At 49.9% G+C, this 57,671-nt stretch carries 54 protein-coding genes and 4 riboswitches (2 of these 58 running past the window's edge); of the genes, 51 read left to right on the top strand and 3 right to left on the bottom strand.

Going from position 1 to position 57,671, the window contains the following annotated elements; translation table 11 throughout:
• The 9 genes from ACFO8Q_RS05720 to ACFO8Q_RS05760 all read left to right on the top strand — a co-directional run.
• Positions 1 to 83: the end of a spore coat protein gene (locus ACFO8Q_RS05720; RefSeq protein WP_380024766.1), read on the top strand. Its footprint begins 523 nt before the window's first position; 83 of the gene's 606 nt are visible here — the last part of the coding sequence; its start codon lies off the left edge, out of view; the stop codon is at positions 81 to 83.
• Positions 84 to 268: 185 nt separating this feature from the next.
• Positions 269 to 1,147 (top strand): cation diffusion facilitator family transporter, encoded by an 879-nt coding sequence (locus ACFO8Q_RS05725; RefSeq protein ID WP_380024767.1) that lies wholly within the window; start codon positions 269 to 271, stop codon positions 1,145 to 1,147.
• A gap of 144 nt (positions 1,148 to 1,291) precedes the next feature.
• The gene (thiL, locus tag ACFO8Q_RS05730; RefSeq protein WP_380024768.1) at positions 1,292 to 2,302 is read left to right on the top strand and encodes a thiamine-phosphate kinase; all 1,011 of its coding nucleotides are present in this window, start codon (positions 1,292 to 1,294) and stop codon (positions 2,300 to 2,302) included.
• 12 nt (positions 2,303 to 2,314) lie between these two features.
• Complete coding sequence (gene tsaE, locus ACFO8Q_RS05735) at positions 2,315 to 2,782, top strand: tRNA (adenosine(37)-N6)-threonylcarbamoyltransferase complex ATPase subunit type 1 TsaE (RefSeq protein ID WP_380024769.1); 468 nt, start codon at positions 2,315 to 2,317, stop codon at positions 2,780 to 2,782.
• A complete protein-coding gene (gene tsaB / locus ACFO8Q_RS05740) occupies positions 2,770 to 3,516 on the top strand; it encodes a tRNA (adenosine(37)-N6)-threonylcarbamoyltransferase complex dimerization subunit type 1 TsaB (protein WP_380024770.1) in 747 nt (248 codons plus the stop codon). Before tsaE ends, tsaB begins: the two co-directional genes overlap by 13 nt.
• On the top strand, positions 3,516 to 4,034 hold the full coding sequence (gene rimI, locus ACFO8Q_RS05745) for a ribosomal protein S18-alanine N-acetyltransferase (protein ID WP_380024771.1): 519 nt from the start codon (positions 3,516 to 3,518) through the stop codon (positions 4,032 to 4,034). Before tsaB ends, rimI begins: the two co-directional genes overlap by 1 nt.
• Positions 4,006 to 5,103 (top strand): tRNA (adenosine(37)-N6)-threonylcarbamoyltransferase complex transferase subunit TsaD, encoded by a 1,098-nt coding sequence (gene tsaD / locus ACFO8Q_RS05750; RefSeq protein ID WP_380024826.1) that lies wholly within the window; start codon positions 4,006 to 4,008, stop codon positions 5,101 to 5,103. Before rimI ends, tsaD begins: the two co-directional genes overlap by 29 nt.
• Positions 5,104 to 5,477: 374 nt before the next feature.
• On the top strand, positions 5,478 to 6,890 hold the full coding sequence (locus ACFO8Q_RS05755; RefSeq protein ID WP_380024772.1) for a PAS domain-containing protein: 1,413 nt from the start codon (positions 5,478 to 5,480) through the stop codon (positions 6,888 to 6,890).
• A gap of 173 nt (positions 6,891 to 7,063) precedes the next feature.
• On the top strand, positions 7,064 to 8,947 hold the full coding sequence (locus ACFO8Q_RS05760; protein WP_380024773.1) for a hypothetical protein: 1,884 nt from the start codon (positions 7,064 to 7,066) through the stop codon (positions 8,945 to 8,947).
• Here the strand turns inward: ACFO8Q_RS05760 and ACFO8Q_RS05765 are convergent.
• Entirely contained in the window at positions 8,844 to 10,817 is a 1,974-nt protein-coding gene (locus ACFO8Q_RS05765) for an ABC transporter ATP-binding protein (protein WP_380024827.1), read from the bottom strand. The two genes, ACFO8Q_RS05760 and ACFO8Q_RS05765, sit on opposite strands and share 104 nt — an antisense overlap.
• 227 nt (positions 10,818 to 11,044) lie before the next feature.
• On the opposite strand from ACFO8Q_RS05765, the gene ACFO8Q_RS05770 reads away from it, so the two are divergent.
• From ACFO8Q_RS05770 to ACFO8Q_RS05860, 19 genes are all read left to right on the top strand, one after another.
• Positions 11,045 to 11,647: a 5-formyltetrahydrofolate cyclo-ligase gene (locus ACFO8Q_RS05770; RefSeq protein WP_380024774.1), complete on the top strand. Its 603-nt coding sequence runs from the start codon at positions 11,045 to 11,047 to the stop codon at positions 11,645 to 11,647.
• A gap of 13 nt (positions 11,648 to 11,660) precedes the next feature.
• Entirely contained in the window at positions 11,661 to 12,374 is a 714-nt protein-coding gene (locus ACFO8Q_RS05775; RefSeq protein ID WP_380024775.1) for an SDR family oxidoreductase, read from the top strand.
• A gap of 163 nt (positions 12,375 to 12,537) precedes the next feature.
• A complete protein-coding gene (locus tag ACFO8Q_RS05780; RefSeq protein WP_380024776.1) occupies positions 12,538 to 13,032 on the top strand; it encodes a hypothetical protein in 495 nt (164 codons plus the stop codon).
• Between the two features lie 12 nt (positions 13,033 to 13,044).
• Positions 13,045 to 14,022 (top strand): molybdopterin-binding protein, encoded by a 978-nt coding sequence (locus ACFO8Q_RS05785; protein WP_380024777.1) that lies wholly within the window; start codon positions 13,045 to 13,047, stop codon positions 14,020 to 14,022.
• Entirely contained in the window at positions 14,019 to 15,302 is a 1,284-nt protein-coding gene (locus ACFO8Q_RS05790; protein ID WP_380024778.1) for a molybdopterin molybdotransferase MoeA, read from the top strand. The genes ACFO8Q_RS05785 and ACFO8Q_RS05790 overlap by 4 nt, the downstream gene beginning before the upstream one ends.
• The gene (gene mobB, locus ACFO8Q_RS05795; protein ID WP_380024779.1) at positions 15,299 to 15,802 is read left to right on the top strand and encodes a molybdopterin-guanine dinucleotide biosynthesis protein B; all 504 of its coding nucleotides are present in this window, start codon (positions 15,299 to 15,301) and stop codon (positions 15,800 to 15,802) included. Before ACFO8Q_RS05790 ends, mobB begins: the two co-directional genes overlap by 4 nt.
• A 14-nt stretch (positions 15,803 to 15,816) precedes the next feature.
• Positions 15,817 to 16,551 carry a twin-arginine translocase subunit TatC gene (gene tatC, locus ACFO8Q_RS05800; protein ID WP_380024780.1) on the top strand — a complete coding sequence of 245 codons (735 nt, stop codon included), beginning with the start codon at positions 15,817 to 15,819 and terminating at the stop codon, positions 16,549 to 16,551.
• Positions 16,552 to 16,617: 66 nt separating this feature from the next.
• The gene (locus ACFO8Q_RS05805) at positions 16,618 to 17,280 is read left to right on the top strand and encodes an HAD family hydrolase (protein WP_380024781.1); all 663 of its coding nucleotides are present in this window, start codon (positions 16,618 to 16,620) and stop codon (positions 17,278 to 17,280) included.
• A 149-nt stretch (positions 17,281 to 17,429) separates the two neighbouring features.
• Positions 17,430 to 17,930: a hypothetical protein gene (locus ACFO8Q_RS05810; RefSeq protein WP_380024782.1), complete on the top strand. Its 501-nt coding sequence runs from the start codon at positions 17,430 to 17,432 to the stop codon at positions 17,928 to 17,930.
• 47 nt (positions 17,931 to 17,977) lie between these two features.
• The gene (locus ACFO8Q_RS05815) at positions 17,978 to 18,226 is read left to right on the top strand and encodes a hypothetical protein (protein ID WP_380024783.1); all 249 of its coding nucleotides are present in this window, start codon (positions 17,978 to 17,980) and stop codon (positions 18,224 to 18,226) included.
• Complete coding sequence (locus tag ACFO8Q_RS05820) at positions 18,216 to 18,803, top strand: DUF2087 domain-containing protein (RefSeq protein ID WP_380024784.1); 588 nt, start codon at positions 18,216 to 18,218, stop codon at positions 18,801 to 18,803. Before ACFO8Q_RS05815 ends, ACFO8Q_RS05820 begins: the two co-directional genes overlap by 11 nt.
• Before the next feature lie 287 nt (positions 18,804 to 19,090).
• Positions 19,091 to 19,375, top strand: a complete 285-nt coding sequence (gene groES, locus ACFO8Q_RS05825; protein WP_380024785.1) for a co-chaperone GroES — start codon at positions 19,091 to 19,093, stop codon at positions 19,373 to 19,375.
• Positions 19,376 to 19,428: 53 nt separating this feature from the next.
• Positions 19,429 to 21,051: a chaperonin GroEL gene (gene groL, locus ACFO8Q_RS05830; RefSeq protein WP_380024786.1), complete on the top strand. Its 1,623-nt coding sequence runs from the start codon at positions 19,429 to 19,431 to the stop codon at positions 21,049 to 21,051.
• 553 nt (positions 21,052 to 21,604) lie between these two features.
• A complete protein-coding gene (locus tag ACFO8Q_RS05835; protein ID WP_380024787.1) occupies positions 21,605 to 22,756 on the top strand; it encodes a murein hydrolase activator EnvC family protein in 1,152 nt (383 codons plus the stop codon).
• A gap of 231 nt (positions 22,757 to 22,987) precedes the next feature.
• Entirely contained in the window at positions 22,988 to 23,983 is a 996-nt protein-coding gene (locus tag ACFO8Q_RS05840) for an AAA family ATPase (RefSeq protein WP_380024788.1), read from the top strand.
• A complete protein-coding gene (locus ACFO8Q_RS05845) occupies positions 23,984 to 25,210 on the top strand; it encodes a DUF58 domain-containing protein (protein ID WP_380024789.1) in 1,227 nt (408 codons plus the stop codon).
• Complete coding sequence (locus ACFO8Q_RS05850) at positions 25,194 to 27,416, top strand: DUF4129 domain-containing transglutaminase family protein (protein WP_380024790.1); 2,223 nt, start codon at positions 25,194 to 25,196, stop codon at positions 27,414 to 27,416. The genes ACFO8Q_RS05845 and ACFO8Q_RS05850 overlap by 17 nt, the downstream gene beginning before the upstream one ends.
• 22 nt (positions 27,417 to 27,438) lie before the next feature.
• Positions 27,439 to 27,540, top strand: a riboswitch (purine riboswitch).
• Positions 27,541 to 27,658: 118 nt separating this feature from the next.
• Positions 27,659 to 29,194: a glutamine-hydrolyzing GMP synthase gene (gene guaA / locus ACFO8Q_RS05855; protein WP_380024791.1), complete on the top strand. Its 1,536-nt coding sequence runs from the start codon at positions 27,659 to 27,661 to the stop codon at positions 29,192 to 29,194.
• A 54-nt stretch (positions 29,195 to 29,248) separates the two neighbouring features.
• Positions 29,249 to 30,655 carry an NCS2 family permease gene (locus ACFO8Q_RS05860; RefSeq protein WP_380024828.1) on the top strand — a complete coding sequence of 469 codons (1,407 nt, stop codon included), beginning with the start codon at positions 29,249 to 29,251 and terminating at the stop codon, positions 30,653 to 30,655.
• A gap of 119 nt (positions 30,656 to 30,774) precedes the next feature.
• On the opposite strand, the gene ACFO8Q_RS05865 is transcribed toward ACFO8Q_RS05860, so the two are convergent.
• The gene (locus tag ACFO8Q_RS05865) at positions 30,775 to 31,062 is read right to left on the bottom strand and encodes a hypothetical protein (RefSeq protein ID WP_380024792.1); all 288 of its coding nucleotides are present in this window, start codon (positions 31,060 to 31,062) and stop codon (positions 30,775 to 30,777) included.
• A gap of 156 nt (positions 31,063 to 31,218) precedes the next feature.
• Here ACFO8Q_RS05865 and ispG point away from each other — a divergent pair, with 156 nt between their 5' ends.
• From ispG to purD, 15 genes are all read left to right on the top strand, one after another.
• On the top strand, positions 31,219 to 32,301 hold the full coding sequence (ispG, locus tag ACFO8Q_RS05870) for a flavodoxin-dependent (E)-4-hydroxy-3-methylbut-2-enyl-diphosphate synthase (RefSeq protein WP_380024793.1): 1,083 nt from the start codon (positions 31,219 to 31,221) through the stop codon (positions 32,299 to 32,301).
• Positions 32,302 to 32,360: 59 nt separating this feature from the next.
• On the top strand, positions 32,361 to 32,657 hold the full coding sequence (locus ACFO8Q_RS05875) for a nucleotidyltransferase domain-containing protein (RefSeq protein WP_380024794.1): 297 nt from the start codon (positions 32,361 to 32,363) through the stop codon (positions 32,655 to 32,657).
• Positions 32,644 to 33,048 (top strand): HI0074 family nucleotidyltransferase substrate-binding subunit, encoded by a 405-nt coding sequence (locus tag ACFO8Q_RS05880; RefSeq protein ID WP_380024795.1) that lies wholly within the window; start codon positions 32,644 to 32,646, stop codon positions 33,046 to 33,048. Before ACFO8Q_RS05875 ends, ACFO8Q_RS05880 begins: the two co-directional genes overlap by 14 nt.
• Before the next feature lie 196 nt (positions 33,049 to 33,244).
• Positions 33,245 to 33,346: riboswitch (purine riboswitch) on the top strand.
• 257 nt (positions 33,347 to 33,603) lie between these two features.
• On the top strand, positions 33,604 to 34,092 hold the full coding sequence (gene purE, locus ACFO8Q_RS05885) for a 5-(carboxyamino)imidazole ribonucleotide mutase (protein WP_380024796.1): 489 nt from the start codon (positions 33,604 to 33,606) through the stop codon (positions 34,090 to 34,092).
• A complete protein-coding gene (purK, locus tag ACFO8Q_RS05890) occupies positions 34,089 to 35,228 on the top strand; it encodes a 5-(carboxyamino)imidazole ribonucleotide synthase (protein ID WP_380024797.1) in 1,140 nt (379 codons plus the stop codon). The genes purE and purK overlap by 4 nt, the downstream gene beginning before the upstream one ends.
• A gap of 61 nt (positions 35,229 to 35,289) precedes the next feature.
• Positions 35,290 to 36,651: an adenylosuccinate lyase gene (gene purB / locus ACFO8Q_RS05895; protein ID WP_380024798.1), complete on the top strand. Its 1,362-nt coding sequence runs from the start codon at positions 35,290 to 35,292 to the stop codon at positions 36,649 to 36,651.
• A gap of 60 nt (positions 36,652 to 36,711) precedes the next feature.
• A complete protein-coding gene (gene purC / locus ACFO8Q_RS05900; protein WP_380024799.1) occupies positions 36,712 to 37,431 on the top strand; it encodes a phosphoribosylaminoimidazolesuccinocarboxamide synthase in 720 nt (239 codons plus the stop codon).
• Complete coding sequence (gene purS, locus ACFO8Q_RS05905; protein WP_380024800.1) at positions 37,428 to 37,676, top strand: phosphoribosylformylglycinamidine synthase subunit PurS; 249 nt, start codon at positions 37,428 to 37,430, stop codon at positions 37,674 to 37,676. Before purC ends, purS begins: the two co-directional genes overlap by 4 nt.
• Positions 37,677 to 37,680: 4 nt before the next feature.
• Complete coding sequence (gene purQ, locus ACFO8Q_RS05910; protein ID WP_380024801.1) at positions 37,681 to 38,361, top strand: phosphoribosylformylglycinamidine synthase subunit PurQ; 681 nt, start codon at positions 37,681 to 37,683, stop codon at positions 38,359 to 38,361.
• Entirely contained in the window at positions 38,351 to 40,609 is a 2,259-nt protein-coding gene (gene purL / locus ACFO8Q_RS05915) for a phosphoribosylformylglycinamidine synthase subunit PurL (protein ID WP_380024802.1), read from the top strand. Before purQ ends, purL begins: the two co-directional genes overlap by 11 nt.
• On the top strand, positions 40,594 to 42,009 hold the full coding sequence (gene purF, locus ACFO8Q_RS05920) for an amidophosphoribosyltransferase (protein ID WP_380024803.1): 1,416 nt from the start codon (positions 40,594 to 40,596) through the stop codon (positions 42,007 to 42,009). Before purL ends, purF begins: the two co-directional genes overlap by 16 nt.
• Before the next feature lie 9 nt (positions 42,010 to 42,018).
• Entirely contained in the window at positions 42,019 to 43,065 is a 1,047-nt protein-coding gene (gene purM, locus ACFO8Q_RS05925; RefSeq protein ID WP_380024804.1) for a phosphoribosylformylglycinamidine cyclo-ligase, read from the top strand.
• The gene (gene purN, locus ACFO8Q_RS05930) at positions 43,062 to 43,688 is read left to right on the top strand and encodes a phosphoribosylglycinamide formyltransferase (RefSeq protein WP_380024805.1); all 627 of its coding nucleotides are present in this window, start codon (positions 43,062 to 43,064) and stop codon (positions 43,686 to 43,688) included. Before purM ends, purN begins: the two co-directional genes overlap by 4 nt.
• Before the next feature lie 80 nt (positions 43,689 to 43,768).
• Complete coding sequence (purH, locus tag ACFO8Q_RS05935) at positions 43,769 to 45,331, top strand: bifunctional phosphoribosylaminoimidazolecarboxamide formyltransferase/IMP cyclohydrolase (RefSeq protein WP_380024806.1); 1,563 nt, start codon at positions 43,769 to 43,771, stop codon at positions 45,329 to 45,331.
• Between the two features lie 217 nt (positions 45,332 to 45,548).
• A complete protein-coding gene (gene purD / locus ACFO8Q_RS05940; protein WP_380024807.1) occupies positions 45,549 to 46,814 on the top strand; it encodes a phosphoribosylamine--glycine ligase in 1,266 nt (421 codons plus the stop codon).
• Between the two features lie 58 nt (positions 46,815 to 46,872).
• Here the strand turns inward: purD and purT are convergent, their stop codons facing one another.
• Entirely contained in the window at positions 46,873 to 48,054 is a 1,182-nt protein-coding gene (purT, locus tag ACFO8Q_RS05945; RefSeq protein WP_380024808.1) for a formate-dependent phosphoribosylglycinamide formyltransferase, read from the bottom strand.
• Positions 48,055 to 48,126: 72 nt separating this feature from the next.
• Positions 48,127 to 48,209: riboswitch (ZMP/ZTP riboswitch) on the bottom strand.
• 126 nt (positions 48,210 to 48,335) lie between these two features.
• A riboswitch (TPP riboswitch) is annotated at positions 48,336 to 48,450 on the top strand.
• A gap of 155 nt (positions 48,451 to 48,605) precedes the next feature.
• Here purT and thiC point away from each other — a divergent pair.
• The 8 genes from thiC to ACFO8Q_RS05985 all read left to right on the top strand — a co-directional run.
• The gene (gene thiC, locus ACFO8Q_RS05950) at positions 48,606 to 50,387 is read left to right on the top strand and encodes a phosphomethylpyrimidine synthase ThiC (RefSeq protein WP_380024809.1); all 1,782 of its coding nucleotides are present in this window, start codon (positions 48,606 to 48,608) and stop codon (positions 50,385 to 50,387) included.
• 29 nt (positions 50,388 to 50,416) lie between these two features.
• On the top strand, positions 50,417 to 50,587 hold the full coding sequence (locus ACFO8Q_RS05955; RefSeq protein WP_380024810.1) for a hypothetical protein: 171 nt from the start codon (positions 50,417 to 50,419) through the stop codon (positions 50,585 to 50,587).
• A gap of 405 nt (positions 50,588 to 50,992) precedes the next feature.
• Complete coding sequence (locus tag ACFO8Q_RS05960; protein ID WP_380024811.1) at positions 50,993 to 52,153, top strand: hypothetical protein; 1,161 nt, start codon at positions 50,993 to 50,995, stop codon at positions 52,151 to 52,153.
• 89 nt (positions 52,154 to 52,242) lie between these two features.
• Entirely contained in the window at positions 52,243 to 53,025 is a 783-nt protein-coding gene (locus ACFO8Q_RS05965; RefSeq protein WP_380024829.1) for a hypothetical protein, read from the top strand.
• A complete protein-coding gene (locus ACFO8Q_RS05970) occupies positions 53,022 to 54,644 on the top strand; it encodes a hypothetical protein (protein ID WP_380024812.1) in 1,623 nt (540 codons plus the stop codon). Before ACFO8Q_RS05965 ends, ACFO8Q_RS05970 begins: the two co-directional genes overlap by 4 nt.
• A complete protein-coding gene (locus ACFO8Q_RS05975) occupies positions 54,623 to 55,567 on the top strand; it encodes an FTR1 family iron permease (protein WP_380024813.1) in 945 nt (314 codons plus the stop codon). The genes ACFO8Q_RS05970 and ACFO8Q_RS05975 overlap by 22 nt, the downstream gene beginning before the upstream one ends.
• A gap of 2 nt (positions 55,568 to 55,569) precedes the next feature.
• The gene (locus ACFO8Q_RS05980) at positions 55,570 to 57,063 is read left to right on the top strand and encodes an alkaline phosphatase family protein (protein ID WP_380024814.1); all 1,494 of its coding nucleotides are present in this window, start codon (positions 55,570 to 55,572) and stop codon (positions 57,061 to 57,063) included.
• Positions 57,060 to 57,671 carry the 5' portion of a glycosyltransferase family 2 protein gene (locus tag ACFO8Q_RS05985; RefSeq protein WP_380024815.1) on the top strand. Its footprint extends 147 nt past the window's final position, so 612 of the gene's 759 nt are visible here — the first part of the coding sequence; its start codon is at positions 57,060 to 57,062; the stop codon falls past the right edge of the window. Before ACFO8Q_RS05980 ends, ACFO8Q_RS05985 begins: the two co-directional genes overlap by 4 nt.

Genomic DNA, 57,671 nt, shown 5'->3' on the forward strand with positions numbered 1-57,671 from the left:
CCTATGGACAGGCGAACATCACGAATATGGCCATGGGTCCGATGGGTACTATGGGTCCGACAGGCATTGTGACTTCGCAGTAGGGTAAGCAATCTAACCAATAAGCAGCAAAAAGGGGCCTGGCGTATGAAGCAAGGCCTCTTTTTTCTCCTGTCCAACTTATTTTCCTCCGGGTTACAATTCTAGACCGCGGAAACAATGTTTCTGTAGACCCACTCGAGTTTTATCTTGTAACATAAACCTACCATGTTTCATGGAGGTTAGGATCGTGGAGCGTTACGAACAGATGAAGATGGGGGAAAGAGGAGTTTGGGTCAGCATATTTGCCTACCTGTCTTTATCGATAGTAAAAATCATAATTGGATCTATGACTTTTTCCCAAGCTTTGATTGCGGACGGGGTGAACAATGCGACCGATATTATCGGTTCCGTGGCGGTGTTGATCGGGCTCAAAGTTGCCCGGAAACCGCCTGATGAGAATCATCCTTATGGGCATTACCGGGCTGAGACGATTGCTTCACTAATCGCTTCTCTGATCATGGTTGCAGTTGGGGTGCAGGTGTTGGTTCAAGCTGTAGGTTCTCTATCTGATGAAAAAATGGTGTCTCCCGATTTGTCTGCCGCGTGGATAGCTATGTTCGGTGCACTTCTGATGTATCTCGTGTATCGGTATAACAGCAAGTTGGCCCGCACTATTAACAGTCAGGCCGTTATGGCCTCCGCTAAAGACAATCTTTCCGATGTATGGGTAAGTATTGGAACCGCGGTTGGAATTATCGGCTCACAGTTCGGTCTTGCATGGCTGGATCCGCTGGCAGCGTCCCTGGTAGGGATTCTGATCTGTAAAACAGGCTGGGATATTTTCTGGGAAGCGGCCCATAACCTGACAGATGGATTTGATAAAGAACGGCTCAACGACTTCCGGGATACAATTGAACCGGTCGCCGGCGTCGAAGAAGTCAAGGAAATCAAAGCACGCGTCCATGGAAGCAATGTGTTGGTGGATGTCGTCATTCTGGTGGATCCACGGTTAAACGTGGTTGAAAGCCATGAGATCAGCGAAGAGATTGAAAAAAGGATGAGACGAAAATATAACGTCAACAATGTTCATGTTCATATAGAGCCAACCGAAGTGCAAAGTAAATAAGTGTCACAAATACCCTGTAACCGGGTTCGGCTTTGGTACGAGGTGCGCTTCGGCCGAAGCCTTTTTTCTGCCAAGTTGCCCATGCTTTCCCTGCAGGAGTATAATGAGAAAATGAACGCAACGGGACGAAAAGGGTGACCAAGCATGAATCTGCGGGAAGTTGGAGAGTTTGGATTGATTGAACGGCTGCGCGACAAGTTGAACCCTGCGGATGACACAGTTATCGTAGGGATCGGGGATGACGCGGCTGTCTTATCTTACGATGCGAAGTCTTATGTAGTCATGACAACTGATATGCTCGTTGAAGGGGTCCACTTTCGGGAGGATACAATTGATTTCCGGTCACTTGGATGGAAGTCATTGGCTGCCTCCTTTTCCGATATTGCGGCAATGGGTGGAATTCCCCGTCACGCCGCAGTGTCTTTGGCCATCCCGCCGTCTTATGAGATCGAATCATTGGAACAGTTGTATGAAGGAATTGCGGAGATCTGTTCGGAATTTCAGGCCCATGTGGTCGGCGGCGACATTGTAAAAACGGACGGCCCCTTTGTAATCTCTGTAACAGTGAACGGTGAGGCGGCACAAGGAAAAGCACTGCTTCGCTCGGGAGCTCAACCAGGGGATCTTGTTTTTGTCACAGGGACTGTCGGAGGATCGGCTGCAGGTCTTGTGTTGCTGGAAAGCAGTCAGAAAAGCCTGCTTCCTCCGGATGAACAGCTGACATTGATCACTTTTCATCAACGGCCGGTTCCACAGGTTCAGGTGGGACAGATTTTGCGAACGAGCGGGGGATGCACCTCCTGTAATGATATATCTGACGGTCTTGCCAGCGAATTGAACGAGATTGCAGCTGCAAGCGGTGTGGGAATCCGAATTGACGAAAATCGGCTCCCGCTCGCTCCGGCAGTGACCAATTTTGCGAGAATCACCGGTCAAAATGCGATCGACTGGGCTTTGTACGGCGGTGAGGACTACCAATTGGTCGGAACCTTACACCCCTTGGCCTATTCGGCAGTTGTTACAGCATGCCAGATGAACGGCATTCGCTTTACTTTGATCGGACGAGTTATAGAAGGATCAGGGGTTGTAATGGAACGATCGGCAGGCGGCGAGACTGTTCTTACGGCCAGGGGCTACAATCACTTTACTGAGTAGGAGGGAACTGAAGTGTTCCAGCGGACCACTCATACCCCGGAAGAAACACGAAGAATTGCAGAACGGCTGGCACGTTTGCTGGATCCGGGAGATGTTCTCACGCTCTCGGGCGATTTGGGAGCGGGAAAGACCACTTTTACACAGGGGCTTGCCAGAGGGCTTGCGGTGGAAGAGTCGGTGAGTTCCCCCACTTTTACGCTGATTCGGGAATATGAGGGGCGCATTCCGCTCTACCATATGGATTTGTATCGGCTGGGAGAACAGGCGGATTCGGAAAATCTCGGCATAGATGAGTATCTATACGGAGACGGTGTCTGTGTGATTGAATGGGCAGAATATATAAAATCATTGCTGCCGGAAGAATACTTGCAGGTCACAATTCGTAAAATGGGAGAATCGGAAAGGCAGATCACGATCTCAGGAGCGGGGAAACGGTTTGCCGGTTTGATTGAGGAGTTGAACCAAACATGCCATATCTAGCCGTGGATACGGCCACCCAAACATTAACGATCGCCATCGGGGAGCGGAATCGGCTGCTCGCGGAAGCGTCGGTGGTCGTCAAGAAAAATCATTCGAATCGATTAATGCCCTTGATCGAATCACTTTTTGAGAGTCTCGATTTAACCCCGGATGAACTTCAGGGCATTGTCATTGGTCACGGTCCAGGCTCTTATACGGGCGTCCGGATTGGGGTAACAACCGGAAAGCTGATGGCTTGGTCGCTCAAAATCCCGCTTGTCGGCGTCTCAAGTCTGGACGGTCTGGCCGGTCATTATCAGGATTCCGATTTTCTGGTATGTCCGATGTTCGATGCCAGAAGGAAACAGGCGTATTGCGCGTTGTATGATGGGGCTGCGAAGATTGAACCGGATGCTTTGAGGAAACTCGACGACCTTTTTCCATTGATTGAAAAGAGACTGAAGGAGCGGGGGACGGACAGCAGTCTCCAACAAGTAATGTTTCTGGGGGACGGGGCAGAGAATTATCGCGATCTGATTGTGGAACGGCTCGGGGGACAGGCTGTTTTTTCCGCAGACAGGTCCAAACAATTGGTTCGCGCGGCTTATCTTCTTGAGAAAGGAATTGTCCGAATTGAGGCCGGGGAGACTGCCGAGGTGGAACGTTTTGCACCTGAATACCTCCAACTCGTGGAAGCGGAAGCCAAGTTGTTGGGGATGCGGAACCCTGCTTCCGGCTGTACGGACGGTGCCTGATGAGCGAACTTATTTACCGGCGAATGCAGTTGTCAGATATTGATCGAATTCTGGAGATCGAACACCGGTCTTTCTCCGCCCCTTGGTCACGAGCGGCATTTGAAGGCGAACTGACCCGAAACCATTTTGCCAAATATATTGTGGTGGAAATTGACGGGGTTGTAGCCGGGTATGCGGGCATGTGGATCATTATTGACGAAGCCCACATTACCAATATTGCAATCGATCCGGCATACAGGGGCCGCAAGCTGGGAGAAAATTTGCTGCGGCAGATGATGATGGTTGCAGTGTGGAACGGGGCCGATCGAATGACATTGGAAGTTCGGGTATCGAACAAAACGGCTCAAAGTTTGTATCAAAAACTAGGATTTATCAAATACGGAATCCGGAAAGGGTATTATTCGGACAATGGAGAGGATGCCATCATTATGTGGGCGAATCTCGATCCGAAACGGTACGAAAGGGATACGACGGAAGGATCAGATGCAGATGGGTTGGCTGGAAAGAGTCAGAACTAAATATCAAACCGACAGGGAAGCAGGGAAACCGTCCCTGATTCTTGGCATAGAAACAAGTTGTGATGAAACGTCGGCCGCGGTAATTCGGGACGGACATGAGGTCTTGTCCAACATCATATCCTCCCAGGTGGAAATTCATCAGAAGTTTGGGGGCGTCGTACCGGAAGTGGCCTCACGGCGTCATGTGAAGAATATTACGTTTGTTATGGAGGAAGCCCTTGAAAAAGCAGGGGTTGAATTGGACGATCTGTCTGCTGTAGCCGTAACATACGGGCCGGGACTGGTGGGGGCACTGCTTGTGGGCGTGGCAGCGGGGAAAGCAGTTGCTTACGCCAAATCGATTCCTCTGATCGGAGTACACCATATTGCGGGCCATATTTACGCCAATTTTCTTGCCGGCGGGATGGAGCCTCCTTTGGTGGCACTGGTCGTATCCGGCGGACATACGGAACTTATCTATATGGCTGAGCACGGGAAGTTTCAGTTTCTTGGCCGCACGCGCGATGATGCGGCCGGAGAAGCATATGACAAAGTGGCAAGATCGATGGGTTTGCCCTACCCGGGAGGACCTGTGATTGACAAGCTGGCACACGAAGGGAATCCGAATGCAATTCTGTTTCCAAGGGCATGGCTTGAAGAAGGTTCACTGGATTTCAGCTTCTCGGGACTCAAGTCGGCTGTGATCAATGCATTGCACAATGCGGAACAGCGTGGAGAGAAGTTGGAGCCGGCCGATGTGGCGGCCGGTTTTCAGGAATCTGTGGTCGATGTGCTTGTGGAAAAAACGGTTCTTGCGGTTCGCCAAACCGGTGTTTCAAATGTGGTGGTGGCAGGAGGCGTGGCAGCCAATCGCGGACTGCGCACGAAGCTGCAGGAACGGGCTGCGAAGGAGGGTTTTACCGCAATGTGTCCTCCACTGTCTTTATGCACGGACAATGCGGCAATGATCGCTGCCGCAGCATATCCTTTCTATGAAAAAGGGTGGTTTCACAACCTGGATCTGAATGCTCATGCGAGCCTTCCGCTGACGAAATGGGAGGAAGGCCCCTTCGTCATTCTGTCCAAATAAAAAGAGGGCTAAAATCCAGTGCCTCCTCTGCTGACGCAGGGGATTTTTTATTGTTCAGGAGTTTTCCACATGTTTTTCCACAATTAACATCAGTTATTCACACTGGATTGTGGATAACTAGTTAATCTCGCAAAGATAAAAGGAAAAAAACGATCTCTTTTATCACCAGATATTATGTGAATTGGATGTGGAGAATGGGGATAACCTGGGTTGAGCTTATTTTTCGTGTGTTTATACTGTGGATAACTGTGTGGATATGTGGACCGTCAAACAACCGTTTTATATAGATATAAATTCAATGCCAAAAGAAGGAATTCTCAATTCATAAGTAGAATTCAAATGCAAATGGGTGACGGTAAGCCGGGGGTGGTAGTTTGCAAACAAAAGATTCGGATCGTTTGCGTGAAAGGATACTGGATTCGATACCGGTGGGAATTGTTACTTATGACAGCCAGGGAAACGTGACATATGTGAATAAAGTTGCAGAATCGATAACCGGTTACAACCTCGATGAAATTCAATCTTTTCAAAACATCAACCATGTGCTGAACGGTGATGCGGAAATTTTTTGGAAGACCTTGCAGTCGGGACAGCCTTTTTTCGGATTTGAGAGCTATTGCCCCTCAAAAAGCGGCATTGAAATCCCTGTTGTTACTTCTACCGTACCACTCCTTGACGACAACAACGAACAAGTGGGGATCGTGGCAACTTTCATTGACAATTCGGAGATGAACCGCCTCCGGGCGGTTGAGGAACATGCCTCTTTAATTCTCGATCATATTTCGGATGGCGTCGTAACGCTGAATACAGAAGGCATTATTACCGGGTTTAACCGCGGAGCAGAAGAAATTACAGGATTGTCTGCTTCTGAGGTGAAAAACCGCAAATTTGAAGATGTGTTTCCACTTGCTCAATTGGTTCTGGACAAGCTGCATGAAACCATACATACCGGTCGTGAATGCAAAGATCTCAAAGCAGAAATTAAAGACAAGCAAGATCGCGCCAGATTCATGCTTGTCTCAACCCGGGTGTTAAGGAATCGCAATCACACCGTTTTGGGGGTAATGGTAACATTTAAGGATGTCACGATACAGGAACTGCTGGAGGAACAAATTCGTCAGTCCGAAAAATTGGCTGTGATCGGTGAATTGGCAGCCGGAACAGCGCACGAAATTCGCAATCCGTTGACCTCGGTAAAAGGGTTTATTCAGTTATTGGATCGAAAATATGAAAATGACGCGCCGGAAAAGGAGTATTTTCGGATCATTTTGTCAGAATTGAACCGTGTGAATGACATTATTCGGGAATTCCTACTGCTGTCCAAACCCACGGTTCCCAATCTTCGCAAAATTGATATCAACTCGGTGATGGAAGATATTCGAACGCTGATGACAAGCGATGCTTTGCTTCACAATATCGACTTGCAATTCGAGCTTTCGAAAACTCCGGCGATTTGTGAAGTGGATGTGGAACAAATCAAGCAGGTGTTTATCAACCTGATCCGCAATGCGTTTGAAGCAACCGGATTGAACGGAAAGCTCACAATCGCGATCAATACGGGAATGGAAGAGTGCGAGATCTGTTTTATGGATAACGGACCCGGTATCCCCAAAGAGGTACTTTCACGTATTTTTGAACCGTTTTATACAACCAAGAATGAAGGCACGGGGTTGGGTCTGACCGTATCCTACCGGATCATCCAAAATCACGGCGGAACAATCCTCGTGGATTCGGAAGAAGGCAAAGGAACTACGTTCCGGGTCAGACTGCCATTGGCAAGAAATTGATACAGCAGGATAAATTACCTGATCTTCAAAGATCGCCGTTTTTGACTGGAAACGGCGATTTTTATTTTTGAATAGCTTAGGAAGTAAGCCGGCCACTTGGAAAGTGGCTGCTTTTATTGGTTCAATTTAACAGATTTTGGGCACCCTAGTGAAAAATTGGCTGGGGTGGTTCGGTGTTCGGAAAGCGGTTTCAAGTGGTTCTAACTTTGTTTGTGTTCCTGGCAGCGGGTATTTTTTCGCCGTCAGCAACAGGTGCTTCGGGACAAGTGATATCCGATTCCCAAATGAATCAAAATCGGCAGGTCATTTTGGTCGTTGCGGACCTGCTGAAAGAATCTGACTTGCAGAACCAGCATCTCCCGCATTTGCGGGAGTGGGCGGAACAAGGCGGAATCGGATTGATGAATGTAAACGCACCGGTTAATTGGTTCAGCTATCGAGGGGAAGGACTGACCGTAATTGATTGGAATGAGCTGCGGAACCTCGAATCCACGAAGGAGAAGCTTTTGAATTCCCAATACATTCAGCTGCGTCAGCGATCGCTGCAATCGCTGGATAGGTTGGCAGAACAACTTCTTCCGCAGGCTGACGATTCCACACTCCTGATTCTGGCGTCTCCGCGAACGACATTGGTTGGAAAGAGCGGGGAACTGGCTCCGGTTTTTGCGGCGGGCGGACCCATTGCTCCCGGAAGCCTTTTGACATCGGCCTCGACAAGGCGTAAGGGGATCGTAACGAATCAGGATCTGGGAGCGAGTATCCAGGACTTTTTGGGACTTCAGGAGGCTGGGGCGGTTGGAAGAACCATTCAAAGCACCAAGTCTGACGCGAATCCATGGGACGAGTTTCACAAAACGGCAGTTCAAACAAGAGAAATCTACGGCAAGAGAACGGTGGTGATTACAAGTTTCGGAGCAGCCGGAGGGATTCTTTTCTTGCTGATGACAGGAATTTTGTTGAGTAATGCCGGGCGGAAGCGGGTAGGTGAACGTGCAAAACTGTTGGCCGCCGTTTTGATTTGGGGGGGCACCGCCGTACTGACAGCCCCTTTTTTTCTCTTGCTGCTGCCGGTTGTGGAATGGTTCGGCAAATGGAGGTGGCTAACCGAAGACTGGATTTGGATTGTGGTGGTGCCGGGAGTGATTCTTGGGACTGTCTGGGCGCTGATGCAAATACGCAACTTATTTCAACGATTGCTGCTTCTGGCGATAGGAATGGTTGGACTGATCATCACCGATACAGCGACCGGCGGTTGGTTGGCGCATGGCTCGATCCTTTCCTATGATCCGGTTGTGGGAGCCCGCTATTATGGCGTGGGCAATGAATCGATGGCGTTCCTGGTCACGTGGCTCCTTTTGGCATATGGATATGTGCTGTGTCTGCAGCCTCGGTGGAAAAGATGGATGAAGTGGGGATTTGCAGGAATGGGGGGAGGAATGATCTGGTTTTTTGCCGCTCCTGAATTAGGTGCCAATGCAGGGGGAACGGTTACGGCTGCCGCCTCGGTCGCGGTTGCTGTAACGTTCCTGTTTCAACTTCCCAAACGGGTCAGTTGGCCTGTCGGTCTTACAATCCTTGCCAGTTCAATAGCTTTCATGATCACCCTTCATCAAGGAACGGCCTATCCCACGCATGTTACCCAAGCTGTCAATTTAGCGGGGGGTGGACAGTATGATCGGATTGGAGAACTGGTTATGCGCAAGCTGTTGATGAATTTGCATTTAATCCGGGATTATGTCGGAGCCCCGCTTGTTGTCATAGTCCTGCTGATCGCGGCAACTGCTGTTTTGCAGCCGTTTCCCCCGGTTGCAAGATTCCTGGAAGAAAAGGCCGGCCTCCGCCCGTTTCTGACCGGAGGGGTTGCCGGTTCCCTGATCGGTTTCGCCGCCAACGACTCAGGGGTGGTGGTCGCGGCTTTGATTCTGATGCCGATTGTGTATACAGTGTGCATGATCAAGCTTGTTGAAGTGTTTCCCACTCCTCATACAATTGTTCCAGACGCTCTTTCGCATCTTGATAGGCCTGATTGGTCGCCTGGGCACGATCCGGATCGTTAAAGATTTCGGGCAGACACAATTCGGCCTCCAGAGAAACGATAGCGGCCTCAGTTTCTTCAATCTGTTGTTCGATGGTTGCGATCCGTTCCAATCGTTTCTTTTCTTCCCGCTGCTTTTGCCGCTCTTCCTGCCGCTGCCGGTCCCGTTCTTCCTTGGATAAGGGGGCGGGATTGGCCGCAGCGGCGGTTGGGGTCGGGGTGGACGGCCGAATCTTACCGCCCGCTTCCAACTGTCCGGACGCTTGCATAGCAGCCAATTCCGATTTTTTCTCCAGATAGTCATCATAGTTGCCAAGATAGGAGGTAAGGCCCCCTTCCGTCAACTCGATCACCCGTGTGGCAATCCGGTTCAGGAAATAGCGGTCGTGGGAAATGAACAGCAAGGTGCCCGGATAATCATCAAGAGCTACCTCGAGCATTTCTTTTGACAGCAGATCCAGGTGGTTGGTCGGTTCGTCAAGCAGCATAAAATTGGCCTGCAGCAGCATCAATTTTGACAGTGCCACCCGGCTTCGTTCGCCGCCCGAAAGGGAGGAGATCGGCTTCATCACATCATCGCCGGAGAACAGGAAGTTGCCAAGGACGGTACGAATCCGTGTATGATCCAGGCGTGGAAACGAGTCCCACACTTCGTTCAGCACAGTTTTCCCGGGTGTGAGATCTTCTTGTTCCTGCGTATAGTAACCGAGTTTGACATGGGCGCCGAGCCGAATCGTACCCGATGTCGGCTGGAGAATGCCGGCAATTGCTTTCATCAAGGATGATTTTCCGATTCCGTTCGGACCGATCAGAGCGACCCTCTCCCCGCGGGAAATCTGAAAATTGAGATGGGAGAATAACACTTTGCCGCCATATGCGAGGGACAGATTTTCAACCGAAAGCACGTCATGACCGCTCTGCCTCTCGATGGTAAACGAAAAATGGGCCTGATCCTGTGACGTGACCGGCTTGTCGATCCGTTCGATTTTCTCCAGCAGTTTGCGTCTGCTCTGCGCCCTTTTGGTTGTGGTGGCACGAGCGATATTGCGTTGAATAAAATCTTCCATTCTGGCGATTTCGGCCTGCTGCTGCTCATATCGTTTCACTTGAATCGCAAGCTCCGCTTCTTTTTGCTCCAGAAACGCGGAATAGTTGCCGGTGTATCGTCGTGTGATCCCGCGGTCCAGTTCGTAAACAACAGTCACCAATCTGTCAAGAAAGTAACGGTCGTGAGAGACAAGCAGGAGAGCGCCCGGGTAACTTTTCAGATAGTCTTCCAACCAGGTGACGGTTCGCAGGTCAAGATAGTTGGTGGGCTCGTCCAGGATCAGAAGCTCAGGCTGAATCAGCAGCAGTTTGCCAAGCGCAAGCCGGGTTTTTTGTCCGCCCGAAAGAGATTGGACGGGCTGATCCCACATCGTTTCCGGAAAGTCCAAACCTGTTAGAATGGAACGAACCTTCGCATCCACTGCGTAGCCCTGCCGGTCCGCAAACTCCTGTGTAAGGGACGTGTATTCGTTCGCCAACGATTGATAGAGAGCCTCGTCTTCGTATACATTCGGGTCGCTCATTTTCTCTTCCATTTTTCGAATCCGTTCTTCTAATACAAACAAATCTTCAAATACGCTGCGGATTTCCTGATATACGCTTCTCACGGATTGAATGCCGGTTTGTTGGGAGAGGTAACCGACGGCCACATTTTTTCCGATATGAACCGCTCCGGAATCAGCGGTCAATTCCCCTATGATGATCTTCAAAAGAGTCGATTTTCCGGCACCGTTGACTCCCACAAGTCCAACCCGTTCTCCCTGGTGGACGGACAATGTAGCCCCGTTTAAAATCACATCGGTTCCGTAGGATTTTACGATTTGGCTGGCAGATAGAACGATCATGATTCCAAAGGCTCCCCTTCCGTACAAACATGCAATCTTAAGTGTACCGCACAGCTCGGATAGAGACAACACGAGGATGCTTTTGTCAAGATGACGCATTTGGGTCCCCACGAAAGTACTCGGAATATGCTGCATCGCTTTGCGTCACTTTCGTGGGTGATGTATTTTGAGGGAAGTTGTGATAGTTTAAGATGAGCAGGATTTGAAAACCGTCCGAGGGAGATTCAATGAACAAACAGGAACTTCGCCAACAGATCTTGTCCGCGCGCAATTCGATGTCTGAAGCCGAAAGAACCACAAAGCAGAAGGCCATTTTTGATAATTTGCTGTCGATCCCGCAATTAAATGAGGCAGGGACGATTCTCGCTTATCTGGCGTTCCGAGGAGAAGTGGAAACAGACGAGATTTTCCGTTGGGGATGGCAGGCGGGAAAAACGATGGCTGCTCCCGTAACATTCAAAGAGGAGCGAAAAATAATCCCGGTCCGGATCCAGTCCTTCGAGGAGCTTCAACCCGGGGCATACGGGATTCTCGAGCCGTCAGGAATCCGGGAGGAACAAGGAAACCCGGCATCAAACGAAACCGTGCCGGTTGCAAGGATCGATGCCGTGATCATCCCGGGCGTGGCTTTTGACAGCGAGGGAGGTCGTCTCGGATATGGAGGCGGTTATTATGACCGGTTTCTACCCATGCTACGTTCAGATACGGTAAAAATTGGACTTGCATATGAGCTTCAAGTGGTGGGCCGATTACCGGTTGAGGAACATGATGTTCATTTGGATTTTCTCGTCACAGAACAGCTTGTCAGGAAATTTGCAGCGAATACATAAGGGGTGGACATAGATGAAGGATAAAGTCGTTGTAATAACAGGAGCCAGCCGCGGAATCGGTGAATCAATCGCGTTGGCCTTTGCGAAAGAAAAAGCAAAACTCGTTCTCGTTGCGCGAAACCCTGAAGATCTGGAACGGGTACGCGGACGCGCCATGGAGGCAGGCGCGGAAGATGTTTTAACCGTCACAACCGACATTTCAAAAGAAGAAGAAGTCGAGGTTATGGTGGAAGTCACGCTGTCCCGTTTCGGCCGGATCGACGTACTGGTGAACAATGCGGGAGTCGGATATTTCAAATCTGTAAAAGAAACGACACTCAAAGAGTGGCAGACCATGTTCGATATCAATGTGACGGGACTCTTCCTTTGTTCCCGCGGGGTTTTGCAACCGATGCTGGAGCAGGGCTCCGGTCACATTCTCAATATTTCGTCTGATGTGGGACGCCGTACGATTGCTGGTGGTGCCGGATATTGTGCGACGAAGTTTGCGGTTCAGGGGTTTGCAGATTCGCTTCGGAAGGAAGTTCAAAGCAAAGGCGTTAAAGTCACAAATGTTTTGCCGGGAATGACCGACACTTACTTTGCAAACAGCGAGCAGGGAGCTGCCCACAAGGCCGACTGGCTGCAAGCGGAGGATATTGCCCGTGCTGTTCTCTATGCGGCTTCCCAACCGGAAGGCGTACTGGTGGACGATATCACAATCCATCCGATGGTCCAAGAATATTAAAATCACCCATTAAACAACGTGATTTACTTTTGGATCTTTATGGGTCCCCGTCAACATGGCGAGATGTGGCTGATGATCTTCGGCTCCCCAGCAAAGTACTCGGAATAAGCAACAGAGCTTAACGTCACTTTGATGGGAGATTTATTGATTGAAGGTGTGATGGATGGAGGCAAAACAATATTTAATCGGCTTGGGATACGGCGGATCGTTGGAGGCCATGGGCCGGTTCGAATGGGATTTCCGCTGCCGTTTGGGGTTGCGCGATCCTCAGGATATCACCGGAAGAGAAGCATTTGTGAAAGACTTTATCGAGGCTACTTCACCCGAAGCTCCTGTGGTGCTGGTTCTGGATGATTACAGTATCCCCTTGTTCCGTACTTTCATGGAACTTGGGAAACAGGGAATCACGAAATATCCGGGTCTTTACGTGTTCGTTGTGGCGGAAGACCAAACTGAGGATCCGCATGTTCAATACTTCCTCAACATTGAGCACGATCCGGTTGACGAAACCCTGATGCCGCATCAGATGGTTCTTGATGCCGAAGGGGTGCCGGATTCGGTGCTGATGTTTATGCAAGAACGTTTGAATGTGCGGTTTTACAGAAGAGAAGACGAACTGATGATGGAGTTTCGAATTGAGGAACTTCCGGTTCTGTAAGGGGTGAGAAAGATGAGAGAAGTTCACGTCCGTGATGCTGTCGGACTCCGGCTGGCTCACGATTTGACACGTATTGTTCCGGGAGAGTTTAAGGGGCGCATTTTTAAAAAAGGACATGTGATTCAGGAAGAGGATATCCCGATGCTGTTGGACATCGGGAAAGAGCATATCTATGTTCTTGAGCTTCAGCCCGGCGAACTGCATGAAGATGATGCGGCGATTCGCTTGTCTCGTGCGCTGATGGGTGACCACTTGACTGCTTCGGAACCGTCAGAGGGCAAAGTGGTTCTCACTTCGGAAATTCACGGTTTGGTAAAGATCGATACGGAAGCCCTGCTGATGATCAATTCCCTCGGCGAGCTTGCGGTTGTGACCAGGAAAACGGACACTGTGGCAAAACCTGGCGATACGGTGGCAGCCATGCGGGCGATTCCGCTCATTATTGCGGAGACGAAAATTACACAGGCTGAGACGCTGGCGAGAATGTCAGCCCCTGTGATTGCCGTTCTGCCTTTTCGCCGCATGAAGGTGGGGATTGTAACCACAGGAAGCGAAGTTCTGACCGGTCGTGTGGAAGACAAGTTCGGGCCGCGGATCCGGGAGAAACTTGCCCCTTTTGATGCGGAGGTGCTGGGGCAAAAGATTGTCGGGGACACAAAAGAAAACATCCAGGCGGGGATCCAAGAATTTCTGAACCAGGGAGCCGAACTTGTGATTTGTACCGGAGGAATGTCTGTTGATCCGGATGACCGCACTCCGGGCGCAATTCATGAACTGGCCACCGAGGTTGTGTCGTACGGAATGCCGGTGCTTCCCGGTTCGATGATGATGCTGGCTTACATTCAGGGTGTCCCGGTTTTTGGTCTGCCAGGGGCCGTCATCTATGAAGAGATTACCGCATTTGATTTGTTCCTGCCGCGAATTCTCGCAGGGGATAAAGTGACAAGCCGGGAAATTGCCGAATTGGGACACGGAGGTCTCCTCAAATGATGAGAGTCGGACTTTCCGTTGAGGAAGCAATTCAGGCGATAATGGATTATGTAAAGCCTGTCAATTCCATTGAAATTCACGTGAAGGATGCATTTAACTATGTTCTCGCTGAAGACATGTACGCAAGTGTACCGGTTCCGCCTTTTGACCGTTCGATGATGGACGGCTTTGCGATTCGGGCAGAAGACGTACAACACGCCACGCCTGAACATCCTGTAAAACTCCGTGTACAGGGAAGAGTCGGAGCAGGTGAAGTGTCGGACCATATCCTGATGCCGGGCGAGGCAATTCGAATTATGACAGGGGCTCCGATTCCCAGAGGGGCGAATGCGGTAGCCCGCTTCGAAATTACAGACGCACAACATTCTCCCGATGCGGAACACATTGCAGTCCTTCTGCCTGTGAGGGAAGGTGAATCAATTTCTGTCAAAGGGGAGGATATTCAAGCCGGGGCTAAGATTCTCGAAAAAGGGGCTGTCATCGGAGCGGCTGAAATGGCCCTTCTTGCGACGGTCGGGGTTTCGAAAGTGACTGTATACCGAAAACCGATCATCGGAGTCCTGTCAAGCGGACGGGAACTGATTGGGTTGGAACACCCCCTTGCCCCCGGGAAGATTTATAACAGCAATTCCTATATGCTGTCCGGCTTAATTTCAGCTTGGGGCGGGATTCCTTATCTTCTCGAGCAGGTGGATGATGAAGTCAATGCTGTTGCTGAAGCGATTCAAATGGCGATGCCTGTAGTGGATGCTCTTGTTACTACCGGCGGCGTGTCGGTCGGAGATTATGATGTAATGCGGGAGGCCTATCAGCAGGCGGGCGGTCAGGTGGAATTTTGGAAAGTAAATATGCGTCCGGGAACCCCTTTTACATTTGCGACCGTAGTAGAGAAGCCGGTATTTGGCTTATCGGGAAATCCGGCTGCAGGGTACGTAAACGCGGTCTTGTTTTTGCAAGGGGCAATCCGGGCGATGGCAGGGTATTCGGAACCTTTATCAAAGCCTTTGCAGGTTGTATTGGCGGATGTACCGGAATGGAAAACGATTGGAATGGACCGCTTCCTCCGGGCAAGGATTGTAATCGAAGAAGGACGGGCAGCCGCGTACCCATTGGCATATGGCCAAAGCGCCGGTATCATGTCGACCCTTTCGGGAATTCAGGGCTTTATCCGCATCTTGGCGAGGACAGAAGTTAAACAAGGGGATCTCGTCGAGGCTTACCTGCTTGAGATGCCAATCCCCGCATTAAACAACACTCTGCCGGGAGGAGAGCAGGAGTGAGTGTAAAGGCGTTCGCGGTTGTCGGTTATAAAAACATGGGCAAAACGACGCTTGTTTGCAAGCTTGTGTCGGAACTGAAGAATCGGGGGTACCGGGTAGGGACATTAAAGCACGATGCCCACGACTTCCAACTCGATTATGAAGGAACGGATACGTTTCAACATCGTCAGGCCGGGGCAGATGTGGTGGCGATTGCAAGCTCTGGCAAATGGGCTGTACAAGGGTGGCCTGCACAGCCCCCGACTTTGGAAGAAATGTTGAAGCGTTTCGAAGGTGTTGATCTGGTGATCGTGGAGGGATACAAACAGGGGAACCTTCCGAAAATCGTGGTCTCGGATCGGCGGGGGGCAATTTTTCAAAACGAAAGGTTAGAAAATGTGGTTGCCGTGGCAACGATTGACGGGGCACCGTTTCTTGCCCCTTCAGCGGCCCGAGTGTATGATAGAAATGAGATAGATTGTTTCATTGAATTGGTCTTGGCAACGTTAGCTCTGAGATAGGAGGAGCGCGATCGATGGATAGAGAACAAAAATTAGTGGACCATCTGGCGGAACTGCGGAAACGATTGATTATTACGCTGCTGGCGTTTGTTGTGTTTCTGTTTGTATCGTTTGCGTTTGTCCGCGATATTCTGGATTTTTTACAGCGTGGAATGCCCGCGGGGATGCACATGACCGTGTTTGGCCCCTCGGAAGTGTTGAGAATTTATATGATTGTGGCAGGGGTTTTAGCAATCGGGCTGACAATTCCGGTACTGCTTTACCAGGTCTGGAAGTTCGTAGCCCCTGGTTTGACTGAGCTCGAGAGAAAGGTCACCGCTACCTTTATTCCCGTCATTTCACTCGTTTTCTTTGCCGGAATTGCCTTCGGGTATTTCTTTATCTTCCCGACGATCTACAATTTCTTTGTTGCGCTGGGCTCCGAAAGTTTTGATATGGTACAAGGCGCGGCCAATTATTTTTCCTTTATGGTCAATATTGTGCTTCCGTTCGGGTTTATCTTTGAACTGCCGATTGTAGTTTTGTTCCTGACTCGATTAGGGCTCCTGACACCGGAATTTCTCACGAAAAACCGCAAATACGCGTATTTCATCCTTACTGTGGTCGGGGTTGTTTTATCTCCCCCGGAGCCGGTGTCCGATATTATCACGACGCTGCCGATGATTCTGTTGTATGAGATAGGTGTCACTCTGTCACGTATTTCTTATAAAAGACGCTTGAAACGACTCCAGGAAAGCGGACTCGCATAGCAAGCAGATAAAATGAGGAAACCGGTCGGAAAGGCCGGTTTTCCCATTCAAAAAGGAGGGGCAGGCTTGATCAAGGCGATAGTGTTTGATTTTGACGGCTTGATTTTTGATACGGAAACCCATGAGTATCGAGTGCTGGAGGAGATCTATAAATCACATGGGGCGGAACTGCCGCTCGAAGTATGGGGACAATGCGTTGGCACCCATGCGAATTTTTTCGACGCGTACGCTTATCTGGAGCAATGCATCGGCAAGCCTGTAGACCGGGATGTATTGGGGAAACAACGCAGAGAAATGTTCGATCTGCGGGTTGAGAACGAAACAGCGCTTCCCGGCGTAGAGAACTATTTGGTCGCGGCCAAACGATTGGGCTTGAAAATCGGCCTGGCATCAAGCTCCAACCGGGCATGGGTGACCCGGTGGTTAACGAAGTTGAACCTGCTCGACTACTTTGAATGTATCCGGACTGCCGATGATGTGGAACACGTGAAACCGGATCCCGCCCTGTATTTGAAAGCATGTGAATGTTTAGGGGTGCAGCCGCAGGAAGCGATCGCGTTTGAGGATTCTCCGAATGGGGCTATTGCGGCAAAGCGGGCAGGGATGCACTGTGTGATCGTACCCAACTTTGTTACCACAACACTAACGTTTGGGGAGCATGACCTGCGCCTCAATTCGATGGCGGAGATGGAGCTTGAAAAGGTGATTGAGAGATTGGAGCGTAAATAATAATTCTCGTGTAGCGGCAGGAGAGAAATCTCCTGTCTTTTTGTATTTATTGTCCTATTCGGTTTGTACTCTTCAGCGAATTCTTGACGGGAGAAACAGATTAGGTTACTATCTAATTAGAAACATATAAAATTATATGATCGTTGAATATGTTTGATTTCCGGGTGAAGAAGGTGTCTCTTCATGCGAATGACGGAGAAATTTGGGGGATGGGAATTGCTGCGGGAAAATGGGCCGTTTCGCCGTTTGTTTCTTGCGACTCTTATCAGCTCGTTGGGGGACTGGCTGCGGTGAAGCAAGATATCAGGCCCTCTTTTTGGTCGGAGTTTGTGACCGGAATCAGTGCCGTCACCGCCAACAAGTCCGTACTTTATGTGTTTTTGCTGGAATTTGGATGGTGCACGGGCGGTGGTGCGATCAATGTGCTGATTTCGGTTATGGCTCATCAAGTTCACGGGCAGGGAAGCACTGGTGCAGGAGTATCCTATGCTTCGATAGGTGCTGGCACGATTATTGACAGTCTGATGCCGGAAGGTGTTTTCCGGGCGAGAAGCGGAAGCTGCAAATGGCGGCAGGGATTGCGTTTCTTGTGGATGCCGTATTTCATATCCTGTTTGCCGCCAGCCCATCGCCCATTTTTGCTAATATAGCATTAATAGGAGCGGGGCTTGCAGGAGCGATAGGGAATTCGGCGATTATGACACTGATTGCAGCCTCCACAGACAATCTTGTGCAAGGAAGAGTCTTCTCCATGTTTCACACAATCAGATCCTCTCTGCTGGCTCTGTCCATGATGGTCGCCGGGTTCCTAATCCCTGTTCTGGGGCCGCAATTGCTTGGAATCATTGGCGGATCCGTGATTTTGCTTTTTTCGATCCTCTACGCAGTGTTGATTCGAAGGAACAATCGAACAGAACAAAACGGGAGTGAGTATCGTGCAGCTTGATCGACTCGTAAATTTTCATAAAGCAGTGGCGGATCCCACCCGGATTCGCATTCTGGTACTGCTTTCCAAGGGGCCGTTACACGGTCAGGCTCTCGCCGGGAAATTGGGGGTCACGCCGCCAACCGTTACCCATCATGTGACAAAGCTGAGGGAAGTCGGGCTGATAAAGGAGCGTCGGGACAAAAATACGATCTATTTTCATTTGGAAGAGACCGCTTTAAAACGGTATGCGGAAGGAATCGTGGACGTAGTCTTGAAGAAGGAATCGTCGGGGGTGGACAGGGAGGATGAAAAGATTGAGCAAGAAAGAGCCGCAGTGATCAAAAGTTTCTATACTCCGGATGGTAAGCTCAAGCAAATCCCGGCCCAGCGGAAAAAGAAGCTGATCGTGTTTGAATATATGCTCAAAGGTCTTGAAAAGAAAAGAAAATATACGGAACAGGAAATCAATGAATTTATCAAGCAGTTCCATGAAGATTATGCAACAATTCGACGGGAATTCATCGTCAATCACTATATGTATAGAGAGAATGGGATTTACGAGTTGAACCCGCCTGAAATGTGGGCAAAGATTTGAGGGACAGGAGTATTTTTCCAAAGTGAACGGATACAATAGATTGTGGCCCAGGAAACGGGTGTAAAAGGACAAGAAAACCGTTGAAAAAGTAGGAACGGTCGGTATAATTTTTGCTGATCGGATTCTTTACAAAAAAATCACATAAAAAAGTTCAAATTTTTCCTTGGAAGGTCTTGCAAAGGGACATCGAAATGAATATCATAAGAATTGTCGTTAGCACTCGATTGAGGTGAGTGCTAACAGAGATCGACAAATACTTACAGCATATTTAGTAGGAGGGGTAGTTCATGATTAAACCACTCGGTGATCGCGTGGTAATTAAACCTGTCGAGCGTGAAGAGAAGACTGCAAGTGGAATCGTACTTCCGGACACTGCAAAGGAAAAGCCGCAAGAAGGCGAAGTAGTTGCAGTAGGTGCTGGCCGTTATGAGGAAGGCAAGCGTGTTCCTCTGGATGTACAGGTTGGTGACCGCGTAATCTTCTCGAAGTATGCCGGCACCGAAGTTAAATACGACAATGTTGAATACCTGATTCTCCGAGAAAACGACATACTCGCTGTAGTTCAAAAATAATTGCACGCCCATACTTAGAGGCAAAAACCATATTTTAGAGGAGGATATTTGACGTGGCAAAAGAGATTAAGTTTCGTGAAGACGCTCGTCGCGCGATGCTTCGCGGCGTAGACGCTCTTGCTGATGCGGTGAAAGTAACTCTCGGTCCGAAAGGCCGTAACGTAGTTCTTGAGAAGAAATTCGGTTCTCCGTTGATCACTAACGACGGTGTAACCATCGCAAAAGAAATCGAACTCGAAGATTCTTTTGAAAATATGGGTGCACAGTTGGTAAAAGAAGTAGCTACCAAGACCAACGACGTAGCTGGTGACGGTACCACTACCGCTACCGTTCTTGCACAAGCGCTCATTCGTGAAGGCTTGAAGAACGTTACTGCAGGTGCAAACCCGATGGTTCTCCGCAAGGGGATTGAAAAAGCGGTCCGTGCAGCTGTAGAAGAAATCAAAGCGATCTCCAAGCAGGTTCAAGGCCGTGAAAACATTGCACAAGTAGCCGCAATCTCTGCAGGCGACGACGAAATCGGCTCCTTGATTGCAGATGCGATGGAGAAGGTTGGAAAAGACGGTGTAATCACTGTTGAAGAATCCAAAGGATTCACCACCGAGCTCGAAGTTGTTGAAGGGATGCAATTCGATCGCGGTTACATTTCTCCGTACATGGTAACCGACGCTGACAAGATGGAAGCTGTTCTTGACGAGCCGTACATCTTGATCACCGATAAGAAAATCGGCAACATTCAAGAGATCCTTCCGGTGCTTGAGCGTGTTGTTCAATCCGGTCGTCCACTCTTGCTGATTGCGGAAGATGTTGAAGGCGAAGCACTCGCAACTCTCGTTGTGAACAAACTGCGCGGAACCTTCACTGCAGTTGCTGTGAAAGCTCCTGGCTTCGGTGATCGCCGCAAGGCAATGCTCGGAGACATCGCGGTTCTCACCGGTGGTCAAGTGATTTCCGAAGAGATCGGTCTCGAACTGAAGAGCACAACTATCGATCAACTCGGTCGCGCCCGTCAGGTTCGTGTATCCAAGGAAAACACGATCATCGTTGACGGTGCGGGCAACAAAGAGGACATCGACGGTCGCGTTAAGCAAATCAAAGTTCAATTGGAAGAAACCACTTCCGAATTCGATAAAGAAAAGCTGCAAGAGCGTCTTGCGAAGCTGGCTGGCGGCGTAGCGGTAATCAAAGTTGGAGCTGCTACCGAAACCGAATTGAAAGAGAAGAAGCTCCGCATTGAAGATGCATTGAACGCAACTCGGGCAGCTGTTGAAGAAGGAATCGTTGCAGGTGGCGGTACGGCACTTGTAAACGTAATCCGCGCTCTCGACAATGTAAACGCGGAAGGCGACGAATTGACAGGTGTAAACCTTGTTCGCAAGGCGTTGGAAGCACCGGTTCGTCAAATCGCTGACAACGCAGGTCTCGAAGGTGCAGTAGTTGTTGAGCGCCTGAAGACAGAAAAAGTTGGCATCGGCTTCAACGCGGCAACAGGTGAATGGGTAGACATGATTGAAGCAGGTATCGTAGACCCTGCAAAAGTTACCCGTTCCGCTCTGCAAAACGCTGCATCCGTAGCAGCTATGTTCCTCACTACGGAAGCAATCGTTGCCGACAAGCCGGAAAAGGATAAAGGACCTGCTATGCCGGGCGGCATGGGCGGCATGGATATGATGTAAGAGACCTAAGGGGTCGGTGAGAACCGATCCCTTTTGTTTTTGCGCTCGGTAAAACATGGAATCAGGCAGCAGAAAAAAGGGCAAGAATAAGTAAGAGTACAAAAGGAATATAGTTTCCGCAAAGTGCTGAATCATTTGATGGTGGTGAAGCAAATGTCCGACAGTCCAAATCTTGAAATTGCCCTGTGCGATAAATGCAGCCTGCCAAACACCAGAATTACATACAGTGTCTTATTGAAGTTGAACCTTTGTGAATTTTGCTATGATCGGGAAGCGGATGCGTTTTTACGGGGTTTTAGCGGTGACTGATTACGGATGGGACAACAGGAAGCAAGGCGCCTTTTCCTTCGAAAGGGCGCTTTTTTGTGCTATATAACGCCAGTTTTCGGTAGGAAACCCCTATTTTTCGTGAAAAACATGACTTTTTTGCGAAAAAACTTCAAAAGGTGACAGGAAATGCACGAACGGCGTCGAATAATTATGGATGACGCAAAAGCTTTCTACTGGAATCGACTTTCGAGGCGATGAGGAATCGATAGAAAGGAGAACGGACATGGCTTTCAAGGCTTCAAAAAAACTGTTGGCCGGTATGCTCGCAGGCGCCATGTTGATGACGCCTCTTTTTACGACGGCACAGGCCAGCATCGAATCTGACCAGAAAAGACTCGAGGAAATTCGACAACAATATAATGAACGCTTGAAAGAAATTAAAAAGCTCCGTGGTGAAGAGAAGGATCTGCAAAAGAAACTGTCTGCCATCGAGCAGCAGATTGCTGAAATCGAGCAGCAAATCAGCGGGATTCAGGCGGAGATCAATGCCGGAGCGGAGAAGATTCGCCAGATGGAAATCGAAATTCAGAAGACGCAGGAGAAGCTGGAAGCCCGTAAAGATCTGCTGAAACAGCGCTTGCGGGTAATGTATGAACAAGGGGACGTATCCTATTTGGAAGTTCTCTTCGAATCAACAGACTTCAGCGATTTCGTCGACCGCATGAGCACATTGTCGCTTGTTGTGAATCAGGACAAGCGTCTGGTGGAAGGAATCAAGGAAGAAAAGAACAAGCTCGACCAGATTCAGGCAAATCTCAAGCATGAGCAAGAGATGCGCAGGGTGCGACAGCAGGCGATGGTTGCCGCAAGGGCCGAGCAGGATAAAATGAAAGCCGAGCAGAAGGCGATTCTTGCAGAGGTTCAGAAAGAACGCAAGATTACAGAGGCAGAGGCTGCGAAAGAACAGAAAGAAATGCAAGCGATCGAAGAGCAGATTGCAGCACAGGTTGCTGCTCAGTACGGCAAAGATAAGATTACCAGCTCCGGTAAATGGGCTTGGCCTGTTCCTTCCTCACGGGTCGTTACGTCCGGCTATGGAGAGCGTTGGGGAACAATGCACGCCGGTATTGACATTGCTGGTCCTGTTGGAACACCGATTGTCGCGGTTGACGACGGTATTGTGCGGTTTGCCGGCCGCGCGTCCGGATTCGGACACTGGGTAGTGATCGAACACGCAGGCGGTATCATGAGCGTATATGGTCATATGTACGGAAACGGAATCTATGTATCTGTCGGACAACAGGTAAAGCGTGGGCAGACAATTGCAGCAATCGGAAGCGACGGTCAGTCGACCGGTCCGCACCTGCACTTTGCCGTTGCCAACGGAATCAGTAACGGTCGAATGAATTATGTGAATCCCAATGGATACTTATAAAAATCGACAGGCTGTAACCAAACACCCTTATGTATGTCTAATGCATAAGGGTGTTTTTGCGTTTGGCCAATTTTTCCCGAATGCGAGTTTGTGTGAAGAATGGTAGGCTTATACTAGATGTACTAGAATCTGCACATGGTAAATTTTTTCAATAAGAGAAGGTTTCTTACTTTTGATTATCGAACTTGAATAATGATAGGTTCTAAGTGAATGACGGGAGGATCTGGCAGAATGAAAGTAACTGGCGAACAACAACTGGTGGATACGAACTACGATCAACCACATGCAGGGATGCAGCAGGTCGTGGCGAGTGTGGAAAAAGTGATTGTCGGCAAATCGGATGCCGTTCGTTTATGTTTGGTGGCTTTGTTAAGCGGTGGACATGTCCTGTTGGAAGACGTACCGGGAGTGGGGAAGACCATGCTGGTACGCTCCCTCGCGAAATCCCTCGGGTGTTCATTTAAGCGCATCCAGTTTACACCCGATCTTCTCCCCTCTGATGTAACCGGGGTATCGATCTACAATCAGAAAACGCAAGAATTTGAATTCCGTCCCGGTCCAATTATGGCCAATGTCGTGCTGGCGGACGAAATCAACCGCACCTCGCCGAAAACCCAATCCGCGCTGCTGGAAGCGATGGAAGAAGGGAACCTCACGGTCGACGGGGTTACGTATGTGCTCCCGAAGCCTTTTATGGTGATGGCCACTCAGAATCCGATCGAATACGAAGGAACCTTTCCTTTGCCGGAAGCCCAATTGGATCGTTTTCTGATCAAAATCAGCCTCGGCTACCCGGACATGAAAGATGAAATCGATATCTTATCCCGGCAGGAAAAGGGGCACCCAATTGAAAATCTGCAGCAAGTAATAGACCTGGAAACCTTGCAGGAACTGCAAAAAGACGTACGGAAAGTTTACGTTGAGCAAAGTTTGCGAGAGTACATGGTGAAAGTTGCGACTGCCACGAGAGAACATCGCGATGTGTATCTGGGCGTGTCACCCCGTGGTTCGCTTGCATTGTTGAAAGCGTCGATGTCCCTCGCCTTTATTCTTGGGCGGGACTATGTGGTGCCGGATGATATCAAGCAATTGATACCGGTAACATTTGGACACCGTATCATTCTTAAAGGGGAAGCCCGGTTGTCGGGTACTTCCGTAGAGCATGTACTGCGAGAAGTCATGCGTAACGTTCCGGTTCCGATCTCAAGAGACAGGGAGAGACAGTAAGTGTTCAGATCTGCAGGCACGGTCATACTCTGGACAGTGATTCTTGCTTCCGCTTTTTCATACGCCCAATTTCAGGGGGGATATGCCTCCTGGTTTCTGCTCTTTGCTGCGTCAACAATCGCTTTGTATGTGTTTCTGACAAAATACTATGCGGGACGCCATCTAACAACCGAACGAAGGGTGTCGTCGACGAAATTGACGGCAGGTTCGACACTCGAAGTGGATTTGGATATCCGATCGAAAAGCAGGTGGCCGTTGGCATGGCTGGTGGTTGAAGATCTTATCCCTCACAAGCTGGTAATTCGGGGAACGGCGAACAGGCGTATGTTCTTCCCTGGTTTTGACAAGCGGATTCGGATGAAATATACAATTCCGGATTTGCAGCGGGGGAAATATTCAATGCGCGACACGATCCTCCGCACTGGGGATATCTTCGGTTTTTACCGAAAAGAAATTGTCCACCGCCGTGATGAGAAGATTACCGTATATCCACGAATTGTTCCGATACGGTACTGGCACACGGTGAATCAGTTTAACACCGGGATGTCTTTTGCCCAGAATCGAATAGCAGAGGATACCACTAACGTCCTGGGCGTGAGAGATTATGCGCCGGGGGACCGGTTATCCCGCATTCATTGGCGGGCCACCGCCCGGACCGGCGCTTTGAAATCAAAGGAATTCGAGCTGCACGTGACAAACGAACTGATGTTTTTCTTCAATCGCAGCAGACAAGATTATGGCGCTGGAGGCGGACCCATTTTTGAAATGGCGGTGACCACTACCGCGTCTTTGATCCGCTATGGGATGGAAAAGAAATATTCTGTGGGCCTCGTGTCCTGCGGACAGGAAAAAATGATTCTTCCGGTATCGCGCAGTCAGGAGCATTTTATAAAAATTCTGGAACATCTGACATTGGTACAGCCGGATTTGGATCTGTCTTTTAAGGAAATCGTTCTGAGAGAAATCAGTTATCTGTCACGCGGTTCAACTATAGTGATGATCACGCCGATGCTCAATGAGGAAATTGTAAAACTGGTCAGTTTACTGGAATATCGCAAAATCAAAACCGAATTTTTCCTGTTGAAGAGTTCGGCTTCCATTACACCCGAGGAACGGCAGCAAATCGCAAAATTGGCGATATTTGGCGTACATGTTTATTTTGTGGCAAGCGAACAGGAATTGGATGAAGCGGTAAGGGGGCCGGTGGTTCATGCAGCATACAACTAAATGGATCACGGGAACATGGACGAGGGACTTCCTGCTGACAGCCGTTTTGTTCGGCTGGCTTTATCAATTGCTCTCCCCGCTAGGGCAAGCGGGCGGGGTGCCGGACATGAACGGGTTTTATCTATTTGTCGGGATGCTGTTGCTATTTGATCTGCTGATCCCTTTGCATTCCGTAAAAATCGCACTTAAGCTGGCTTCCCTCTTCTCCATCATGTATTATTTCTACTACTCGGGTGATAAAATTTGGCATCCCGATTGGATAATCGATGTGCTGCTGGCGGCTCTAAACGCGGTATCATTGGCAGCCGAGAAGAGATTCATGGAAATTCCGGACATTTCGCAAACATTCTTATTCCTGCTTTTTCTCTGGCTGACCGCATCCGTCTATCGGAATGCAATGCAAAGTCGGATATGGTTGTTTATTCTGTTGTTCGTCGGTGAAGTGGTAATCGGAGTGATCGATACATTCTTTCCTCCGGATGCATCCGGCTATGTGGTGCGCTACTTCTTACTGGGGTTTGTTCTGCTTTCCTTATCCCAGCTCCCGGAATTGGAAAAATGGGCCCGAATCCCGGCACGGTTGCGAGGTTGGCCCGTCAAATGGGTTCTCTGGACGCTGGTAATCACGTTAACCGCTGTCGGAACAGGGATTGCGGCTCCCAAATATCCTCCTGCCTGGCCCGATCCGGTCGCCTTCCTCCAGGGGAAAGCGGCGGGAGAGATGGCGAACGGTCCGAAGAAAATCGGGTACGGATCGGATGACAGTGCGCTCGGCGGACCCTATGTAACGGATGATACGGTTGCTTTTACAGTGATCACCAATGAGCCCGGCTATTATCGGGGCGAGTCAAAAGTGCATTATACGGGCAGAGGCTGGTCTATGGCCGGAAGCAATTTTACATTGGCGGAAAATGTCCAGCAGAAAATCGCCTTGGAAAAGTATGCTCAGTGGTATGGTATTCTGCCAAGCATCAAGACGAAAACGGTCGAACAACAAATCGAAGTCCAAAACGGAGTGTATGATGCGATATTTGGGCAATACCAGCCGATGAACGTGCAGGAGAACTCGACTCCCTCTGCAGCAGAGAGATTCTCTCTTCGTTATTTCCAACCGCAAGGATGGAAGTGGGGCGGGCAGCTTACCAAAGGAAACGCCTATAAAGTGGTATCGCAAGTCCCTTATTATGATCCGGAAGGTGTCAAGAAACGGGAACAGCAGATGCAGAAAAACGATCCTATGGATTCTAAATTAAGAGCGATGTTTCTCGAACTGCCCTCTTCCTTGCCGCCGCGAATCAGGGAATTGGCTTTTCAAATTGCAAACGGAAAGGCAACCGATTATGAGAAAGCGAAAGCAATTGAAGAGTATCTAAGATATAATTACAAGTACGAAGTGGAACAGGTTCCTTTCCCGGGGCCGAATCAGGATTTTGTCGACCAGTTTTTGTTTGAAAGCAAGCAGGGATATTGCGATCATTTCTCTTCTTCGATGGTTGTTCTGGCCCGGGCTGCCGGGCTGCCTGCGAGGTGGGTAAAAGGATTTACGGAAGGGGAGTCGGATTCCTCCTTCGATTCATCGAATGACAAGAAGAAGTATATCGTACGCAATCGAAATGCCCATTCCTGGGCGGAAGTATATATCCCGGGAACCGGTTGGCTTCCGTTTGAGCCGACAGCCTCTTTTTCCCAGCCTGTAGTAATGGAAGTTCTTCCTGTCGACACTCCGAATACGGAAACCGAACAGAAGGAACAGAATCAGAGGAACAATACGCCAAAAGAGGAAGACAACAGTGTGGACGTATCCTATGAGATAGATTGGGAACGAATTGGGAAGATCTTTTTATTGGTACTCGGGACGGTACTGGCGGTCGGATGGATTTTCCGCAGGCGTATCATGGTCGTGTTCTATCTGCGCCGCTCATTGGGAAGAGGCCCGGATCACAGTTCGATTATTGTACTGGCGATTGAAAGATTATTGAAAGCCCTGCAGCGTTTAGGGTGGCAGCGGGAACCAGATGCGACGTTCAGAGAATTTGGCGATGAGCTCGCTCTGAAGGGGTATAAGGGCAGCGAATGGATCTCGTTAACCCGTATCTTTGAAAGGATTCGTTACGGAAACAAACAAGCAAAAACACGAGAAGTCGGGGAATTCCGACAACTTTGGGGAAGGATCGTTCGGAAGATAGGACGAACGAAGAAGCGTTGACGAATAAAAAACGTTCGGGTAAAATGATGTCGAAAAACAGGCTCGTATAATGCCGGGAATATGGCTCGGCAGTCTCTACCAAGTCACCGGAAATGACTTGACTACGGGGCGGTTGTTCGTACATCACTGATGAACACCTGATTCGCCTCGTATGTGACTGTTAATCTTTGCTAATGCTAGTGGAGAGGTTTCACGAGGGACTCTGGTGTTATTTTTTTATATTTCGGGGGGCGTACTTTAGAATGAAAGAACATGAATCCGTTGTTGTACTGGATTTTGGCGGACAATATAACCAATTGATCACCCGCCGGATTCGCGAATTGAATGTATACTCGGAGCTGCTGCCGCCGACAGTAACGGCCGATGAAATAAAGGCGATGAATGTGAAAGGCATCGTTTTCTCGGGCGGACCCAATTCCGTGTATGGAGAGGGATCTCCGAAGGTCGACCCGGCCATTTTTGAACTTGGGATTCCAATACTCGGTATTTGTTACGGAATGCAGTTGATGGCACATCATTATGATGCGAAAGTGGAGCGTGCGGCCGTTCGGGAATACGGGAAGGCCATGATTGAAGTGCGATCGGATGCAGTATTATACAAGGATCAACCAACAAAACAACAGGTGTGGATGAGTCACAGCGACCTTGTTCTGGCACCTCCAAACGGGTTTCAGGTGGATGCTTCGACCGACCATGCACCTGTTGCAGCAATGAGTGACTCTGAACGCAAACTGTATGCCGTTCAGTTCCACCCGGAAGTGAATCATTCGATCTACGGTCAGGACATGCTGAAAAACTTCTTGTATGAAGTTTGCGGCTGCAAAGGACTGTGGACGATGGGTTCCTATGTGGATGAAGCGATTGCGGAAATTCGAGCTCAAGTCGGGGATAAAAAAGTTCTTTGTGCTCTTTCCGGCGGTGTCGATTCATCTGTGGCGGCCGTGCTTGTGCATCGGGCAATCGGTGACAACTTGACCTGTATGTTTGTTGACCACGGTCTGTTAAGAAAGAACGAAGCTGAACTGGTGATGCAAACATTCACACAGGAATTCAAGATGAATGTGGTCAAGATCGATGCGAAAGAACGGTTTTTGGGCCGCTTGGCGGGGGTCACCGATCCGGAACGAAAGCGCAAGATTATCGGTGAAGAATTTATCCGAGTGTTTGAGGAAGAATCGAAGAAGCTCGGTCACTTCGACTTTCTGGCCCAGGGCACCCTTTACACAGATATCGTCGAAAGCGGTACGGCAACGGCCGCTACTATCAAGTCTCACCATAACGTTGGCGGTTTGCCTGAAGATATGCAGTTTAAGCTGGTAGAGCCCCTGAAGACATTATTTAAAGATGAAGTTCGTGCACTCGGCACTGAGCTGGGAATTGCGGACGACATCGTATGGCGTCAACCGTTCCCGGGGCCTGGACTTGCGATTCGGATCATCGGCGAGGTAACGGAAGACAAGCTGGAGTTATTGAAAGAAGCCGACTGGGTGGTCCGGGATGAAATTAAACGTTCCGGTTTGGACCGTAAGATCTGGCAGTATTTTGCAGCACTGCCGGACATTAAGAGCGTAGGAGTCATGGGGGACGAAAGAACATACGCTTATACGATCGGAATTCGCGCGGTCACTTCAAAAGACGGAATGACTGCCGATTGGGCACGGATTCCGTACGATGTTCTGGAAAGACTTTCGACTCGACTGGTAAATGAAGTCCCGAATGTAAACCGGATAGTCTACGACATTACTTCGAAACCGCCCGCAACGATCGAGTGGGAGTAATCCCACTCTCGTTTTTACATAAATAAGGGGTCTTAGAGAGGAGGAAGCAGCATGTTGGAACGTTTGTTTCAACTTCGTGAGTACAACACCAACGTTCGGACTGAGATTATCGCTGGATTTACCACATATGTGACAATGGCCTATATTTTGTTCCTGAACCCGGCGATTTTAGCCGGAACCGGAATGGACAAGAACGCGATTTTCTTTGCAACGGCAGTAGGTGCCGGACTCGTTACACTGGCTATGGGGTTGTTCGTAAATTTCCCCGTCGCGTTGGCACCGGGAATGGGGCTTAACGCATACTTTGCTGTTGTAGCCGCCCAAAACACTGGAATTATGACTTGGCAGGTTGCGCTTGGCGCTGTATTCCTATCGGGTATCATCTTTATCATTTTGACGATAACAAAAGTTCGACAGATTCTGGTAGAAGCGGTTCCTGATTCGCTCAAGCATGCGATCACGGTCGGAATCGGTTTGTTTATTACGATCATCGGCCTGAAAATCGGCGGGCTTATGAACGTTCAGTTCCTCACCAATGGAGGGCCTTCAACCGGTGCCATCGACAAAGCGGTGGGAGGAGCTCCGACTCCCGTAAACCTGCTTCATTTTGAATGGAACCTGCTGCTGGCCAATTTTGTTCATGATAAGGGAGCACTGCTTTGCTTGATCGGTCTGGTGTTGACAGCCCTGCTGGTGGCCCTTCGGGTCCAGGGTGCGCTGCTGTTCGGGATTGTGCTGACTGCCCTGATCGGGATTCCGTTAGGTGTAACTCAAACCGAACTGTTTGGCAAAACGCCGTTCCTGCCGGACTTCTCCAATCTTAATGTCGGTGAGTTGGATATCTCAGGGGCGTTAGCGGTTGGTTTGTTTGAAGTGATCTTGGTATTTACATTCGTTGAGCTGTTTGATACCTTCGGCACATTGGTCGGAACCGCCGGCAAAACGGGCCTGCTCGATCGCCCGGATGGCCAAAAGAAACTCGGCCGTGCGATGCTGGTGGATGCGGGCGGTGTATCTTTAGGGGCGCTTCTTGGAACTTCGACCATCACTGCATATGTCGAAAGTGCCAGCGGGATTGCGGCTGGTGGCCGGACGGGTCTTACCTCGGTTACTACCGGTTTGCTTTTCCTGGCATCGCTGTTCGTATTAGCTCCGTTTGTTGCTGTCATTCCGACTCCCGCGGAAGCCCCTGCTTTGATTATCGTTGGTGTACTGATGATGAACGCGGTGAAGAAGATTGATTTTGAAAATATGATTTATGCGATTCCGGCGTTCTTGACGATTGTGTTGATGCCGTTTACCTATTCGATTGCAAACGGGATCTCCGCAGGCATCGTATTCTTCGTTCTGCTTGCTCTGGCGAATAATCTGGTTCGCAAGGAGAAAGTAAAAATTCATTGGATGATGTGGTTGCTGACTGTATTTATTCTGGCCCGCTATGTTTTTCTCGGCGGGGAATAAACTTAAATGATAAAACAGCCCGATCATCACCGGGCTGTTTTTGACGTTCATGCGATTGTAGAAACCCGATGAAGCAATTTGCCTCGGGGGAATAATGTGTGGGTAAACGACTCTCGGGGTTAAGCTGAGGTTTGCGTCAGATCCTGTATGCTTTGGCTGTTTTCGTTAACTTTAACAGAAAGAATATCGATAGTTTCTTCGAGTCTGTCAAAACGATGGGCAGTCTCCGTGCGGGTAAGAATAAACTCATCATGCATCTCATTCCGCAGACCGACGATTTCCTTCTTGAATGCCTTTCGCATCCCTTTCAGCTCGCTTCGCAGTTTGGCAGTCTCTTCTTTCAACTCGCTGCGGAGTCCGGTTATCTCTTGAAGTACCCGCAACAGCAGATCTTGTTGCTCTTCCATTGTATATCACCCCCTTGTGAATTGTATTTTCTCATTTTCACCGAATTCGGACAAGGCTTGACTTAACCAAATTGTGTTGGTCGATTGCACTGGCCCATTTTTTTGTGAACGAGTATAATAGGTAACGAACATCTTACAGATTGGAGACTGTTCTTTATGTACCTAAGAAAAGAAACGCGCCCCGTACAGGTGGGCAATGTGACGATCGGCGGCAGCGATCAGGTGATTATTCAAAGTATGACGATGACCAAAACCCATGATGTAAAGGCCACGGTCGAGCAGATTCACCGGCTGGAAGAGGCCGGTTGTCAAGTGGTCCGCGTTACCGTAAATAACGAGGAAGCTGCGGCAGCGATCAAGGATATTAAAAAAGAGATTTCGATTCCGCTGGTGGCGGATATTCATTTTGACTATAAGCTGGCTTTAAAAGCGATTGAAAACGGGATCGATAAGGTTCGCATCAATCCTGGAAACATAGGACGCCGGGAGAGAGTGGAAGCGGTTGTAAAAGCTTGCAAGGAGCGCAACATCCCGATTCGAATCGGGGTGAACGCCGGTTCCCTTGAAAAGCATATTCTCGACAAATACGGATACCCAACCGCCGAGGGGATGTTGGAAAGTGCGCTGCACCATATTCGGATTCTGGAGGATCTTGATTTTCAAAACATCATCGTCTCGATGAAAGCATCAGATGTACCGCTGGCAATTGAAGCTTATAAAAAAGCGGCCGAGTCCTTCGACTACCCCCTGCACTTGGGAATTACGGAATCCGGCACCTTGTTCGCGGGAACCGTGAAGAGTGCAGCGGGTCTTGGAACTTTGCTGTCGATGGGAATCGGGAATACCGTTCGTGTCTCACTGAGCGCCGATCCGGTCGAAGAGATCAAGGTCGCGCGTGAACTCTTGAAGACATTTGGCTTGGTCTCCAATGCGGCAACACTCGTATCCTGTCCGACATGTGGGCGGATTGAAATTGACCTGATCAGTGTCGCAAATGAGATTGAGGAGTATCTCTCCAAGATCAGGGCACCGATTAAAGTTTCCGTGCTGGGATGTGCGGTAAACGGACCCGGTGAAGCGAAGGAAGCGGATATTGGAATTGCCGGTTCGGTTGGCGAAGGCCTGCTGTTCCGCCATGGGGAGATCGTTCGTAAAGTACCGGAGAAGGATCTGGTAGCAGAATTAAAAAAGGAAATTGACCTGTTGGCTGAGAAATACGAGAAAACAGGTTCTCTGTAAATAAAGGAGACGGCACCTTGTATCACTTAGGGTGCCGTTTTTTCAAAAGGAGGATTAGTATGTTCATCAAAGAACATCTTCGGGAGCAATTGATAAAGGCATTTTCTGCACAGTCGGAGGTGTTGCGCGTCACCTTGTTTGGCTCCCGGGCAAGAGGGGACGCTGATGAACGCTCCGATATCGACTTGGCTATTGAAGCTCCCCAGTTGAATCAACGGCAATGGCTGGAACTTTTAATTTCGTTGGAGCAAATTGATACATTGCTTTCGATGGATGTAATTCGATGGGAAGAGGCTCCACCCGAGTTAAAGAAAAAAATTACGCAAGAAGGGAAGGTTCTCTATGAACGAATCTAAATCCGTTCAAAGCTTATTAAATCTGGGGAAAGCTTTGGAAAGATTGCGAGAAGCATTGCAGGTGCCGGAAGATTCATTATTGGCTGTTGATGGTACTATCCAAAGATTTGAATTTGCAATTGAGTTATATTGGAAAACACTTAAGAGATTACTTGCTAATGAAGGGATACAAACCAACACTCCCCGTGAAACATTACAACGGGCTTTTCAAGCGCACTGGCTGTCTGATGAGACTGCGTGGCTCCAGATGTTGAAAGATTGCAATGAGACTTCTCATGTGTATGCTGAAGAAACGGCATTAAGAATCTATAATCACATCAAAAGATATTTTCCGGAGATGGAACGTACATACAAGTTTCTGTTAGATCGTTTTGGCGAAAACCAATCATAACTTTCTCCATCCCTTAAAAAGCATATGCCAAACCAGGCATACGCTTTTTAATTTTCTCAGGAATGTCCGTCCGCTCAAAAATAACGTCTGGTAAAAGGAAAAAGCAACTTCCGAACGTTTTGTTACAGAGGGGTCAAAACGTTCGCCTTTTGCGTTGACACCCGTATCCCGGATTGGTACACTGTATGTAGAACGCATTGCAAAACGAATATTCACTCGTATATCCTCGGGAATATGGCCCGAAAGTATCTACCCGGTTACCGTAAATAACCGGACTACGAGCCGAAAGAGTATCTAGGGTTCCGGTCAGCACCCATCATTTTTGGCGGTGCACCATTCAGGCTTTTCACAGCGTGATTGGTGCTTTTTGGGTGGGGTTGATGTCTGGTCCGAGCGATACGCATGCCGTTGAGCGGCGTGACACCGAAGGGATAAAAGCCCAGGCGGGCAGGTTTCGCTCGCTCACGAGAAGAAACTTGCTCGTTGTGGGCTTCTATTTTTTTCGGAGATATTGGAACAATAAGGAATGTCGTTTAGATAAAAGGAGGTACCGGGATGCTGAAACCGCTGGTAGGTGTAATCATGGGCAGCCAGTCCGACTGGGAGACGATGCGGGAAGCGTGTGCAATTCTTGATGAACTGCAAATTCCCTACGAGAAAAAGGTGGTATCGGCCCATCGCACACCCGATCTGATGTTTGAATATGCGGAGACCGCAGTCGAGCGCGGGCTCGAAGTGATCATTGCAGGGGCAGGCGGCGCTGCGCATCTGCCGGGAATGGTTGCTGCCAAAACTGTGCTGCCAGTCCTTGGTGTTCCGGTAAAATCTGCCGCGCTCAATGGGCTCGATTCATTATTGTCCATTGTACAGATGCCGGCAGGAGTTCCGGTGGCGACTGTGGCGATTGGGAAAGCGGGTGCTGCCAATGCAGGGCTTTTAGCCGCTCAGATTCTTGGAACGACTCGACCTGAAATTCGGGAGCTTCTTGAGAAACGACGGGCGGAAATCCGGCAGCGTGTGATTGAAAGCGGGGATTTGACATGACTGGGACCGGACAAAAGATTCTTCCCGGCTCAACGATCGGAATTCTCGGCGGTGGGCAATTGGGCCGTATGATTGCGCTAAAGGCTCGTGAGATGGGATACCGGATCGCTGTAATGGATCCCACAGAGGACTCGCCGTGCGCGCAAGTGGCAGATAAGAACTTTGTAGGTCCGCTTGATGATGTCAACGTTGCCCGTCAAATGGCTCGCTGCTCCAACGTCATTACATACGAGTTTGAAAATGTAAGTGACGAAATGGTGCGGGTCTTGGAACAGGAAGCGTATTTGCCGCAAGGAGGACATGTTCTCCATATCACCCGGCACCGTATTCGTGAAAAAACGGCTCTTGAGTCAATTGGTATTCCGGTTGCTCCCTGGCGGCCTGTTTATTCCCGCGAGGATCTGAAAAAATCCGTTTCCGAACTGGGGCTACCCTGTGTGCTGAAGACCGCGACAGGGGGCTATGACGGAAAAGGACAGTATGTCCTGCGGCAAGCGGAAGAGATAGAAACGGCGTGGGAAACACTTGGGGCAGGCAAAAAAGAGTTGGTGCTCGAGGGATGGGTCAATTTTGACAAGGAACTTTCGGTCATCGCGGCTCGAAATCCAAGCGAGGAAGTGCGGACGTTTCCTACAGCCGAAAATGTCCACCGTGAGAATATTCTTCATCTGTCGATTGTACCTGCGAGGATTTCGGAGGAAGCGGATCGTCTGGCACAGGAATTGGCTCGGAGGATCGCTGAAAAACTGGACGTGATTGGACTGATCGCGGTAGAAATGTTCTGGAAAGAAGGGACGCTGCTTGTGAACGAACTGGCGCCCCGACCGCACAACTCCGGTCACTACACAATGGACTCTTGTGTTACGTCGCAGTTTGAACAACATGTACGGGCTGTATGCAATTTGCCTCTGGGGGATACGACACTGCTGACCCCGGTGGTGATGGTGAATATCCTGGGGGAACATCTGCAGCCGGTGCTTGAGAAGATGGATCTTCTCGCGAATGGAATCAAACTTCACCTTTACGGCAAAGAGGAAGCAAAAGAAAAGCGTAAAATGGGCCACTTGAACGTGCTTGCACAAAGTATCGAAGAGGCCTTGGAAACTATAGATAAACTTCGAATTTGGCACTCATAGAGCACAAGTCGCGCCAAGGCACCAAGGTGCCAGGTAGCGATATGAAAGGAAGTATGCGAATATGGCGATTAAAGCAATTTCCCCGTTAGACGGACGATATCGGGATCAAGCAGGCGAGTTGGGAGACTTTGTCTCCGAGTGGGCTCTCATTAAGTACCGGGTTCACGTGGAAGTGGAGTGGCTGATTGCGATGTCACAAATCGACTGGATCAAAGATGTTCGTTCCTTCACCGAACAGGAGATTCAGTTTCTGCGGAAATTAGCGGCTGATTTTGATGAAGCCGCCTCGATGGAAGTCAAAGAGATCGAAGCAACGACGAAACATGACGTCAAAGCAGTCGAGTATTATATCAAACGCCATATCAAGGATACATCGCTTGCAGACGTTGCGGAGTTCGTGCATTTCTGCTGTACATCGGAAGATATCAATAACCTTGCATATGGATTAATGCTTCAGGGGGCAATCGGCCAGATCTGGCTGCCGCTTGCGGAAAAATTGGTCTCTGCCGTAGCGGACTTCGCGGATCAAACCCGAAATGTGCCGATGCTCGCGCATACGCATGGACAACCTGCTAGTCCTACCACTGTCGGAAAGGAACTGGCCGTTTTTGTGAGAAGATGGCAGCGTCAGTTGGATCAAGTAAGGAATCTTGAATACTTGGGCAAATTCAACGGTGCTGTGGGGAACTTCAATGCTCATGTGTCCGCTTATCCAGATGCTCCGTGGGAAGATATCGCCAAATCCTTTGTGGAAAGCTTGGGGCTCACCTACAATCCGCTGACCACCCAGATCGAGTCGCATGATTATTTGGCGGAAGCCTTTATGGCGATCTCCCGGTTCAACAGTATTGCAATTGATTTTGACCGCGACATCTGGTCTTATATTTCTTTTGGGTACTTCAAACAACATACGGTCGCCGGAGAAGTCGGTTCTTCCACGATGCCGCATAAAGTGAACCCGATCAATTTCGAAAACTCGGAAGCGAATCTGGGAATGAGCAACGCGGTGTTGGAACATCTGGCACTCAAGCTCCCGATCTCCAGAATGCAGCGGGATCTGACCGATTCTTCCGCACTCCGGAACATTGGGGTGGGAATCGCACATTCAGTAATCTCAATTCAAGCCGCACTGCGCGGTTTGAAACAGTTGTCGGTGAATGAAGACGTGCTTGCGAGAGATTTGGATCAGAATTGGGAAGTACTAGGGGAAGCAATTCAAACTGTCATGCGTAAGAACGGGCATGACAACCCATATGAGAAACTGAAGGATCTGACCCGAGGAACAAAAGTGGATGCAGAAGTGATGCGCACTTTTATCGAAAGCCTGGATTTGCCGTCTGATGACAAAGCCCGTCTGCTAAAAATGACACCGGCTTCCTACACCGGCATCGCCAGCAAATTGCTCCGTCACATCGGGAAGTAAGCTACCCGTTCACATAAGAAGGCATGCACACATAAGCCACTCAAGGAGGGGGAACAGCGTATGTCCGTCAAAAGGGAAATGTTATACGAGGGAAAAGCGAAAAAAGTTTTTCTCACAGATGATGAAAGCCAAGTCATTGTGGAATACAAAGATGATGCAACCGCGTTCAACGGGGAGAAGAAGGGAACAATTGCCGGTAAAGGAGTATTGAACAACCGGATTACCTCCATTTTCTTCAAAATGCTTGAAGCGAAAGGAATTCCCACCCATTATATTGAGACCCTTTCGGAACGGGAAATGCTCGTGAAGAAGGTTCGGATTGTGCCGCTTGAAGTGGTTGTCCGCAATATTGCGGCCGGTTCGCTCGCCAAGCGCATTGGCTGGGAAGAAGGAACGATTCTTCCAAAAACGGTAGTCGAATTGTATTACAAGAACGATGAATTGGGAGATCCGCTGATTAATCACTCCCACGTCGACGTTCTCGAACTGGCAACACCTGAACAGGTTGCAGAACTTGAACAAATGGCTCGGGAAATCAACGTGTACCTGAAAGCCTTTTTGGCAGACAAAAACCTGCTGTTGGTTGACTTCAAACTTGAGTTTGGCATAGATACGGATGGCAATCTGATTTTGGCAGACGAGATCTCACCGGACACCTGCCGGTTCTGGGATGCCGATACGAAAGAAAAGCTCGATAAGGACCGCTTCCGTCGCGATCTCGGTTCGGTGGAAGAAGCATATGAAGAAATTTTACGGAGATTAGGGGGATTTGCATTATGATTCTGGCTAAAATTCATGTGACTCTGAAAGCGTCTGTACTTGATCCGCAAGGGTCGGCCGTTACCAAGTCTTTGCATGCTTTGGGATACGACGAGGTAGAAGATGTTCGAATCGGCAAATTCCTTGAAGTCAAAGTGAACACCACCGACAAGAAAGTGGCGGAAGAACGCATTACCGAAATGTGTGAAAAGCTTCTCGTCAACACGGTAATTGAGACTTACACATTCGTATTGTCGGAGGTGTAAGCCCGTGAAATTTGCGGTCATTGTTTTTCCAGGTTCGAATTGTGATATGGATACAGTCAACGCAGTTGAAGATGTGTTAGGGGAACCGGTTGACTTGGTTTGGCACCATGAGACCGATTTATCCGAATATGACTGCATTATGCTGCCAGGCGGATTTTCTTATGGAGATTATCTTCGCTGCGGGGCGATTGCCAACTTTTCACCCGTAATGGAACAGGTGAAAAAAGCGGCTGCAGAAGGAAAGCTTGTCATCGGAATTTGCAACGGATTTCAGATCTTAACGGAGTCTGGCTTGCTGCCCGGTGCACTCCGCCGCAACAATCATCTTCAGTTCAACTGTGAGATTTCACCGCTTGTGGTGGAGAATGCGGATACGGCTTTTACAATGGATTATCAAAAAGGGCAAGTGATCAACATCCCGATTGCCCACGGGGAAGGCAACTACTTTGTGGACGATCAAACACTTGCCAAGATGAAAGCGAACAATCAGATCATCTTCCGATATTACGGAAAAAATCCGAACGGTTCCGTAGATAATATCGCAGGAATTTGCAATGAACAGGGGAATGTGCTTGGCATGATGCCGCACCCGGAACGTGCGGTTCACGATTTGCTCGGCTCAAGCGACGGCCGTGCGCTCTTTACATCAATTCTTCGTAAATGGAGGGAGAAACATGGCGCATAAAGAAGCGACTGTCCAAGCGGAGCATGGCAAGGAACCGACTGCGCAGCAGATTGCCGACGAGAAAATTTATCGCAAATTCGGTTTGACCGATGAAGAATATCAAAAGATTGTATCTTTGTTGGGCCGCCAACCCAACTATGTGGAGACCGGTATCTATTCGGTGATGTGGTCTGAACACTGTTCCTACAAAAGTTCAAAACCTGTATTGAAGCGGTTCCCGACATCCGGACCACGGGTGCTGCAAGGGCCCGGCGAGAATGCAGGAATTGTGGACATCGGCGATAACCAGGCTGTTGTTTTCAAAATTGAATCGCATAATCATCCATCCGCGATCGAACCGTACCAAGGTGCAGCGACCGGCGTGGGCGGGATTATCCGCGATGTGTTTACAATGGGAGCCCGCCCGGTGGCACTGCTCAATTCGCTTCGTTTTGGTGAAATTGAGGAGAATGCACACAACCGTTATCTGTTCGGCCATGTGGTTGAGGGGATTGCCGGATACGGAAACTGTATTGGAATCCCGACTGTTGCAGGAGAAGTTGTGTTTGATAATCGCTACACCCACAATCCGTTGGTCAACGCGATGTGTGTTGGCTTGATTGACCAAGACAAGATCACCAAAGGGAACGCCTCCGGCGTAGGCAACCCGGTGATGGTGGTCGGCGCTCGTACAGGTCGGGATGGAATTCACGGTGCGACTTTTGCTTCGGCGGAAGATCCGCACTCCAAAGAACGTTCCGCGGTACAAGTCGGCGACCCGTTTATGGAAAAGCTTCTGCTGGAAGCATGCCTGGAGTTGATTGCAACCGGTGCTGTTGTCGGAATTCAGGACATGGGTGCAGCGGGGATGACTTCTTCTTCTTCAGAAATGGCGTCTCGGGCGGGATCCGGACTTGAATTGGACGTAGCACTCGTTCCCCGCCGCGAGGAAGGAATGACACCGTATGAAATCATGCTGTCCGAATCGCAGGAGCGCATGCTCGTTGTGATGGAAAGCGGCAAGGAATATATCGCGGAAGACATCTTCAAAAAATGGGGTCTCGAAGCAACTGTAATCGGACGAGTGACAGATGACGGAATGCTGCGGATTAAGGAAGGCGACAAAGTGGCTGCAGAGATTCCGGTAATCACGCTGGTCGATGACGCACCTGTTTACCATCGTCCTTCACAACGTCCGGCTTATTTGAATGAAACGGAATCTTTCGATATGAACGGACTTCAAGCACCGCAAGATTTGAACGAAACGTTGCACACTTTATTGCGACAGCCGACCATTGCATCGAAAGAATGGGTGTACCGTCAATATGACTATATGGTTCGCACATCCACAGTCGTCCGACCCGGTTCTGACGCAGCGGTTGTTTCGATTCGCGGCACTCGCAAAGCCCTGGCGATGAAAACGGACGGCAACGGCAGATATGTATATCTCGATCCGGAAATGGGCGGGAAGCTGGCGATTGCGGAAGCTGCACGAAACGTTGTGTGTACCGGTGCCGAGCCGCTTGCCGTAACCGACTGCTTGAATTACTCCAATCCGGAGAAACCGGAGATTATGTACCAACTGGAAAAATCGGCCGACGGCATGTCCGAGGCCTGCCGGGTACTCGAAACTCCTGTTATTTCCGGTAACGTATCGCTTTACAACGAAACAAACGGTGTAGATATTTACCCGACTCCAATCATCGGCATGGTAGGGCTGGTGCATGATATTGACCACATCACCACATCTGACTGGAAAGAGGAAGGAAACCTGCTTTATGTAACGGGGATTATCGCTGCCGATCTCGGCGGATCTGAATACCTGAAGGCTGTTCACGGTCAAGTGGCGGGCAAATCTCCTGCCATTGATCTTAACTTGGAACGAGCGGTTCAGAAATTGACTCTGGCAGCGATTCAAAAAGGGCTTGTCCGTTCAGCTCATGACTGTGCCGAAGGCGGTCTTGCGGTCGCTCTTGCAGAGTCTGCCATTGCAGGCGGAAAAGGTGCAGCGGTGGAGTTGGAATCGGATCTGCGAGCCGATTTTGCCCTATTCTCGGAAAGCCCGTCACGCATCATTCTGGAAATCGCGTCCGACAAGGCGGCAGAGTTTGAGGCGCTTGTGCAGGAGCAAGGTGTTCCGGTGGCCCGTATCGGCCGCGTAGAAGGCAAAAACCTTGTAATCAAAATCAACGGTCAAGCGGTAGTCGATCAGCCTGTGGACCAACTTGAGAGCACATGGAGGGGAACCATCCCATGCATCATGAAATGATGTCCGACAAATGGCATGAAGAGTGCGGAGTGTTTGGGATTTTTGGTCATGATAAAGCGGCAGAGCTCACCTATTACGGGCTCTACGCTTTGCAGCACCGAGGCCAGGAAAGCGCCGGGATAGCCACGGTTGAGGGCCGCAAAATGCATCACCATAAAGGCATGGGGCTTGTATCGGAAGTTTTCAATGAGGACGTACTCGAAACCTTAAAAGGAAATGCTGCGATCGGACACGTTCGTTATTCGACCACGGGAGATTCTTCGGTTGCGAATGCACAACCTTTAACGTTTGGGTTCCAGCGCGGGAACATGGCCCTTGCCCATAACGGGAACCTGACCAATGCGTATCAGATTCACGGACGATTGGAACGCCAGGGGAGTATTTTCCAAACAACGAGTGATACGGAAGTGGTTGCTCACCTGATTGCGAAGTCGGGTCTGCCCACGCTCGAAGAGAACGTAAAGGAATCCCTTTCGGTGGTGAAAGGTGCTTATGCGTTCCTGATCCTGAGCGATGACAAGCTGCTCGCGATGCGGGACCCTCACGGTCTGCGCCCGATGGCGTTGGGGCAGTTTGAAGGGGCGTATGTGGTGGCTTCCGAAACTTGCGCGTTTGATACGATCGGTGCGGAATATATCCGGGATGTCGAACCTGGCGAGATGTTGATCATTGACAAGGACGGTTTGCGTTCGGAAAGGTTTGCAACTGCATCCAGGAAAGCTTTGTGCACGTTTGAATATATCTATTTCGCCCGTCCCGATTCGGATATTGACGGGTTTAACGTACACTCTGTCCGGAAGAAAATGGGCAAACTGCTTGCCAAGGAACACCCGGTGGAGGCGGACGTTGTGATTGGCGTTCCGGAATCTTCGATTTCGGCCGCGATTGGCTATGCGGAAGAGACCGGTATCCCATATGAAATCGGTCTGATCAAGAACAAATACATTGGCCGGACCTTCATCCAGCCGAGTCAGGAGCTTCGCGAGCGGGGTGTGAAACTGAAGCTGTCGGCAGTTCGCAAGATTGTCGAAGGGAAAAGAGTTGTTTTAATCGACGACTCGATCGTTCGAGGCACCACCTCCAGACGAATTGTGGAAATGCTGCGGGATGCGGGAGCGACGGAAGTTCATCTGCGGATTTCCTCACCGCCCGTTACGCATGGTTGTTACTATGGGATCGATACGTCCGCGAGAGAAGAGCTTATCGCGGCGACAAAATCGGTCGGGGAGATCCGTGAATATATCGGAGCGGATACTCTTTCCTACCTGTCTGAAGAGGCCATGCTTCGTGCCTTCGGTGTGGAAGACTTCTCAAACCATAAATATTGCAACGCATGTTTCACCGGACAGTATCCGACCGAAATCTATGAAGACTTGGAAAAACACATGCTGGAAAGGTAGGGGTCAACAATGAGCGATGCATACGCAAGAGCGGGCGTCAACATTGACGCAGGCAATGAGACGGTTGACCGCATCAAACCGCATGTAGCCCGCACGTTCCGCCCTGAAGTCATCACTGCTTTGGGCGGATTCGGCGGCGGATTTCAACTGGATCTCAGCAAGTACAAGGAACCGATTCTTGTATCAGGCACTGATGGGGTCGGCACGAAGCTGAAAATCGCTTTTCAAATGGATAAACACGACACGATCGGCATCGACGCGGTGGCCATGTGCGTGAACGACATCCTGGTCATGGGTGCCGAGCCTTTATTTTTCCTTGATTATCTGGCAACCGGCAAATTGGTTCCGCAGACGGCTGAACAAATCGTCAAAGGCATTGCAGATGGATGTGTGCAGGCAGGATGTGCGTTAGTCGGCGGTGAAACAGCAGAAATGCCCGGTATGTATGCGGACGGAGAATATGACATTGCCGGATTTTCGGTTGGAATCGTCGAGAAGAGCAAGATGATCGACGGCACTCGGATCAAGCCGGGTGACGCCGTAATCGGACTGGCATCCAATGGTGTACACTCCAACGGCTACTCTTTGGTGCGCAAGGTTCTCCTGGAAGAAGCGGGTTATTCATTAGACCAGAACATTCCTGGACTTTCGAAAACACTCGGGGAAGAACTGCTTGCCCCAACCCGCATTTATGTAAAAAATGGACTTGCTCTATGCGAAAAGTTCGATGTCCGTGGATTGGTTCACATTACCGGTGGCGGCTTCTGGGAAAATATTCCCCGCGTACTCCCTGAAGGATGCGGGGTAGAGATGAATCTGGGCTCCTGGCCTGTCCCGCCTATCTTCGAAGTGCTCCAGAAAACCGGAGACATCTCTTCCACCGATATGTTCCGCACATTCAATATGGGGATTGGACTTATCGCTGTCGTTCCGGAAGAGCAGGCGGCCGATTTTATGAGGGAAGCAATCAGTCTGGGTGAAAGAGCTTATCAAATCGGTCGTATTGTCAAGGGGAATCGTGAGGTTACGATTCCAGGGATCGGGGAAGAAGCATGATCGGGCAAGAGACACAAAAAAGAATAGCGGTATTTGCATCGGGCAGCGGGAGCAACCTGCAGGTGCTGCTGGATCGGGCAGCCGAAGGGACGTTAGGCGGAGCACAGGTTGTGCTCGTTGTCTGTGACAAACCGGAGGCGAAAGCCGTGAGTCGAGCGGAGCAAGCAGGAGTGCCTGTTCTGGTTGTAATTCCGAAAGAGTATCCGGATAAAGCTTCGTATGAAGCGAGGATTCTTGAAGAATTGCGCTCGAAGCAGGTGGATTTTATCGTGTTGGCAGGATACATGCGATTGGTAGGGCCGACTTTGCTCGAACCGTATCGCGGCAGGATCCTGAATTTGCATCCTTCTCTCCTTCCAAACTTCCCGGGCAAGGATGCAATCGGACAAGCCCTGGAAGCAGGGGTGCCCCACACGGGCGTAACGGTCCATTTTGTCGATGAGGGTATGGACACCGGACCTGTGATTGCACAGGAGACCGTGACGATTGAAGATAAGGACACGAAAGAATCACTTACACAAAAGATTCAAGCGGTGGAGCATCGTCTTCTGCCGCAAGTGGTGAGCGATTATGCAAGGGGTCAAATAAGGGTGAACGGCAGAACGGCGGAATACCTGAAGTAAACATGGGCCCCCATCAAACGTAATCGGAATAGGCTTCAGAGCTTTACGTCACTTTGATGGGGATGTCGAGGGGGATCTAGATGAAGCGGGCATTGATTAGTGTGTCGGACAAGACCGGTGTGGTAGATTTGGCAAGGGCGCTAGTTCGTCACAATGTAGAAATTGTATCCACTGGCGGCACGGCAAAGCTGCTGCAGCAAGAGGGAATTCCGGTGACCGGAATCTCCGACGTAACGGGATTTCCGGAAATCATGGACGGACGTGTGAAAACTCTTCATCCCAATATTCACGGGGGATTGTTGGCAGTCCGTGACAATGAGGAGCACATGAATGCGATCAACGAACTCGGCATCCGCCCGATCGATTTGGTTGTGGTGAATCTGTATCCTTTTAAGGAAACGATTTTGAAGCCGGGCGTCACTCATGAAGAGGCAATCGAGAACATTGATATCGGTGGTCCTTCGATGCTTCGCGCAGCCGCCAAAAATTATCGCGATGTGGTTGTGTTGGTCGATGCAGGCGATTACGGCACTGTAATCGAGAGTTTGGACGCAGGACAACCGGTTTCGGAAGAAACACGTCTGGCGTTTGCGGCGAAAGTTTTCCGCCATACGGCAGCATACGATGCATTGGTAGCCCAATACATGACACGGCAGACAGGGGAAGAATTCCCCGTGACAATGACTCTCACATACGAGAAGGCTCAGGATCTTCGATATGGGGAGAATCCTCATCAAAAAGCGGCTTTCTATCGGGAGCCGGCTGCAGGGGCAGATTCCATCTCCGGCGCGAAGCAGCTTCACGGGAAGGAATTGTCCTACAACAACATCAATGACGCCAACGCGGCGATCTCAATTCTCAAGGAATTCAAGGAACCTGCGGTGGTCGCTGTGAAACACACCAACCCGTGCGGAGTCGGCATCGCAGATACCATTTTTGGTGCATGGCAGAAAGCGTATGAGGCAGATCCGGTTTCCATTTTTGGCGGAATTATTGCCTTGAACCGGCCGGTTGATGCACAGACAGCCCAGGGAATGTCCGAATTGTTCCTGGAAATCATCCTCGCTCCGAAGTTTGAGGCAGAAGCGTTTGAGATTTTATCGAAGAAGAAGAATCTCCGGTTGTTGGAAATTGCGGTGGGCGAGTCAGACGATGAGACTAAGGGTGCGGCATCTGTGCTCGGCACTCCCCGAACCACACTTAAAGTGGAAGGCGGTCTGCTGATTCAGGATTTGGATCTGAAGACCATTTCCGCCGGTGACCTGGAAGTTGTGACGGATCGCCGACCGACCGAGGACGAACTGAAGCAGCTTCTGTTCGCTTGGAAAGTGGTCAAGCATGTGAAGTCGAACGCGATCGTATTGGCAACCGGCAATCGTACGATTGGAATCGGCGCGGGCCAAATGAACCGTGTCGGAGCAGCCAAAATCGCGATTGAACAAGCGGGTGACCTGGCAAAGGGAGCGGTACTTGCTTCGGACGCATTCTTCCCGATGGGCGATACAGTCGAAGCGGCGGCGCAAGCGGGCATTGCAGCGATTATTCAGCCGGGTGGTTCGATCAAAGATGAAGAGTCGATTCAAGCGGCTAACCGTCAGGGTATCGCGATGGTGTTTACTGGGGTTCGCCACTTTAAACATTAAGAACTGCTGCACGACCGTGTCGAATTTTCCGATTCGACAAAGAGCGGAAATTGTTTACTCCATTTGACAAGTTAAACCAGGAAATTGCGATTATAATCGTAAATTGAATCTGAAATAGAGGTCAGATTTTATAGCGTTTTACATTTGGAAAACAAGGACGGGGAGCAAGGCCCGTTCGAAAGGTAAGACCTGTCTGTCGAAAAAAGGGGGCGGAAACATGAAGATTCTTGTAATCGGCGGCGGCGGACGTGAGCATGCGATTGTGTGGAAACTGGCGCAAAGCCCGCGCAAGCCAAAAATCTACTGCGCACCCGGGAATGCGGGGATTTCCGAATTGGCGGAATGTGTGCCGATTGCGGCAGATGCGGTGGAGCAGTTGGCCGATTTTGCAGAACGGGAAGGAATTGACCTGACTGTTGTCGGTCCGGAAGTTGCTCTTTCGGCTGGAGTTGTGGATGAGTTTGAGGCTCGCGGGCTTCGGGCTTTCGGCCCGCGCAGGGAAGCGGCATTGATTGAAGCCAGCAAGGCGTTTGCGAAAGACCTGATGATGACACACGGAATTCCTACTGCCAAGTACCAAACGTTTACGGAACTGGAACCGGCGCTGCAATACATTCGTGAACAAGGTGCACCGATTGTCGTCAAAGCGGACGGACTGGCGGCGGGTAAAGGCGTGATTGTGGCACAAACCCTCTCGGAAGCGGAAGAAGCTGTTCGCTCGATCATGGAAGACAAAACGTTTGGAGAAGCGGGCAGTCGAGTCGTGATTGAAGAGTTTCTGACAGGAGAAGAGGCGACCGTATTAGCGTTTGTGGATGGATCGACAGTCAAGCTGATGGTTCCTTCGCAGGACCATAAGCCGGTCTTTGACGGAGACAAAGGTCCGAATACCGGTGGCATGGGGACTTACTCTCCCGTGCCGCGGGTGAAGGAAGATCTGCTGCATGAAATCGAGTCAACAATTGTTCGCCCGGTTGTGGAAGCGATGGCAGCGAAAGGAACACCGTACAAGGGAGTTCTTTATGCCGGATTGATGTTGACGGAGCAAGGTCCGAAAGTGATCGAATACAATGCGCGTTTTGGTGATCCCGAGACGCAAGTGGTATTGCCCCTGCTGGAGAATGACCTGATTGACGTTGCAGAGGCGGTCATCGACGGGCGTTTGCAGGAGATTGAAATCTCCTGGAACAAGGGGGCTGCCGTCTGTGTCGTGCTTGCGGCAGAAGGCTACCCGGGTTCCTACCGAAAAGGCGATGTGATCGAAGGACTGGATCGTTTGTCGGGCCAAGTGGTGGCATTTCATGCGGGGACCAACTCCGTGGATGGGAAATATGTGACCAACGGCGGACGGGTACTCGGAGTTACAGGTTTCGGTTCCGACCTGAAATCTGCTAAGGAAAACGCGTACCGTGGTGTCGAAGCGATCCGGTTTGAAGGAATGCATTACCGGAAAGACATTTCGGATAAGGCGTTTCGGTCATAGGAAACAGCACTTTTAATAAAGAAAACCCCTTGCCACTCTGGTCAAGGGGTTTTCTTCGTCATTGATTGTAAGAGATTTTCAAATGAGAGGCGGCTTGTTTTGCCCGTTCCCTTGCAACCTCAATGGAAGGTCCTGCACTGAGGGCTACCGCCATCCGGCGGCCCACTTTTGTTTCCGGCTTGCCAAAAATGCGAACCTGGGTATTTGGAACCGACAAAGCATCTTCAATTCCGTCGATTTGATACTCCTTCTGTTCTTCCCAAGCTTTCAATGTATGACTGGCGCCCGGTGAAAGCAATGTGACACCTGGAATCGGGAATCCGAGAATCGCCCGAACATGCAGGGCAAATTCGGAGAGATCCTGCGTAACCAGTGTCACCAACCCTGTATCGTGGGGGCGGGGCGACACTTCACTAAAGTAGATTTTGTCAGGTGCCACAAACAGCTCAACGCCAAAGATTCCGTATCCGCCAAGTGCATCCGTTACCGTCCTGGCAATGTGCTGGGCTTCCTTAATCTGCTCGACAGTCATAAAATGGGGCTGCCAGGAATCGATGTAATCGCCGTCTTTTTGAATGTGGCCAATCGGTTCGCAGTAGGTTGTCCCAGAAACGGAACGGACCGTCAGCAGCGTGATCTCCGAATCAAAATGGATAAACTCCTCTACAATCACCCGAGCGTTTTTTGCTCGACCGCCTTCCATCGCATAATTCCAGGAGGACTCCACATCGTCCAGGGAACGGCAGATGCTTTGCCCCTTGCCGGACGAACTCATGACCGGCTTGATCACACAGGGCGTACCGATTTTTTGAACCGCTTGCCTTAATTCTTCAAGGCTGTTTGCAAACTCATAACGGGCGGTGGGAAGCTGCAGGGTCTCCGCAGCCAGCCGTCGAATGCCTTCACGGTCCATTGTCAGACGGGTGGCAGTTGCGGTGGGCACCACACGATATCCTTCCTGCTCCAATTCAACCAGAGTGGGTGTGTGAATCGCTTCGATCTCAGGGACGATCAGATCCGGTTGTTCCTGTTGGATCAGTGAACGCAGCTGATCAGGATCGAGCATATCCATCACATGAGAACGGTGGGCAACCTGCATGGCAGGTGCGTTCGCATACCGGTCGACTGCGATCATTTCCACTCCAAGACGTTGGGCTTCAATGGCAACTTCCTTTCCGAGCTCTCCTGATCCGAGCAGCATCACCTTTTTTGCGTGTTTTGAGAGAGGTGCTCCGTACATCTTAAAACCCCCTTGATTTGTAAAATAAGGTTTTACATCTGCGGCAACAAAAAGCCGCCTGGGTTCCCGATAAAAGGGTGCCCAGGCGGCCGGCTTCTGAAACAATCGCATTCCCTTGTGGTGCTCCACAATATCCGCCAGTCATGCGATTGGTACAAGTTCTGTTTTGAGTTAAGCATAGCACTCTATCGGGTAAGGATCAAGCATGTAAAATGATATGTAAAATGATACTTGTCAACTCCACTGCTTATGGTATAGTTAATACATAAGAACCGAAAAAGTTTTGCTACTAGGGGTGCCCATGAGCTTGGGCTGAGAGAGAGACGCTTTGAAGTTTCTCGACCCTCAGGACCTGATCTGGATCATACCAGCGTAGGAAAGTAGTTGGCATACATACTTTTGTGGATGAAGCTTACCCTGCGAATCTGCCGTATGTTTGACCGGATCCTTTTCTGCGGGATCCGGTTTTTTAGTGCCCAATTTTCGTTTATGCTGGAATATCCGATCCTGTCCAACGGACTTTTTCCAATAAGAATAGGGAGGTAGGAATAGTGTCTCACATCATTCAAAACAGTCCGAACATCGATTTGAAGTCAGCTTTTCCAGGAAGTCGCAAAGTCTATGTGGAAGGTTCCCGGCCCGATTTGAAGGTGCCAATGCGGGAAATCCAGCTTCACCCTTCATCAACGCCGGCAGGTGAAGTCGAAAATGAGCCTGTGCGTGTCTATGACACGAGCGGTCCGTATACAGATCCGGACTACACCGTCGATATCCGAAAAGGAATCCCGGCGATCCGCCGTAACTGGATTCTGGAACGGGGAGATGTAGAGGAATATGAAGGCCGTGAAGTAAAACCTGAGGACAACGGATACCGGTCGGATGATCCGCTTGCCAACCGTGAGGTTTTTCCGGGTCTGCAACGGCGTCCATTACGTGCAAAGCCAGGGAAGAATGTGACACAAATGCATTATGCAAAGAAAGGAATCATCACTCCCGAGATGGAGTTTATCGCGATCCGGGAAGGACTCTCTCCGGAGTTTGTCCGCGATGAGGTAGCCCGCGGGCGCGCGATTATCCCTTCTAATATTAACCACCCTGAAAGTGAACCGATGATTATAGGCCGGAACTTTCATGTGAAAATCAATGCGAATATCGGGAACTCAGCTGTCACTTCCTCCATTGATGAAGAAGTGGAGAAAATGACTTGGGCGACCCGTTGGGGTGCCGACACCATCATGGACCTGTCGACGGGTAAGAACATCCACACCACCCGTGAATGGATTATTCGGAATTCTCCGGTGCCTGTGGGAACGGTTCCTATCTATCAAGCACTTGAAAAAGTAAACGGAGTCGTGGAAGACCTCAGCTGGGAGATCTATCGTGATACATTGATCGAACAAGCGGAACAGGGTGTCGATTACTTTACCATTCATGCGGGTGTTCTGCTGCGTTACGTACCGTTAACCGCGAAGCGTGTAACCGGTATCGTGTCCCGCGGCGGATCGATTATGGCCGCATGGTGCCTGGCGCACCATAAAGAGAACTTCCTGTATACTCACTTCGAAGAAATTTGCGAAATCATGAAAGCGTATGATGTTGCCTTCTCACTGGGTGACGGATTGCGTCCGGGTTCCATTGCCGATGCGAACGACGAAGCCCAATTTGCTGAACTGAAAACGCTCGGCGAACTGACCGAAATCGCTTGGAAACACGATGTACAGGTGATGATTGAAGGACCGGGACATGTCCCGATGCATAAGATCAAAGAAAATATGGACCTGCAGCTGGAAATCTGCCATGAAGCGCCTTTCTATACATTAGGACCTTTAACAACCGACATCGCTCCGGCTTACGATCACATTACGTCAGCTATCGGTGCGGCGATGATTGGTTGGTACGGTACGGCTATGTTGTGCTACGTTACACCGAAGGAACACCTTGGACTTCCGAACAAGAATGACGTTCGCGAAGGGGTAATTGCCTACAAAATTGCCGCTCACGCAGCCGATCTGGCGAAAGGGCATCCAAATGCGCAAAAACGGGACGACGCGCTTTCGAAAGCACGCTTTGAATTCCGCTGGCGTGACCAATTCAACCTGTCCCTTGATCCGGAACGGGCAATGGAATACCATGACGAAACCCTCCCGGCCGAAGGTGCCAAGACAGCTCACTTCTGCTCGATGTGCGGTCCGAAGTTCTGCAGCATGCGGATCACCCAGGATATTCGCGAATATGCCGAAACGAAAGGAATCGAGCTGGAAATTGCAATCGATGAAGGCATGGAGGAGAAAGCAAAAGAATTCCGTGAGGCAGGCGGACAGATTTACAAATAGAAAACCGGATTGGGCTAGGAGGCACATGCATGAAACGGGTGCAGGAGATCGAGCATGAAATCACTGAGATTTCCCAGCGGCTTCAAAAATTGAAGCTTGAATTGGAACAGATCCGAAAAACATGCGCTCATGATTTTGTCGAAAATCAATATACCCAGACATGTGTCAAATGCAATCTGACCGAATCGCTTTATTATTGAAATTGGTTGTTGCAAAGCTTTAATTCGAGAACCCCTTGTCAGAAAGGTGATTTCTGACAAGGGGTTCTTAATGCGCAAGTTGTAACCTTTTCCGGGACCAGTCTAATTAACACAAGATAAAGTGATGAAGATGAGATTTTTTGAGAGCGGAGATGAGCTGTCACGTTCTACATCATCCCGCTATAATCTGAGAACGGTTTTAGAGATAAGGCTTCCTCCAAGCGCGGTTCGGATTCGTACGACGGGGCTTCGATCGGAGCCTTTTTTTATTTGATAAATCAAACTTGAAAAATTTCTCTTTACAGACTTGGCAGGTTCGTTGTATTCTATCGATGGAAGTGATAATCATTATCAATAGGATCAAATCCATTACAAACTATCTACATATTCAGGGGGAAAAACATTATGTCGTACAAAAAATGGGCAATTGCAGTACTTGCATCTTCACTCGTTTTGACAGCTTGCGGTTCGAAGGAAACGGCAAAACCGGCCGAACAGCCAAAGCAGGAAGCACCGAAGCAGGACGCACAAAAAGCAGCTCCTGCGGAACGAGTCAAAGCCTATAAGGATATGGTCGAAGAGCTGGGGAAGGGCAAGGACGGCGGCAAGGTTGATTTTGAGAAAGTAGAAAAGCTCTATAACGAACAATTCAAGAAGCTGGTTCAAGATCGCGACAGTGAGTACAGCGAGAAGCTGGATCAGGAAATCTCCAGCGCGATCAAAGCTGGCAAAGAAGGTTCGCTGAAGTCTGACATCGTGAAGCAAGTGGTGGATAAACTTGGACAAAAAGTGTTCTTCTTGACTCTTCGTCACAACTTTAAAGCGGTTGAAGACAACATTGCCGACAAAGAAAAGGCAAAGGCAGAATTGGATCAGGCGAAAGCGTATTACAATGGTGTCTTGAAATCGACCGTTGAAAAGCGTGACACTGCATACCAGACCCAAATGGTAACTGCAATTGATGGCGCTCTGAAGGATATGGATGCGGCAATTGAGGGAGGCAAGAAGCTTGATTTCTCCCTTGCTAAGCAAGTAGTGGATAAGACTTTGATGAAGACCTTCTATCTGGCAGCAGGCGCGGCACAGGGATACGCTTACAAAGTTGAAAAAGCGGTCGCAGAAGGCAAAGATCCGAAAACTGAGCAGGCGGAAGGCTGGGCATTCTATCAATCCCTGCACGCATATCTTGTAAAATCCGCTAAGGAAGATGCGGAATTCATCCAAAACAAATTTGATCTGAAGACCTCGACAAAAGACATCAAGGCTGACGAAATCAATAAAGCTTTTGTCCGTGGGTTTGCTAAGGTTGCCAAGAGTGAATACAAAGAATCATTCGAGAACTTCGGTAAGGACAAAGGCGCAATCACCGCACTCGAAGGCGCTCTGTTCATCAACGTGATCGAAGCTGATGCCAAGAAAATTCTCGGCGAAGCTCAAACCAAGACCCTCGTGGAAAAGGCGAACGAACTGCTGAAAGCGGCGAAAGCGAACGACAAGGCGAAGGCGGACGCTCTCTTTAAAGAGATCGAACCTTCTCTGGATAAACTGGCCAAAGCAGGAAAATAGCAGTGACGAAAGGGTATCCGGAACATCCGTGTACCCGCTTTGTGCAAATATGGGAAATCCATCAATTGGCCTTGGGCAGGGGGGCACGTGTGGTGAAGGTAAAACTGAGCCGGTTACGGAAATTGCTGCTTGTTGGATGCGGCTTGGCATTGGTTGCCGGTTTGTTTCCGGCAGCTGCCGGAGCTTATTCCTATGGGGATCCGAACGAGGAACAAGTAGCTGAAGTTTATAAAAAGATGGTGGCGAAGCTCAACGAGTCCCCCGCGGATTTTGCAGGCGCCAAAGCGATTTTTGAGCCTGTCAAAAATGAATTGGACATGCATATGGGGCCGGAACCGGCCGCATCCGTATTGGCAAACTTGAATGAAAAGAAAAAAGATGAAGTGATCCATGACATGCAAAAGATTCTTGTGCTTAACATTGCACGGCGGCTCGAGAATATTGAAAAAGATTTCAAGAACTACTCGCAGACCAAGCTGCTGATTGCGAAAGCCAATGCCACTTACGCAGCGCTCTCACCGAGCGTGAAGGAAAAAAATGCGGCCTTGGATGCATCGGTCCGACAGGAATTTGAGAATGCTCTTCAATCACTCGGCAATCCCGGTTTATTCGGTGTAGGGGTGAAAGAACCGGATCCGGCATCCTTCAAATCGAGTAAAGAAAAGATCCTGAAGTCTTTACAAGACCAGTTTGGTCTCAAGAGTTTGGAAGTCGGTCACTTTAAGGAAGGCAGCGGACCCGGCAATGAGCAGAATGCAAAGAAACAGGTCGGGACTGATTTTTCGGATGTGAAGAACTGGATTCCGATTGCCTTGATTGTGATTGTGGTTGCAGGAGTGATTATCTTGACCCGAAGGAAGATGCGGAAGTGAGGATGCGGGGAGGTCGCCGGGCCATTGCCCATCTGGCACTGCTTACCCTGTTTGCGGTAACGGTGAGGCTGTTGTTCGTGGCCCCCTATCCGACCGGATGGGATGATGTCGATTTTGCGCTTGCACTCGAACAATATGACCTGGCAAGAATGCAGCCTCATTTTCCCGGATATCCGGTCTATATTTTGGCGGCCCATCTTTTCCATTCGTGGATGGACGATCCTTTTCTGACGTTGACCGTATTGTCAGCAGTTGCGGGAGGATTCACCGTCATCCCGCTCTGGCTGTTGTTTCATGAAATGGGCTCCGCAGCAGCGGCCCGCTTGACGGTCTGGATGTACACGGTCGCCCCTTTGCCGCTTATTACGAGCATTCAACCGATGTCTGACTCGTTGGGTGCTTTTCTGGCGGCGTGGCTGGCGTTTTTTTCGTGGAGTGCGGCTGCAGAAGGCAGATTGCAAGACGGCGTCTCCAGGAACGGAGGGATGAGTTGGGCGTTGGCTGCCTCTGGCATTACGCTGGGATTGCTGCTGGGTGTTCGTGTGTCTTATCTGGCTCTGTCGCTGCTCTGGCTGTGGGCGAGCGTTCAGGTACTCCGTAACCGGGAAGTCGCACAGAAGCTGCGGGTCAGAATTGCAGTCATTTCTTGTGGGGCAGGGGCATTCACTTGCTGCATTTGGGTAACGGCCTTGATTCTTTCTACAGGTGGAATTGATTCGTTTCTTGCCCTAGCCGTCTCGTTTACAGGAGGGCATTTCTCCGATTGGGGAGGAACGTATCAGGCGGGTGCTTCCTTGGCGGATCGTGCCAAGCTCTTTCTGTTCCGACAGATCGGTGGAGCCGGACTTGGTACCATATGGTGGGGGAATGGAGAAAGTGGGCGTTGGATTTCTTTCGTAATGGCCGGCATCGGAATTTCAGGGCTTGCGGTAAGGAGGGATCGACTGCCCTTCAAGCACCGGGTATTCTTATTCGTCTGGATCATCCCCTATCTGCTGTGGGCTTTTTTTGCTCAGAACGTGGAGAAGCCCCGGCATATTCTGCCTTTGCTGCCGCCGCTACTCTATTTATTGGTAGTGGGGCTTGAAGGGATCGCCTATCGGGTGGGGGAGGCCATACAACGGATCTGGAACGAGCGGAACGGGAGCGGACGGATTTTGACCGTTTTCGGGATGATATGGATAGCCGCATTGATCAGCGTATCCTATCCGATTCTGAAAGAGGCGGATTCAAAAGAATCCCCGATGGTCCAACTGGCCCGCTACGTAAAAGCCAATGTGCAGGAGAAAGACAGTCTGATTTTCACATGGGAAGAACAGCGCGTGCTCGAATATATGAGTCCGGATCATACTTCCATCCGACTTCGAAAGTGGGAGGATTTCCGAACGGAAATTCTGCAGTATGAGGTTCCGCCGAGAAGAATTCTAGGGACGAGCGCCATGGTGGCGGGGCTGGACCGGGAGGTTTCCGGATTTTTTCAACCGGTGGCGGTATTTCAAGGGAATCCCTGGTTGTATCCCACCTATCATCGAATAGTTCTTTACGAGGGGACACCTTTGCTACTGGAAGAACTGCGGAGGGGAGAGGGGGAAACAGCATGGAAATCCAAGCATTACTGATTACGTTCCGCGAGGCGTTGGAAGCCCTTTTGATCGTGGGAATCATTACTTCTTATCTAAAAAGGGTGAACCGCCCCGAATTTACTATTTACGTCTGGTTGGGGGCAGGACTTGCTGTCGCAGCCAGCTTTGGTGCAGCGCTGCTGTTCCAGGTTGTACTTACCGGTTTTGCGGTGATGGGCAGCGAAATGTATCTAAAAATCTCAATTATGTTCATTTCCGCCCTTTTGCTGACCCAGATGGTATTTTGGATGGCGCAGCAAAGCCGGGATATGAAAGGACAAGTGCAGGGAAAACTTGATCAATTCATTACCGCAGGGAACGTGTTCGGCATGGTGATGCATTCGTTCCTGGTTGTACTGCGGGAAGGGGTTGAGACCGTATTTTTCTTTGCGGCGATTACCGGGGGTGATATCGGGAAAGCGCTGCAGGGCTGGGGAGCCGTTACGGGAATCGTCCTTGCGGCCGTTGTAAGCTATTTCTTCTTTAAAGGAACGATGCGGATTCCGCTTCAAACGTTCTTTCGGGTTACGGGCGCTTTCATTATTCTGATCGCAGCCGGACTGCTCGTACAGGGTGTGTCGATGCTGCAGGATTTGAACATCATCGGCAGTTTGGTTCCGCATCTTTACGATCTGACCTGGTTGATGCCGGAGCACCCGATTGACCATCAACACTACGTGCGTGATACGGGGCATGAGCCGATTTTGTCGGGACAGGTTGGCATCTTTCTGAAAGCTTTGTTCGGTTATTCGTCCATGCCTTCGCTTGAAGAAGTGGTGGTCTATGTTGGATACTTTGTTGTCTTGTATCTGTTGCTCGGGAATCGGAAAGCTCGGGCGGTTCGTCAAGACAACTGTGAAAGTCGGGATCATCAGACTGGTACGGCAAAGATCAATGGAAATACAAAGGTGGCGGAATAATCATGAAATCTGCTTCCCTGTTCGAAATCGTCGCTGCAAGATGCTGGAACGTGCTGAACGAGGGCAAGACGTTTACCCCTGTATTCGTCCTGTCCGTTTTTCTTATCGCAAACGGGTTTACAGTGGACCCACTGCAATTCGGTCAAGCCCTGCTTGTCACACTGCCGCTTTTTGTTGTGCATTATATTTTTGATTTTCCGCTTCATCTCCGGTGGTTTCTGGTGGTTCCGCTGGCTGCGTTTGTCGCCCTGTCCTCACACTGGAACAACGGTCTGCTGGTGTGGGCATTGGGTCTCTATGCGTTCTTTACCGTATTTTTCTGGGGAACGTTGTATTACCATCTGCGGATCGGGACCACCTGGTGGAATTTCACGCGAATCTGGAAGTTGTTCTTGAAAAATACGGACTCCACGAGCGGCAATGTGTTTGAGCAGCTCCCGAAGGTTTTTTTGCTGCTGCTTGTTTTCGATTGGGTTTATGGCGCGCTTGGAGGCGGGGTAGCTGTACAAAGTCCGGCTGGCGGGTTCGCCGGATGGATCGAATCGTTTGGGACTCTCTATGCGGGATTTGTTGCGGTCGTAACTCTATACAGTTGGTTGGTGCACCGACTCTTCTTCACTTGGAAGCCGAAAGAATACGAGGACTCCACCTCCAACGCCCAAGTGGCTGAGGCGAAGGCAAAGCGTGTCGTGGTGATTGTGATCGACGGCTGCCGGAAAGAGCGTTTTGAAGAGGCGGACGCGCCGTTCCTGAACCATTTGCGAAGAACGGGTGTCTATTATCATCAGATGGAAACCGTTTATCCGGCACGGACCGTAGTCTGTTTCTCGTCGATGTTTACCGGCACTTATCCGCGTGAACACGGAATTCAGTCGAATATGGTCTGGAAGCTGGGCGTTCGGGTGGAAAGCATTTTTGACAAGCTCAAGCAGCAGGGGAAAAAAGGCGTCCTGTTCGGATGCGCCCACCTGATCGATGCGTTTGGTGACTATGTGGAAAGCTTTACCGCCGTTGAGAAAAATGACATTGTCGATCACAAAATCATGGCGCGTGCAAAAGAAATCATGCGTCGCGAAAATCCGGACTTGATGGTGATCCAAATGATCGCGGTGGATCAGACGGGTCACAGCCGCGGGGTAATGTATCCGGAGTATCTTGAAAAGATCAAGGAATCGGACCGACTGATTCAGGATTTTTATGAGTGGATGGATCGGGAAGGGATTCTTGAGGATACGGTCGTGGTCGTGATGGCTGATCACGGGCAGGGAAACGGAATCGGGGGACATGGTCATCTTGACGAGGGAGAGCGATTTGTCCCGTTTCTTATCAACGGCCCCTGCATTCAACAGGGGATGGAAGTGAAGGAACACCGCAGTATTGTTTCGTTGGCCCCGACAATCGCTTATCTGCTGGGCGTTCCTTTTCCTGACTACTCACGGGGTCCGGTGCTTGTGGAAGCGATCGGTACAGTACACAGCGAAGGAGTAACAGCGTGAAAAAACTGTTTGTAGTGATTCCGGCACTAAACGAAGAAGACTCGATTGCCACGGTGATCCGAAAGATCCCGCGGGATTTCGATCCTGCGGTTGAAGTGAAAGTTCTGGTTGTCGATGACGGTTCAACCGACTCGACAGTTTCAGTTTCGTACGAAGCGGGAGTTGATTCCGTACTGTCTTTTCCGCAAAACTGCGGTTTGGGGGCTGCCGTTCGCGAGGGCCTGCGAGAAGCTTATCAGCTGGGGGCCGATTTTGCGGTTATGATCGATGCGGATGATGAGTATCCGGCGGAGTATATTCCACAGGTCGTGGCTCCCATTCAAAAAGGGGCTGCCGACTATGTGCTGGCTTCCAGATTTGCCGGAACCATTCGCGGCATGCGAGTCCATCGCCGTTTGGGAAACTATTTTTTCACCATTTTGCAAATGGTGCTGCTGAGAAAAAGGATCACGGACGGCCAAACCGGATTTCGGGCTTTCTCACGGCAGGTGCTTGCGACGATGGACATCATTCATGATTATAACTACGCTCAAGTGATGACGCTGAATATTGTACGGCAGGGCTACCGTATGGAGGAGGTGCCGATTCCATATAAGGTTCGGACAACA

Source organism: Effusibacillus consociatus, assembly GCF_042652925.1.
Lineage (GTDB): Bacteria > Bacillota > Bacilli > Tumebacillales > Effusibacillaceae > Effusibacillus > Effusibacillus consociatus.

What these genes read in the sequence shown, in the direction of transcription:
- thiL (WP_380024768.1), top strand. Translation starts at nt 1,292, where the DNA reads ATGAATCTGCGGGAAGTTGGAGAGTTTGGATTGATTGAACGGCTGCGC.
- tsaB (WP_380024770.1), top strand. Translation starts at nt 2,770, where the DNA reads ATGCCATATCTAGCCGTGGATACGGCCACCCAAACATTAACGATCGCC.
- rimI (WP_380024771.1), top strand. Translation starts at nt 3,516, where the DNA reads ATGAGCGAACTTATTTACCGGCGAATGCAGTTGTCAGATATTGATCGA.
- tsaD (WP_380024826.1), top strand. Translation starts at nt 4,006, where the DNA reads ATGGGTTGGCTGGAAAGAGTCAGAACTAAATATCAAACCGACAGGGAA.
- ACFO8Q_RS05765 (WP_380024827.1), bottom strand. Translation starts at nt 10,817, where the DNA reads ATGATCGTTCTATCTGCCAGCCAAATCGTAAAATCCTACGGAACCGAT.
- ACFO8Q_RS05770 (WP_380024774.1), top strand. Translation starts at nt 11,045, where the DNA reads ATGAACAAACAGGAACTTCGCCAACAGATCTTGTCCGCGCGCAATTCG.
- ACFO8Q_RS05775 (WP_380024775.1), top strand. Translation starts at nt 11,661, where the DNA reads ATGAAGGATAAAGTCGTTGTAATAACAGGAGCCAGCCGCGGAATCGGT.
- ACFO8Q_RS05780 (WP_380024776.1), top strand. Translation starts at nt 12,538, where the DNA reads ATGGAGGCAAAACAATATTTAATCGGCTTGGGATACGGCGGATCGTTG.
- ACFO8Q_RS05785 (WP_380024777.1), top strand. Translation starts at nt 13,045, where the DNA reads ATGAGAGAAGTTCACGTCCGTGATGCTGTCGGACTCCGGCTGGCTCAC.
- ACFO8Q_RS05790 (WP_380024778.1), top strand. Translation starts at nt 14,019, where the DNA reads ATGATGAGAGTCGGACTTTCCGTTGAGGAAGCAATTCAGGCGATAATG.
- tatC (WP_380024780.1), top strand. Translation starts at nt 15,817, where the DNA reads ATGGATAGAGAACAAAAATTAGTGGACCATCTGGCGGAACTGCGGAAA.
- ACFO8Q_RS05810 (WP_380024782.1), top strand. Translation starts at nt 17,430, where the DNA reads ATGTTTGATTTCCGGGTGAAGAAGGTGTCTCTTCATGCGAATGACGGA.
- ACFO8Q_RS05815 (WP_380024783.1), top strand. Translation starts at nt 17,978, where the DNA reads ATGACACTGATTGCAGCCTCCACAGACAATCTTGTGCAAGGAAGAGTC.
- groES (WP_380024785.1), top strand. Translation starts at nt 19,091, where the DNA reads ATGATTAAACCACTCGGTGATCGCGTGGTAATTAAACCTGTCGAGCGT.
- ACFO8Q_RS05835 (WP_380024787.1), top strand. Translation starts at nt 21,605, where the DNA reads ATGGCTTTCAAGGCTTCAAAAAAACTGTTGGCCGGTATGCTCGCAGGC.
- ACFO8Q_RS05840 (WP_380024788.1), top strand. Translation starts at nt 22,988, where the DNA reads ATGAAAGTAACTGGCGAACAACAACTGGTGGATACGAACTACGATCAA.
- ACFO8Q_RS05850 (WP_380024790.1), top strand. Translation starts at nt 25,194, where the DNA reads ATGCAGCATACAACTAAATGGATCACGGGAACATGGACGAGGGACTTC.
- guaA (WP_380024791.1), top strand. Translation starts at nt 27,659, where the DNA reads ATGAAAGAACATGAATCCGTTGTTGTACTGGATTTTGGCGGACAATAT.
- ACFO8Q_RS05865 (WP_380024792.1), bottom strand. Translation starts at nt 31,062, where the DNA reads ATGGAAGAGCAACAAGATCTGCTGTTGCGGGTACTTCAAGAGATAACC.
- ispG (WP_380024793.1), top strand. Translation starts at nt 31,219, where the DNA reads ATGTACCTAAGAAAAGAAACGCGCCCCGTACAGGTGGGCAATGTGACG.
- ACFO8Q_RS05875 (WP_380024794.1), top strand. Translation starts at nt 32,361, where the DNA reads ATGTTCATCAAAGAACATCTTCGGGAGCAATTGATAAAGGCATTTTCT.
- ACFO8Q_RS05880 (WP_380024795.1), top strand. Translation starts at nt 32,644, where the DNA reads ATGAACGAATCTAAATCCGTTCAAAGCTTATTAAATCTGGGGAAAGCT.
- purE (WP_380024796.1), top strand. Translation starts at nt 33,604, where the DNA reads ATGCTGAAACCGCTGGTAGGTGTAATCATGGGCAGCCAGTCCGACTGG.
- purK (WP_380024797.1), top strand. Translation starts at nt 34,089, where the DNA reads ATGACTGGGACCGGACAAAAGATTCTTCCCGGCTCAACGATCGGAATT.
- purB (WP_380024798.1), top strand. Translation starts at nt 35,290, where the DNA reads ATGGCGATTAAAGCAATTTCCCCGTTAGACGGACGATATCGGGATCAA.
- purC (WP_380024799.1), top strand. Translation starts at nt 36,712, where the DNA reads ATGTCCGTCAAAAGGGAAATGTTATACGAGGGAAAAGCGAAAAAAGTT.
- purS (WP_380024800.1), top strand. Translation starts at nt 37,428, where the DNA reads ATGATTCTGGCTAAAATTCATGTGACTCTGAAAGCGTCTGTACTTGAT.
- purL (WP_380024802.1), top strand. Translation starts at nt 38,351, where the DNA reads ATGGCGCATAAAGAAGCGACTGTCCAAGCGGAGCATGGCAAGGAACCG.
- purF (WP_380024803.1), top strand. Translation starts at nt 40,594, where the DNA reads ATGCATCATGAAATGATGTCCGACAAATGGCATGAAGAGTGCGGAGTG.
- purM (WP_380024804.1), top strand. Translation starts at nt 42,019, where the DNA reads ATGAGCGATGCATACGCAAGAGCGGGCGTCAACATTGACGCAGGCAAT.
- purN (WP_380024805.1), top strand. Translation starts at nt 43,062, where the DNA reads ATGATCGGGCAAGAGACACAAAAAAGAATAGCGGTATTTGCATCGGGC.
- purH (WP_380024806.1), top strand. Translation starts at nt 43,769, where the DNA reads ATGAAGCGGGCATTGATTAGTGTGTCGGACAAGACCGGTGTGGTAGAT.
- purD (WP_380024807.1), top strand. Translation starts at nt 45,549, where the DNA reads ATGAAGATTCTTGTAATCGGCGGCGGCGGACGTGAGCATGCGATTGTG.
- purT (WP_380024808.1), bottom strand. Translation starts at nt 48,054, where the DNA reads ATGTACGGAGCACCTCTCTCAAAACACGCAAAAAAGGTGATGCTGCTC.
- ACFO8Q_RS05955 (WP_380024810.1), top strand. Translation starts at nt 50,417, where the DNA reads ATGAAACGGGTGCAGGAGATCGAGCATGAAATCACTGAGATTTCCCAG.
- ACFO8Q_RS05960 (WP_380024811.1), top strand. Translation starts at nt 50,993, where the DNA reads ATGTCGTACAAAAAATGGGCAATTGCAGTACTTGCATCTTCACTCGTT.
- ACFO8Q_RS05975 (WP_380024813.1), top strand. Translation starts at nt 54,623, where the DNA reads ATGGAAATCCAAGCATTACTGATTACGTTCCGCGAGGCGTTGGAAGCC.
- ACFO8Q_RS05980 (WP_380024814.1), top strand. Translation starts at nt 55,570, where the DNA reads ATGAAATCTGCTTCCCTGTTCGAAATCGTCGCTGCAAGATGCTGGAAC.